The 55,795-nt window shown below is 68.7% G+C and carries 55 protein-coding genes and 10 pseudogenes (1 of these 65 running past the window's edge); 37 read left to right on the top strand and 28 right to left on the bottom strand.

The window, feature by feature from the left end; all coding sequences use genetic code 11:
• Positions 1-21 precede the first annotated feature (21 nt).
• The 3 genes and pseudogenes from OG607_RS01145 to OG607_RS01135 all read left to right on the top strand — a co-directional run.
• A pseudogene (locus OG607_RS01145) lies at positions 22-378 on the top strand (transposase family protein); the annotation flags it as partial.
• 64 nt (positions 379-442) lie between these two features.
• The gene (locus tag OG607_RS01140) at positions 443-1,243 is read left to right on the top strand and encodes an ISAs1 family transposase (protein WP_405717534.1); all 801 of its coding nucleotides are present in this window, start codon (positions 443-445) and stop codon (positions 1,241-1,243) included.
• Positions 1,240-1,515, top strand: coding sequence for an ATP-binding protein (locus OG607_RS01135; RefSeq protein WP_405717532.1), 276 nt, complete (start codon positions 1,240-1,242; stop codon positions 1,513-1,515). Before OG607_RS01140 ends, OG607_RS01135 begins: the two co-directional genes overlap by 4 nt.
• A gap of 366 nt (positions 1,516-1,881) precedes the next feature.
• Here the strand turns inward: OG607_RS01135 and OG607_RS01130 are convergent, their stop codons facing one another.
• The 3 genes from OG607_RS01130 to OG607_RS01120 form a co-directional block, all read right to left on the bottom strand.
• Positions 1,882-2,223 carry a hypothetical protein gene (locus OG607_RS01130; RefSeq protein ID WP_405717530.1) on the bottom strand — a complete coding sequence of 114 codons (342 nt, stop codon included), beginning with the start codon at positions 2,221-2,223 and terminating at the stop codon, positions 1,882-1,884.
• 234 nt (positions 2,224-2,457) lie between these two features.
• The gene (locus OG607_RS01125) at positions 2,458-2,898 is read right to left on the bottom strand and encodes a hypothetical protein (RefSeq protein ID WP_405717528.1); all 441 of its coding nucleotides are present in this window, start codon (positions 2,896-2,898) and stop codon (positions 2,458-2,460) included.
• Between the two features lie 206 nt (positions 2,899-3,104).
• The gene (locus OG607_RS01120; RefSeq protein WP_405717526.1) at positions 3,105-3,437 is read right to left on the bottom strand and encodes a hypothetical protein; all 333 of its coding nucleotides are present in this window, start codon (positions 3,435-3,437) and stop codon (positions 3,105-3,107) included.
• Between the two features lie 412 nt (positions 3,438-3,849).
• On the opposite strand from OG607_RS01120, the gene OG607_RS01115 reads away from it, so the two are divergent.
• Positions 3,850-3,981 carry a hypothetical protein gene (locus tag OG607_RS01115; RefSeq protein WP_405717524.1) on the top strand — a complete coding sequence of 44 codons (132 nt, stop codon included), beginning with the start codon at positions 3,850-3,852 and terminating at the stop codon, positions 3,979-3,981.
• A 164-nt stretch (positions 3,982-4,145) separates the two neighbouring features.
• Here OG607_RS01115 and OG607_RS01110 read toward each other — a convergent pair whose 3' ends face one another.
• The 3 genes and pseudogenes from OG607_RS01110 to OG607_RS01100 all read right to left on the bottom strand — a co-directional run bounded on the left by OG607_RS01110 (position 4,146) and on the right by OG607_RS01100 (position 5,815).
• Complete coding sequence (locus tag OG607_RS01110) at positions 4,146-4,427, bottom strand: hypothetical protein (protein WP_405737493.1); 282 nt, start codon at positions 4,425-4,427, stop codon at positions 4,146-4,148.
• A gap of 82 nt (positions 4,428-4,509) precedes the next feature.
• Positions 4,510-4,599: pseudogene (locus OG607_RS01105) on the bottom strand (transposase); the annotation flags it as partial.
• A 376-nt stretch (positions 4,600-4,975) separates the two neighbouring features.
• Positions 4,976-5,815, bottom strand: coding sequence for a HEAT repeat domain-containing protein (locus tag OG607_RS01100; RefSeq protein WP_405717521.1), 840 nt, complete (start codon positions 5,813-5,815; stop codon positions 4,976-4,978).
• Positions 5,816-5,958: 143 nt separating this feature from the next.
• Here OG607_RS01100 and OG607_RS01095 point away from each other — a divergent pair, with 143 nt between their 5' ends.
• The 4 genes from OG607_RS01095 (at position 5,959) to OG607_RS01080 (ending at position 10,358) form a co-directional block, all read left to right on the top strand.
• The gene (locus OG607_RS01095) at positions 5,959-6,483 is read left to right on the top strand and encodes a hypothetical protein (RefSeq protein ID WP_405717518.1); all 525 of its coding nucleotides are present in this window, start codon (positions 5,959-5,961) and stop codon (positions 6,481-6,483) included.
• A 168-nt stretch (positions 6,484-6,651) separates the two neighbouring features.
• Positions 6,652-9,201: an NACHT domain-containing protein gene (locus tag OG607_RS01090; protein ID WP_405717515.1), complete on the top strand. Its 2,550-nt coding sequence runs from the start codon at positions 6,652-6,654 to the stop codon at positions 9,199-9,201.
• Positions 9,202-9,416: 215 nt separating this feature from the next.
• Positions 9,417-9,788 carry a nuclear transport factor 2 family protein gene (locus OG607_RS01085; protein WP_405717514.1) on the top strand — a complete coding sequence of 124 codons (372 nt, stop codon included), beginning with the start codon at positions 9,417-9,419 and terminating at the stop codon, positions 9,786-9,788.
• 288 nt (positions 9,789-10,076) lie between these two features.
• Positions 10,077-10,358 carry a hypothetical protein gene (locus OG607_RS01080; RefSeq protein WP_405717511.1) on the top strand — a complete coding sequence of 94 codons (282 nt, stop codon included), beginning with the start codon at positions 10,077-10,079 and terminating at the stop codon, positions 10,356-10,358.
• 187 nt (positions 10,359-10,545) lie between these two features.
• Here OG607_RS01080 and OG607_RS01075 read toward each other — a convergent pair whose 3' ends face one another.
• Complete coding sequence (locus OG607_RS01075) at positions 10,546-11,796, bottom strand: serpin family protein (protein ID WP_405717508.1); 1,251 nt, start codon at positions 11,794-11,796, stop codon at positions 10,546-10,548.
• A gap of 323 nt (positions 11,797-12,119) precedes the next feature.
• Positions 12,120-12,680 (bottom strand): hypothetical protein, encoded by a 561-nt coding sequence (locus OG607_RS01070; protein ID WP_405717506.1) that lies wholly within the window; start codon positions 12,678-12,680, stop codon positions 12,120-12,122.
• Positions 12,681-12,976: 296 nt separating this feature from the next.
• Between OG607_RS01070 and OG607_RS01065 the strand changes: the two genes are divergently transcribed.
• From OG607_RS01065 to OG607_RS01040, 6 genes are all read left to right on the top strand, one after another.
• Positions 12,977-13,099 carry a hypothetical protein gene (locus OG607_RS01065; RefSeq protein ID WP_405737491.1) on the top strand — a complete coding sequence of 41 codons (123 nt, stop codon included), beginning with the start codon at positions 12,977-12,979 and terminating at the stop codon, positions 13,097-13,099.
• A gap of 110 nt (positions 13,100-13,209) precedes the next feature.
• Positions 13,210-13,557, top strand: coding sequence for a YciI family protein (locus OG607_RS01060; RefSeq protein WP_405717503.1), 348 nt, complete (start codon positions 13,210-13,212; stop codon positions 13,555-13,557).
• Positions 13,554-14,792, top strand: coding sequence for an RNA polymerase sigma factor (locus OG607_RS01055; protein WP_405717500.1), 1,239 nt, complete (start codon positions 13,554-13,556; stop codon positions 14,790-14,792). Before OG607_RS01060 ends, OG607_RS01055 begins: the two co-directional genes overlap by 4 nt.
• 564 nt (positions 14,793-15,356) lie before the next feature.
• Entirely contained in the window at positions 15,357-15,665 is a 309-nt protein-coding gene (locus tag OG607_RS01050; RefSeq protein WP_405717497.1) for a transposase, read from the top strand.
• Positions 15,662-16,063, top strand: coding sequence for an IS3 family transposase (locus OG607_RS01045; RefSeq protein ID WP_405717494.1), 402 nt, complete (start codon positions 15,662-15,664; stop codon positions 16,061-16,063). Before OG607_RS01050 ends, OG607_RS01045 begins: the two co-directional genes overlap by 4 nt.
• Entirely contained in the window at positions 15,972-16,526 is a 555-nt protein-coding gene (locus OG607_RS01040) for an IS3 family transposase (RefSeq protein WP_405736465.1), read from the top strand. Before OG607_RS01045 ends, OG607_RS01040 begins: the two co-directional genes overlap by 92 nt.
• Positions 16,527-16,677: 151 nt before the next feature.
• Here OG607_RS01040 and OG607_RS01035 read toward each other — a convergent pair whose 3' ends face one another.
• From OG607_RS01035 to OG607_RS01025, 3 genes and pseudogenes are all read right to left on the bottom strand, one after another.
• Positions 16,678-17,427 carry a class I SAM-dependent methyltransferase gene (locus tag OG607_RS01035; RefSeq protein WP_405717491.1) on the bottom strand — a complete coding sequence of 250 codons (750 nt, stop codon included), beginning with the start codon at positions 17,425-17,427 and terminating at the stop codon, positions 16,678-16,680.
• A gap of 358 nt (positions 17,428-17,785) precedes the next feature.
• Positions 17,786-18,157: a VOC family protein gene (locus OG607_RS01030; protein ID WP_405717489.1), complete on the bottom strand. Its 372-nt coding sequence runs from the start codon at positions 18,155-18,157 to the stop codon at positions 17,786-17,788.
• A 182-nt stretch (positions 18,158-18,339) separates the two neighbouring features.
• Positions 18,340-19,576, bottom strand: a pseudogene (locus tag OG607_RS01025) (IS256 family transposase).
• Between the two features lie 643 nt (positions 19,577-20,219).
• Here OG607_RS01025 and OG607_RS01020 point away from each other — a divergent pair.
• From OG607_RS01020 to OG607_RS01010, 3 genes are all read left to right on the top strand, one after another.
• Positions 20,220-20,444 carry a hypothetical protein gene (locus OG607_RS01020; protein ID WP_405717487.1) on the top strand — a complete coding sequence of 75 codons (225 nt, stop codon included), beginning with the start codon at positions 20,220-20,222 and terminating at the stop codon, positions 20,442-20,444.
• Between the two features lie 118 nt (positions 20,445-20,562).
• A complete protein-coding gene (locus tag OG607_RS01015; RefSeq protein WP_405736462.1) occupies positions 20,563-20,910 on the top strand; it encodes a DUF5131 family protein in 348 nt (115 codons plus the stop codon).
• Positions 20,907-21,785, top strand: coding sequence for a DUF5131 family protein (locus tag OG607_RS01010; protein ID WP_405717485.1), 879 nt, complete (start codon positions 20,907-20,909; stop codon positions 21,783-21,785). The genes OG607_RS01015 and OG607_RS01010 overlap by 4 nt, the downstream gene beginning before the upstream one ends.
• Positions 21,786-22,444: 659 nt before the next feature.
• Here the strand turns inward: OG607_RS01010 and OG607_RS01005 are convergent.
• Both OG607_RS01005 and OG607_RS01000 read right to left on the bottom strand, forming a co-directional pair.
• Entirely contained in the window at positions 22,445-22,570 is a 126-nt protein-coding gene (locus OG607_RS01005) for a hypothetical protein (protein WP_405717483.1), read from the bottom strand.
• A gap of 231 nt (positions 22,571-22,801) precedes the next feature.
• The gene (locus OG607_RS01000) at positions 22,802-23,374 is read right to left on the bottom strand and encodes a GNAT family N-acetyltransferase (protein WP_405717481.1); all 573 of its coding nucleotides are present in this window, start codon (positions 23,372-23,374) and stop codon (positions 22,802-22,804) included.
• A gap of 418 nt (positions 23,375-23,792) precedes the next feature.
• On the opposite strand from OG607_RS01000, the gene OG607_RS00995 reads away from it, so the two are divergent.
• The 5 genes and pseudogenes from OG607_RS00995 to OG607_RS00975 all read left to right on the top strand — a co-directional run bounded on the left by OG607_RS00995 (position 23,793) and on the right by OG607_RS00975 (position 26,507).
• Entirely contained in the window at positions 23,793-24,005 is a 213-nt protein-coding gene (locus tag OG607_RS00995; RefSeq protein WP_405717478.1) for a hypothetical protein, read from the top strand.
• Positions 24,006-24,141: 136 nt separating this feature from the next.
• A pseudogene (locus tag OG607_RS00990) lies at positions 24,142-24,435 on the top strand (transposase); the annotation flags it as partial.
• A gap of 152 nt (positions 24,436-24,587) precedes the next feature.
• A pseudogene (locus tag OG607_RS00985) lies at positions 24,588-24,695 on the top strand (hypothetical protein); the annotation flags it as partial.
• Positions 24,696-24,938: 243 nt separating this feature from the next.
• On the top strand, positions 24,939-25,313 hold the full coding sequence (locus tag OG607_RS00980; RefSeq protein WP_405717476.1) for a transposase: 375 nt from the start codon (positions 24,939-24,941) through the stop codon (positions 25,311-25,313).
• A gap of 918 nt (positions 25,314-26,231) precedes the next feature.
• Entirely contained in the window at positions 26,232-26,507 is a 276-nt protein-coding gene (locus OG607_RS00975) for a hypothetical protein (RefSeq protein WP_405717472.1), read from the top strand.
• A 257-nt stretch (positions 26,508-26,764) separates the two neighbouring features.
• Here the strand turns inward: OG607_RS00975 and OG607_RS00970 are convergent, their stop codons facing one another.
• Entirely contained in the window at positions 26,765-27,349 is a 585-nt protein-coding gene (locus OG607_RS00970) for a helix-turn-helix domain-containing protein (RefSeq protein ID WP_405717469.1), read from the bottom strand.
• Between the two features lie 119 nt (positions 27,350-27,468).
• On the opposite strand from OG607_RS00970, the gene OG607_RS00965 reads away from it, so the two are divergent.
• Positions 27,469-28,305: an EamA family transporter gene (locus tag OG607_RS00965; RefSeq protein WP_405717466.1), complete on the top strand. Its 837-nt coding sequence runs from the start codon at positions 27,469-27,471 to the stop codon at positions 28,303-28,305.
• A 36-nt stretch (positions 28,306-28,341) separates the two neighbouring features.
• Here OG607_RS00965 and OG607_RS00960 read toward each other — a convergent pair whose 3' ends face one another.
• On the bottom strand, positions 28,342-29,544 hold the full coding sequence (locus tag OG607_RS00960; RefSeq protein ID WP_405717463.1) for an IS110 family transposase: 1,203 nt from the start codon (positions 29,542-29,544) through the stop codon (positions 28,342-28,344).
• Positions 29,545-29,757: 213 nt separating this feature from the next.
• Here OG607_RS00960 and OG607_RS00955 point away from each other — a divergent pair, with 213 nt between their 5' ends.
• Positions 29,758-30,405 (top strand): FMN-binding negative transcriptional regulator, encoded by a 648-nt coding sequence (locus tag OG607_RS00955; RefSeq protein ID WP_405717461.1) that lies wholly within the window; start codon positions 29,758-29,760, stop codon positions 30,403-30,405.
• Positions 30,406-30,445: 40 nt separating this feature from the next.
• Positions 30,446-31,153 carry a B3/4 domain-containing protein gene (locus tag OG607_RS00950; protein ID WP_405717458.1) on the top strand — a complete coding sequence of 236 codons (708 nt, stop codon included), beginning with the start codon at positions 30,446-30,448 and terminating at the stop codon, positions 31,151-31,153.
• 38 nt (positions 31,154-31,191) lie between these two features.
• Here OG607_RS00950 and OG607_RS00945 read toward each other — a convergent pair.
• A pseudogene (locus tag OG607_RS00945) lies at positions 31,192-31,672 on the bottom strand (TnsA-like heteromeric transposase endonuclease subunit); the annotation flags it as partial.
• 356 nt (positions 31,673-32,028) lie between these two features.
• On the opposite strand from OG607_RS00945, the gene OG607_RS00940 reads away from it, so the two are divergent.
• Positions 32,029-33,558, top strand: coding sequence for a methionine--tRNA ligase (locus OG607_RS00940; protein WP_405717455.1), 1,530 nt, complete (start codon positions 32,029-32,031; stop codon positions 33,556-33,558).
• Between the two features lie 120 nt (positions 33,559-33,678).
• Here OG607_RS00940 and OG607_RS00935 read toward each other — a convergent pair whose 3' ends face one another.
• The 7 genes and pseudogenes from OG607_RS00935 to OG607_RS00905 form a co-directional block, all read right to left on the bottom strand.
• Positions 33,679-34,263, bottom strand: a complete 585-nt coding sequence (locus OG607_RS00935; protein ID WP_405717452.1) for an AAA family ATPase — start codon at positions 34,261-34,263, stop codon at positions 33,679-33,681.
• Positions 34,260-34,412, bottom strand: a pseudogene (locus OG607_RS00930) (IS256 family transposase); the annotation flags it as partial. The gene OG607_RS00935 and the pseudogene OG607_RS00930, both read right to left, overlap by 4 nt.
• 141 nt (positions 34,413-34,553) lie before the next feature.
• The gene (locus OG607_RS00925) at positions 34,554-35,015 is read right to left on the bottom strand and encodes a hypothetical protein (RefSeq protein ID WP_405717449.1); all 462 of its coding nucleotides are present in this window, start codon (positions 35,013-35,015) and stop codon (positions 34,554-34,556) included.
• Complete coding sequence (locus OG607_RS00920) at positions 35,012-37,825, bottom strand: GH116 family glycosyl-hydrolase (RefSeq protein WP_405717446.1); 2,814 nt, start codon at positions 37,823-37,825, stop codon at positions 35,012-35,014. Before OG607_RS00920 ends, OG607_RS00925 begins: the two co-directional genes overlap by 4 nt.
• A gap of 240 nt (positions 37,826-38,065) precedes the next feature.
• A pseudogene (locus OG607_RS00915) lies at positions 38,066-38,769 on the bottom strand (ABC transporter ATP-binding protein); the annotation flags it as partial.
• Positions 38,770-38,827: 58 nt separating this feature from the next.
• A pseudogene (locus OG607_RS00910) lies at positions 38,828-39,028 on the bottom strand (aldo/keto reductase); the annotation flags it as partial.
• Positions 39,029-39,174: 146 nt separating this feature from the next.
• Entirely contained in the window at positions 39,175-40,116 is a 942-nt protein-coding gene (locus OG607_RS00905; RefSeq protein WP_405717443.1) for a helix-turn-helix transcriptional regulator, read from the bottom strand.
• A 261-nt stretch (positions 40,117-40,377) separates the two neighbouring features.
• Here OG607_RS00905 and OG607_RS00900 point away from each other — a divergent pair, with 261 nt between their 5' ends.
• The 6 genes from OG607_RS00900 to OG607_RS00875 all read left to right on the top strand — a co-directional run bounded on the left by OG607_RS00900 (position 40,378) and on the right by OG607_RS00875 (position 46,896).
• Positions 40,378-41,424, top strand: coding sequence for an NAD(P)-dependent alcohol dehydrogenase (locus tag OG607_RS00900; protein WP_405717440.1), 1,047 nt, complete (start codon positions 40,378-40,380; stop codon positions 41,422-41,424).
• Between the two features lie 84 nt (positions 41,425-41,508).
• A complete protein-coding gene (locus OG607_RS00895; protein WP_405717437.1) occupies positions 41,509-42,168 on the top strand; it encodes an SDR family NAD(P)-dependent oxidoreductase in 660 nt (219 codons plus the stop codon).
• A 110-nt stretch (positions 42,169-42,278) separates the two neighbouring features.
• The gene (locus tag OG607_RS00890; RefSeq protein ID WP_405717434.1) at positions 42,279-43,262 is read left to right on the top strand and encodes an aldo/keto reductase; all 984 of its coding nucleotides are present in this window, start codon (positions 42,279-42,281) and stop codon (positions 43,260-43,262) included.
• Between the two features lie 33 nt (positions 43,263-43,295).
• Positions 43,296-44,264 (top strand): aldo/keto reductase, encoded by a 969-nt coding sequence (locus OG607_RS00885; protein ID WP_405717432.1) that lies wholly within the window; start codon positions 43,296-43,298, stop codon positions 44,262-44,264.
• A gap of 70 nt (positions 44,265-44,334) precedes the next feature.
• A complete protein-coding gene (locus OG607_RS00880; protein WP_405717429.1) occupies positions 44,335-45,321 on the top strand; it encodes an aldo/keto reductase in 987 nt (328 codons plus the stop codon).
• Between the two features lie 381 nt (positions 45,322-45,702).
• Positions 45,703-46,896: an aldo/keto reductase gene (locus OG607_RS00875; RefSeq protein ID WP_405717426.1), complete on the top strand. Its 1,194-nt coding sequence runs from the start codon at positions 45,703-45,705 to the stop codon at positions 46,894-46,896.
• A gap of 233 nt (positions 46,897-47,129) precedes the next feature.
• Here OG607_RS00875 and OG607_RS00870 read toward each other — a convergent pair whose 3' ends face one another.
• The 5 genes and pseudogenes from OG607_RS00870 to OG607_RS00850 form a co-directional block, all read right to left on the bottom strand.
• Entirely contained in the window at positions 47,130-48,200 is a 1,071-nt protein-coding gene (locus tag OG607_RS00870; protein WP_405736460.1) for a PQQ-dependent sugar dehydrogenase, read from the bottom strand.
• Between the two features lie 203 nt (positions 48,201-48,403).
• Positions 48,404-49,249, bottom strand: coding sequence for an SDR family oxidoreductase (locus tag OG607_RS00865; RefSeq protein WP_405736457.1), 846 nt, complete (start codon positions 49,247-49,249; stop codon positions 48,404-48,406).
• Positions 49,250-49,368: 119 nt separating this feature from the next.
• On the bottom strand, positions 49,369-49,530 hold the full coding sequence (locus OG607_RS00860) for a hypothetical protein (protein WP_405736455.1): 162 nt from the start codon (positions 49,528-49,530) through the stop codon (positions 49,369-49,371).
• 55 nt (positions 49,531-49,585) lie between these two features.
• A pseudogene (locus OG607_RS00855) lies at positions 49,586-49,813 on the bottom strand (XdhC family protein); the annotation flags it as partial.
• Positions 49,814-50,055: 242 nt separating this feature from the next.
• A complete protein-coding gene (locus OG607_RS00850; protein ID WP_405717423.1) occupies positions 50,056-50,955 on the bottom strand; it encodes a helix-turn-helix transcriptional regulator in 900 nt (299 codons plus the stop codon).
• 302 nt (positions 50,956-51,257) lie between these two features.
• Here OG607_RS00850 and OG607_RS00845 point away from each other — a divergent pair, with 302 nt between their 5' ends.
• From OG607_RS00845 to OG607_RS00825, 5 genes are all read left to right on the top strand, one after another.
• Complete coding sequence (locus OG607_RS00845) at positions 51,258-51,635, top strand: DUF2255 family protein (protein WP_405717420.1); 378 nt, start codon at positions 51,258-51,260, stop codon at positions 51,633-51,635.
• A gap of 37 nt (positions 51,636-51,672) precedes the next feature.
• A complete protein-coding gene (locus OG607_RS00840; RefSeq protein ID WP_405717417.1) occupies positions 51,673-53,253 on the top strand; it encodes a Na+/H+ antiporter in 1,581 nt (526 codons plus the stop codon).
• A 75-nt stretch (positions 53,254-53,328) separates the two neighbouring features.
• A complete protein-coding gene (locus OG607_RS00835; RefSeq protein ID WP_405717414.1) occupies positions 53,329-54,357 on the top strand; it encodes an SMP-30/gluconolactonase/LRE family protein in 1,029 nt (342 codons plus the stop codon).
• 210 nt (positions 54,358-54,567) lie between these two features.
• The gene (locus OG607_RS00830) at positions 54,568-54,924 is read left to right on the top strand and encodes a hypothetical protein (RefSeq protein ID WP_405717412.1); all 357 of its coding nucleotides are present in this window, start codon (positions 54,568-54,570) and stop codon (positions 54,922-54,924) included.
• Between the two features lie 185 nt (positions 54,925-55,109).
• Positions 55,110-55,795 carry the 5' portion of an ABC transporter ATP-binding protein gene (locus OG607_RS00825; protein WP_405717409.1) on the top strand. 109 nt of this gene lie beyond the right edge of the window, so only the first 686 of its 795 coding nucleotides appear in the window; the start codon lies at positions 55,110-55,112; the stop codon falls past the right edge of the window.

The raw sequence follows: 55,795 nt of genomic DNA, 5'->3' as shown, positions 1-55,795 counted from the left end.
GATCGTGAAGGTCGTGCCCGCATGCCATCCTGCCCGACCCTGCCCACGTCCCGCCAACTCGCCGAGCAACACGGCCTCGCTGCCGAGGAGTTGTGCGCGCCCGAGACGCTTCCCTCGCTGCTGGACGCGGTCCGTACCGTCCCCGATCCGCGCACGGCGCACCTGGTTGCCCACCCCTTGCCGACGCTGCTCGGCCTGGTCGCCTGCGCCCTGTTGTGCGGGGTGCGCTCGGTCCGCGGCGTGGTCCGCCGGGCGAGCGGCCAGGACGCGGGCACCCTCGCTGCCCTCGAAGTCCCCAACGGTGCCCGGACAGACTGCCGGTGGCCACCACCCTCACGGGCGCTGGCCCGGGTGGACGCCGACGCGTTGGACGCCGCCGTCGGTGCGTTCGTGCAGGCCCACACCGCCGACCCGCTGGCAGGCATCGCCGGAGATCCCCCCCGTGCTGCAACTGGCAGCGGACGGCAAGACCGTGCGCGGCGCCCGCGACAGCGAGGGCCTGCAGCTGCACCTGCTCGGCGTCTACCAGGTCGACCCGGGTGTGATGCTCGCCCAGCGCGAGATGCGCCACAAACCGCACGAGACGGTGCACCTCACCGCCGCTCTCGACCTGATCGCCGACATCACCGGCGCGATCGTCACCGCCGATGCCCTGCACACCGTCGCCGGCCACGCCCACTACCTTCACCGCCGCGGCGCCTTCGGCCTCTTCCCCGTCAAGGAGAACCGCTCCACCCTGTTCGCTCAGTTGGACACCCTCGACTGGGACGAGACCACCAACTCGCACATCACCGTGCACCGCACACAGGAGACCAACTCAGGCCGCCACGAGATCCGCGTCGTGCGAGTGCAGCCCCTCACACTGGGGCAGGTGAACTTCCCGCACGCCACCCGGGCCCTGCTCGTCGAGCGATACACCACCGGACGTGGTGACGGAAAGATCCACGCGGATGCCGAACTCGGCATCACCACTGCCCCACTCGACGTTGCCGACACCGCCGTCCTCGCCCGCTGCGTCCGCGGCCAGTGGGCCATCGAGGCACAGCACTTCGTCCGCGACGTGACCTTCGGCGAGGACGCCTCGCGCGCCCGCACCGGCAGCCTGCCCCGGGCTCTCGCAACCTTCCGCAGCCTGGCGATCAGCCTTGCCCACCTCGCCGGGTGGAGGAACAACGCCGCCGCCCACGACCACTACCGTAACCATCCCGCCGCCGCCCTACGCGAACTGAGTCTCACCGGATGAGCACGCACCACGCCTGGCCGGGGGACGGCGCCTCAGCTCTCTTCAAGGTGATCAACCAGAGGTATCTGAAGTCGAGCACGATCCTCACGACCAATGTCGGTATCGCCGACTGGGCAGGCGCTTTCGGCGACGCGACCGTTGCCGCCGCAATGCTCGACCGGCTCCTGCACCGCGCCGCTGTGGTCGGCATCGATGGCCCGTCCTACCGCCTCCGCTCGCACCAGTCACACTCCGACAACCTCCGCAAAGGGGTGACCGGACGTGCTGGTTGATTCCGGGGGTGCCCCATCTGCTAGACGTCCTTCCAGGTCAATCCCAAAGCGGTGGCCCGGCACACCTACTGCACACCCCGCTGCAAAGCAGAGGCAGGCCGGCGCCGGCGGCGCGAATACGACGAAGCCACTGACGCTGCTGAGGGCGAAACGATGACGCCAGCTTCGCCAGACCCGACACCCCTCGCACCCACAGCCGTCCGGAACTGCCCGCACTGCGACAAGCCCGTCACCATCGTCGCCCTGCTGGTTACTCCCGAGGCCGCACGACCCACCATCCCGATGGCAAACCCGGACGTCATCCCCTTGCGCCGCAACTGAACAGACGCACGTCGCTGACCCCTGCCGACCCGCTGGACGGCAGGGTCAGTCGGCATCTTCAAACAAGGTGCTGATGTTGTTCCACATGAAGGCGTCCTTCCAATCCGGACGCCCCTCAGCCCAGCCGCTCAAAGCGGCGATCACCCTTTCCTGGGAGACCGTCCGGGTCTGGTAGTGCTCCGCAGCGGTCCCGTCGCGGTACTCCAGCTGATAGGTGTTGTCATCCCTCAGCCTTAGCTGCACATACCAGTCGCCGTCCGCCTCATCGTCGACTCGCTCGACGATCACGAAGGAGTTTCCCCGGCCGAGGTTCGCCACCATCCCGCTCAACGCTGAGGCCTTCGGATTCCTCACCCGCCGACCGTGTTCATCTCTTGCTTGCAGCATGGCCCGATCATCGCCCACGGGTCTGACACCAGTCGAAGAGCAACCCGTTGTGCTCATCCTCACTCCCCGCTTTCCTCAGTTGGTTCACTTCGTGAACCAACTGAGGCGAAGAGCAGGTCTGAGGGAAATTCGAGATCCGCATCAGCGGCGCGAACCCGTCGAGCTTGGCTTCGTAGCGCACGCCGCCGGGGCCGACGGTCCAGCTCGACGCGAGTGTGCGCTGGTGATCCCCGGTTAGCGGCGGCCGGTGGCCAAGATAACGAGGAACTGGCCGCCGCCCGCCTCGATGTCAGCGGTCACCGGCAGCCCCGGTACCAGTCGGGAGAACCGGTCAACCAGCCAATCCGCCGCCTCTTGGGCGTCCCGCCTGGTCGGACAACGCCCCACCATCTCGCGGCCACCCTTGCGCTCCAGCCTCCCGGCAACGGTGATCAGCGGCGCGGGTTCGACCACGTACAAACGGTCCGGCCAGGAGATGACCACCTTGACCGCGCCCTTGCGGGTGTTGCACCCGCGGTGCGCAAGCCGCTCGGCGACCTTGGCCTTGCGGTCGGCGGTCCGGCTGTCGACACTGGGCCCCCGCGGGTCGTTCACCGACTCGTCGGGGTCGACCGGCTCGTCACACACCCAGCACAGCCAGCCGTCGCGCTCGGCCACATCATCAAGGAGACTCACCCGAGCAAACTAGCCTGCCCAGCCACCACCCCGCACACCAGGACCCGGCCGCGTCCGGCAGGCCTTCACGATCACGCATTGTTCGATACCGGGTTGTGGGCCTTCCCGCCCTCCGCGCTGCGCGACTGTTGTCCTATGCCATCGAGACTTGATCGCGTGCCATCGCAGGCTGATCGGCATGGGGTCCGTGGCAAGCGAGCAAGGCTTCAACCAGCGTTCTCGGCGTCAAAGGAATCGGGAACGGGAAACCATGCCTTCACCTCCTCGTTCCAGCGAAGAAGGTGTCCCCGCAACTCCGGGTGCGCAAGATCCCAGTCGAGCAGTGCAAGCCGAGCCTCATCGGTGAGTTCTTCACCCACTTCGATTCTGAGGAATGTGCGCCGGCTCCGGCCTCCTGGGGCCGCAATTTGAAGTTCGCCTTGGCGCCGTCGGCGCCGCCACCAAGGCATCCGCGTGATGGTCACTCTTATTCCCGAGCGCTCTCCGAGCTTGGCGGCGAACGCCGTCACGAACGGGCTGACCGCGGCCGCGATCAGCAAGATCTCGGGTCTGACCATAGGGGCGGTCCGACGTGACCGCCGCGTAAGCATCGAACGATTTGGTCCTGTCTCGGGTGATCTGTTCCGATTCGCTTGAGGTCTCAGGCGGCCTAGTTCGCCGCCGTGTTTGAGGTGGGTGTGCCGACAGCGTACGTATCCGAGCAGTGTGGGTACCCTGCGCTCTACACGTCTGGCCCCAGTTCTACGCCGCGCGCACCGCGGCCGTCAGCTCCACCGAGCGAAGGAAGTTCCTCGTGGGGGCATCGCGGGTCCGGGTTACCCCCTCCTCTCCGGCGTGACTCGTTGGGCAGTCGTGGCGTATCCGGGGTGTGACGTTTTCGGCTGCCGTGGCGCAGTACCGAGTGAGCCGACTGGTCATCCGCCAACAGGCCTATGATGCTGAGGAGACGGTATGAGAAACGAGTTCTGGCGGACGATCCAGGTGGCAATCGAGAAGGACAACTGGACTGCCCGCCTTGTCGTAGTTCTCTGCATGACCGGAGCCGCCGTGCTCGGCGTCTATACGGTCGTCGCTGCTAGGTAACCTCGGTCGGCTGCTGCGCGGTACGGGCCCCGAGTCGCCCGGGGGGCCGTGCATCTCCGGCAACCACATGGCCAAGGCGGGTGCCTTGCCCGCACAGGAAGTCACGTTCAGGCTGGCGGACGGCATGGAGGCGGGAGAGCAGCCTGACGGCCTGGCCGGAATCATCAGGGGCTTCCAATCGTGGCCGACGACGCAGGCGTGGTATCCGTTCGAACGGCGGAGCCGGACCAGATCAACTGAAACACCTCGGGCATCCGGTCGCCCAGGACCACATCAGGGGAGATTCCCAGCGTCAGGGCGAGTTGCTCCAGCGCGGCCCGCAGGGTCTCGGTGACCAGCTCCGTGCGATTCAACGTCCGCACCGCGGCCAGCACATGGGTGGAGTCCGTGCGCACTGCACCGCGGCGCTTCACCAGCCCTGCGGCGACGAGGTGATCGACCATCATGGCCAGCAGCCGCGCGGTTGCCCTCAGCCATCCGGTTCCGAAACTCGCTGAGCACCGAGTAGTCGAACCCGGCATCATCAAGATCCATGCCGAGGCAGTACTTCCAGTCCAGCCTGCACCTGCCCGCTTCCGCGGCCTGCCGGTCGGTCAAGTTCTCCGCGTACTGCAGCACTGACACCAATGCCAGCCTGCCGGCGACAGGCCCCGCCGCCCGTCAACGGGGAACCAGTCGGCGAAGTCCTCGTCCACGAACAACTCATCCAGCCGGTCACGCACCCACATCGCCGGCGTGCCCAGCGGATTGCTCGCCCGCGCCATACGCACCGTCAGCGAAGGAACCACCCGTCCCGAAGCCGAGCCCATCGACATCGCGGCCACCTCTCCGACCGCTCGCTCTGCCCCGCTCCCACCAGCGGACCACCACACGGAGATCAACAGGGACGGAGGCAGCAGGCTTCACCACACCGAGTGAAGATCGCCAACAACATCGATCTTGTGGTGCTGGGCGGTGCTGCTGGGTGGGTCTTTGGCGGAGCACGTGTGACTGTTTACGCCCCTGGGCGGAGCGTGAGTCGGCGTGCCTCAGCAGCCTTCTCACGGACGTAGGGATCAGGGTCTGAGGCAAGCTGGTCGAGGATGTTCAGGATCGCTGGCTCGATGCCGGAGTCGGTTGTAGGAAAGCGGGCCAGGGCGATGGCCACCCATGCACGGATGGTGGGGGTGTCGTCGTCTGCGAGGCGGCCGATGGCCGGCAGGGTCGCAGGGTTGCGGATGTAGCCGAGGGAGTCGAGGGCGGACACCCGCACCTGCGTGGATAGGTCACCGAGCAGGGTGACCAGTAGTTCGAGGGCCGACTGGATGGTGCGATGGCTGGCGAGCGTGGCGGCGGCTGCGGTGCGGATCTCCTCGTCCGTGTCGCCAGCGGCTCGGGCCAGCAGGGCGATGTCTGCGGGATCGGGCACGTAGCCGAGGTAGTGGATCGCCACCCGCCTCAGATCCTGGTCGGGAGCATCCGCCCATGGCACAAGGATGCCCCGTGCGGCCGCCGGGTCCTCCGTGGCGAAGGTGTGGAGCGTCGTTGAGAGGGAGTCCTGGTCGTCACCCAGGTCTCGGGAGTAAGCCTGCAGCAGGTGGGGCATAGCCGTGCGGCCGGCTGTCTCGGCCAAGATCCCAGCGAGCACGGAACGGGCATACCAGTTCCCGGCTTCCACAGCATTCGCCAGGTGTGCCCTCAGATGCGGGATGAGATCCGGATCCCGGGTGTTGAGGAGTTCCCTTTCTACCTCGGCCCAGGCATCGACGTCGCAGTCCGGGTCGGCCAGGGCGGCCGCGAGTGCGTCGAGGTGTGCGGTGACGACGGAGCGCACTATTTGGGGCGTCGCTTCCATCTCAGGGTCCACCCGTCGAGCATCGCAGGGCCACTGATGTGACAGCCAGCCGCCCTCCATAAGAGATCCTGCCGTCACAAGACCAGCGACAGAGCCCGTAATTCCCCAGGGCCTGGCCTCGCGGTGAGGCTAGGTTGACCGGCATGAACGCGCGAGGACGGAGCTATCGGTATGTCGGGCCTGCTGACTTGAAGAAGCTTGTCCGATCGGGAGGCGAGGGGCAGAGCGTGCGCTCGCAAGCGGATTTCGATGAGTGGGTCTCGGCTCGGACGGCGGCGGAGTTGGCCGAGCCGTTCACCTTCGTTGTCGATGCCGCCGGGACTTTGCGGCTCGCGCCGCGGCGAAGTGAGCACGTGGTGTGTGCTGGCGGAGGGACTGTCCTGAGCGCTGGTGAGATCAGCTTCCGCATGGAGTGCGGGCGGTGGGCGGCCGACGAGGTCAGCAACCAGTCGACCGGCTACTGCCCGGACGTCAGCTCGTGGTCGGCCGTCGCGGACGCCTTGGACCGATCCGGGATCGTTCGCCCATCCGCTTTCACGCACGAGGTGGTGTTCCGACGCTGCCCTGCCTGCCGGCAGCTGAGCATCGTGCGGGAGGAGGACTTCGTCTGCGTCTTCTGTGACGAGGTCCTGCCGAAGGAGTGGAACGTGGAAGGACCCGGGCGTTAGCTCAGCGGCTGCTCGCGGCCACAGTCCCTATGGGGGCGTGGTGCGGAGGACTTTCTCGTCATACATCTCCGGAGCGGCCCGGAGCGGCCCGGAGCGGCACGAAGACGCCCGCAGCACGCTTTCGAGGTCTGGCGGTATTCGGGGTACTGGGTACAGCACCATGGGGGTATGGGATCAGGGGGAGGCGGTGCCCGGCCGGGAGTTGTCGGTCTGCGATACGTTCTTCTGCTCGTCTGCTGCACCGGTGCGGCCCTATTCGTTGCGCACGCCTTCCGTCTCGGCGTCGCGGCGACGGCGGTCATCCCGGTGCTCCTGGGCCTTGGCCCCATCTACCTGGGATGGGCGGCCTTCCGGCACGACCGGGCAGAGGCCGCCGACGTGCTTACCCCGCAGTCCGCTGCGGCTGCTCTGGCGGCAGCGGTCCGCCAGCAATGGGAGGCCGAGGCGGAGATCCGCAGGCTCAACGACCCCTATCCGCTGCCGGTCGCCTGGCGGCCGGCCGACGCCGACCTGGTCGAGGACTGGTCCCTGCTGTGCTCCACGGCGCGGGCCTGGCCCGGCGGCCCGCCCGCAGACCCCGCATACTGGCCCACCGCGGCCGACGGGCTCGCCGGCCATGACGGACAGATCGGGGACGTGTACGCCTCCCGCACCCCGACACGTCGGCTGGTGGTCCTCGGAGAGCCCGGCGCGGGCAAGACCATGCTCCTGATCCGCCTGCTCCTCGACCTGATCGAACGACGATCGGCCGACGACCCGGTCCCCGTGCTCTTCACACTGGCCACCTGGAATCCTGCCTTGCGCACCCTGCACCAATGGATGGCCGACCAGCTGCGCCAGAGCTATCCCGGGCTCATCACCTCTGCCCCCGCGGACCCGGTGACCCAGCAGGACCAGGATCTGGCCCAGGCCCTGCTCGACGGCCGGTGGATCCTGCTGATCCTCGACGGCTTCGACGAACTGCCCCCTGCGCTGCGCACCCTGGCACTGGACGCCGTCAACCGCTCGCTGCCGCTGAAGCAGCCGGTGGTGCTCTCCAGCCGCGCTGCCGAATACCGTGAGGCTCTCCGGCAGCCGGGCCAGGCGGTGTGCCTGAACGGGGCCGCCGGCATTGAGTTGCTGCCTCTGCCGCCCGAGCAGGCGGCCTCTTACCTGCGCCGTACCGCCGGGGAATCCCTCACCGGCAGCGGCGGGCGCTGGCGGCCGGTGGAGGACCAGCTCGGCACCTCCAGCCCGCTCGGCCGGGCCCTGGGTACTCCGCTGGGCCTGTTCCTCGCCCGCGCGATCTACAACCCACACCCCGCCGTGGCCGTTGGCTCGCCGCCCGACCCGGCCGACCTGTGCGCCGCCGATCGGTTCCCGGCCCGCCAGGACATCGACCGGCACCTGCTGGGCGGCTTCGTCAACGCCGCCTACGGCCCGGACGCACCGCAGGCGCACCGTGCTCTGGCCCTGATTGCCCGGCACTTGGAGGACAACTGCGGAGGTTCTCCCGACATCGCCTGGTGGGAGCTGCGGAACGTGCTGCCGCCGCAGCGGATCGCCCGCACCGTCGCAGCCAGCCTTGCCGGCACCATTTTCGTGGTCTGCACTCTTGCCGCGTTCATGACCGCCTCGCTTTCGCTGGGCCTGTGGGGAGACGTTCTGTACTGCGTTGCCGAAGGCATCTCTTTCGGGCTCGTGACCGGATTGACCCTGGCCGGATCGGACCGCCGGCTGGTGGCCGTCGCCTACGCCGTGGCAGCGGGCACCCAGGACCTGATCCTGCGCGTACCCGCGTGGGCGGTCGTCGACGTTGTCGCGGCGGGGGCCACCATCTGGTGGGGATACCCCGTTCTGGGCCGTGCGGCGGCCAGACTGCGGCACGCTGGACCTGTACGGAGCCTGGCGCTTGGTCTGCTAGGTGCGCTTGTCGGAGGGGCCATCAGCGGCGCCCTCTCCTTCGTCCTTCCCACAGGCTCACCGCTCCCCGCGGAGTCGTTCGCGCTGGGACTGCGCGACGGCATCGTGACAGGCCTGTTCCTCGGCCTCGCGTACGCGGCACGCATCGGTCTTGAGGCGCCGTCGACGAGCCCCGGCGGTCGATTGGTGTGGAAGTGGAGCTGGCCGGGATTCCTGGCCGCACTCCTGTTGGGCGGTATGGTGACGCTCATGGCCGTGGTTGCCGGACAGGCCACGCCGCCATCCCCCTTCGACGACTCGCCTTATGGCGCCTGGAGCGCGGTCGTTCTGGCGGGCCTGGTCGTCGCGCTGGTCGTGGGTCTCGCCAGCGCTGTCGGCTTCGGTCTGGCAGTCCTGCGCCCGGAGCTGGCCACAGTGGTCGGGCCGAGGACTGTGCTGGCGCGGGACCGTGCAGTGAGCGTGGCCATGGCGTTGTCGACGGGCGGCATCTTCATGGTCATCTTCGGCCTGTCATGCGAGCTGGTGCAGGTGACTGCGGGCGGCGGTATCGGGTCGACGTCCTTCAGCTTGCTGTGCGGACTGATCGGCGCTGTCCTTGGGGGGTTGCACCGCACGTCGTTCGTGTCCTTCATGGTCACCCAGCGCCACCTGGCCCGGCGCTACGCGTTTCCGCCTGACGCGATGGCGTTCTTGGAGGACGCTCATCTCCGCAGGGGGGTCCTGCGGCAGGTGGGACCGGTGTATCAGTTCCGTCACATCGAACTACAGAGGCATCTCGCCGAGCAGTCGCTAACGGTCTCAGGTCTCACCGGGTAGAGGATTGTGGGTTCGGCGCGTTGGCGAGCCAGTTGCAGCTGGGCGGGGACGGGGACACGACCCGTCCAGGGTCGCGGCGTCGGCAGGTTCGAGAACTGCGTCCTCATCGAGCGCCCCAAGCAGGCTGTGGCCTGATCGCACGTCAACCGGCCCGCACCCCTGGATTACTCCAGCTCGCAGGAGTGAATGCCAGTCCCGACAAAGGAATCGGCCTGATGAACCAACTTCATGCCTACATCGACGCCTGGCGACGTCACGATATTGGCGGAGTACTGGCCACGTTGACCGACGACTGTGTGATCACCGAGTGCTACGGACCCGTCTACCGCAGTCGGCAACGGGTCGAACAGTGGATGCGAGCGTGGTTCGGTGCCGGTGGTTCGGTCGATGGCTGGGAGATCACCTCGCAGGCGACTGCTGGGGAGGCTTTGGTCGCCGAATGGATCTTCTCCTGCACCTGGCAAGGAGAGGCAGCCACCTTCCAAGGCGCAACGATCGCCAGGCTTGAAGGGGAGAAGATCGCCTACCTTCGGGAGTACGCCACCTCAGCGTCGCTGTACGACTGGACGGGCGCCTGGCGCGATTGACATCCACAAGTCTTGACGATTGCTCGGCGTCGTGGCCGGGGGGTTCACTGACCCCGCCGGCGTCCGCAGAGGGTTCAGAAACCTGCACGCGAAGACCGGCTCACCAGCCGCTGCACTGAAACCGTCCCGTCCCGGACCAGGTCGGCGCTCCGCCGGCGCACTGCTGCTGGCGGACTGGCTCGCGGCGCCCCCCCGCCCTGGCTGCGGTGCGTCGCGGCGAGCTATCCGCTGCTCGCCCCGCCGCCGGGCTGGGGGATCACCGGTTCCCGTTTCCGTCCCGCCGACGCGGTGCGCGCCGCCGGGCGGCTGCCGATCGTGCTGACCCGGGTGGAGCTGGAGCGGCCGCAGTTCGCGGCGACGGTCGAGGAGTTCCTGACCACCGCCACGGACTGCGGGGCCGCCGTCGAGGTGGTCGACGTACCCCTCGCGCACTACGGGTTCGAGACCATCGACCACACCGACCGGACCCGCGACGCGGTCGCCCGCGCGGCGCGGTCCGTACTGGGCCACCTTCAGCCGGCAGACCTGACCTACCCGAGCTGTTCCACTGTCACGCACTCAGAGCGCTGACCCGACCTGCGGTGAGGTTGCCGCAGGTGTGCTCGATCCAACGGTCCGGGTGGAACCTGCGTGGTCCAGGCGGGGCGTACGCAGCGAGCAGGTCGGTCAGTTCCAGCAGCCGGCGGACTGCTCCCAGCTACACAGTCAACGGCTGACGGCCGCTTGCTGCTCCCGACAGAGCCGTTGACCACTACTCTCATCGGCTCCGGCCGTTCTGCGGACCGGTCGCCGTCCGGTGTGCTGCTTGCGGGTACACCGGGGGGCCGGCCTGATAACCCCCGAGTAGGGGGATCGTGCCGCTCTCGTCCAACACCGAAACGGCGAACGGCCGGTCGAGACGCACCGGTACCGTCCGCAGTAGCTGCCCCGGGCCGTCGAAGTACATGCGGTTTGCCCGGTCCGGATCCTCGGTGTCGTCGGCCGCGGCCTTGGAACGCATGCCTTCCTCGCCGATCTGTATGAGGCAGCTCTGGAGGGCCCGGTCGCAGTGGACCGGCTCGGCGAACATCCGGGGGAGTTCGGCCGATGGAGAGAAAAGGCGCTCCACCCCGAGCGCTGCCAGATGGGGTGTCACATCGACGTGGCCGGCGAGCGAGTGGCGTGGTAGCTCCAGTAGCACCGCCTCGGGGTGTCTGCTGCCGCGGCTCCCACGGACCTCTCTCCCACGGGCGGCCGGGGCCCATGAGGCCGCTATCACCGCCGCGGGCGGGACCTCTCGGTTCTCACTGAGCGCGAAGCGGACCCTGACCGGCTGCGCGGTAGGCTCCGCAGCCCCGCCCCGCGCACGGGCCCGCAGTTCGACCACCGTGACCCGGCCATGCGGCCGCGTCACAGTCCAGGCATCCTCGACCGGCAGTTCCCCGACCATGGCGGGCACGTGGTGGGTCACTCCCTGTGCGTCGGTGAAGGGGAACTCGCGTGTGAAGTACGGGTCAAAGGGCTGCTCCCACTCCGCTTCCAGCGCGACAGCGTTGACGAGGAGCGCCCCGGGCGCGGGGTCAACGCCCGCTGCCGCATGGTCGAGCGGGCCGTTCCTACTGCGGAGAACCCACTGATGGAGATCATGCGGGCTGTCAGGGCCGGGGTGCCCGACCCCGACCCCGGCCCCGAAGCCGGCCGCGGCCGCGAAGCCGGACCACGGCATGCGGAACTCCGGCCGTACCGGAAGCCGGCTCAACAGCCTCGTCGCGGCGATGAACGCACCGCCCCGGCCCAGTTCGCAGCCCGCGACGTGCTCCGCGCCGACCGGACCGACGACTCCCCTCAGCTCCTCGCGAGTCGCTCCGTCCGCGCAGGCTTGCATGGCGGCCAGCGCGAGCCACAGACCGGCAGGAGAGCAGATCACGTCTTCCCTGCCGCCACGGATCACCGGATCGTCGAACAGCAACTCCAGCCACAGCTCGCCCAAGGCCATGATTGACCCGATGCCGTTGGTTTCCGTTCGCACGACGTCCTCCTCTCGGCAGCCGCGCAGGGAGCCACGGCTGTGGCATGGCAGCGCGTTCCGCAGTGTTCTCGGCGAGGTTATGCGCGCAGGCGGCCCGTTCCTGCCGGCATCCCGGCTTGCCCATGTCTGCCAGCGCGAGATCGATTGCTGGTTCGGCACGCTGCTCCGGGAGGACCGCCGTCGCGCTCGTTCCACTGGCTGTTGAAACTCCGGACTCAAGGGCCCGCAGGCGGTTCGTTGTCACTGACACTCTCGGCCTGCTTGTGCTCCTGCATGTGGTCGCGGCCCCGGAGTCCGGGACCGCGTTGGTGCGAAACGGCCATTCAAGTGTCGCGGCCCGGGGTGTGGTCCTCCAAACCTCGCTGGAGGGCTGCCTCGTGAAGCTGTGTCATCTCGTGGGCATGGGCGCGATCCGCTTCCTCCCCGGAGAAATTGACGAGCACGCTGCCGTCCGGTGCCCTCACGGTCTGCTTGACCCCGTAGTCGTAGGTCTCCCCGCTTCCCGACTGCCACTTGTGGCTGGCGATGGAGATCTCGGACCACCGGAAGGGGCGCAGGACATCGAATTGGGCCACCACCACGCCGTCCTCGAAGCAGTACAGGCGGGGCGTGGGACCACCAGGTCGCCGAGCATAGGGAAACCACGCTGCGCCGCCGAGGCACAGCACGGACATGGTCAGGCCGGGGATGATGAACAGAAGGTAGGCCCAGAGGGCGCCCCCCGAAGAGGCGCGCATGATTGCGACCACCGAGCCCCATCCCATGAAGGCGCCCATGGGCACCAGGGCGATGACGGCATTGTTGTAGGCGGGGCACGCGAGAGTCACGTAGCGGCCGTAACCGGCGGCCGTCCCCATCGCCACCGCCTTGTCACGCTCCCGCACAATGCCCCCGAACGCTCCTGGTGTCCCGCCCGCGCGCTTTGAACTCCTCCCGGAAGGACGCTGTCGACCCCTGGGCCGTTCCACCACCCGACCGACTGGGCACAGCCGGGCAGCGAACCCGGCGGGCGGCTCCGCGCTGCGGCCTTCGGCCTGGTGATGAGACGGTTCCACGACGATCGCCTGCCTCAGAAGCTGTGGCTCTATCGATCCTGGTGGGCGTGGGTTCGAGTGCGGCTTCCCGGTCCGGTGATCTTCGATCGCGGCGTGCATGAGAGCAGGGAGCCGGCCTGTTCCTCATGCCCGAGGAGGCCGGCCACGCAGGGCACTATCGGATCCACCGGCTGCTGAACCGCATCGAGTGGGATGCCGATGAGATCCTGGACGATATGCGCGGGCTGCATGGGATGGAACGGACTTAGGAATTCTTCCAGCGGGTTGTCGATCTGCGGCCCTGCCATTCGTCATCCCGGTGTTGCCGCATCACGGGCAACGCGCGAACCCGACGAAAGAGGAGTCCACCGTGAAGTACATGCTGCTGATCATCGGCACCCAGGACGCCGAGCCCGCGACGACCGAAGCCGACCACGGCCTCATGGAGGCGTTCATGGCGTACCACAAGGCGGTTTACGACGCTGGCGTCATGGTCGACAGCAACGTGCTGGACTCCTTCGAGACCGCCACCTCCGTCCGGGTGGGCGCGAGCGGGGAGCGCATCGTCACCGACGGGCCCTTTGCCGAGACCCGGGAGTATCTGGGCGGCTATTACATCCTCGACCTTCCCGATCTGGATGCCGCGATCGACTGGGCTGCCCGTTGCCCCGGGGCCCGGGCCGGGCGGGTCGAGGTGCGCCCGATCCAGGACTTCAACCTGTCATGACCGACGGGCGGGCGGCCGGCACGGTCGAGGCGGTGTTTCGTGAGGAGCGGGGCCGCCTGCTCGCCATGCTCGTGCGCCAGTTCGGTGACCTCGACCTCGCCGAGGATGCCGCGTCCGAGGCTGTCGAGGCGGCGCTGGAGCGCTGGCCCGTCGACGGGGTGCCGGCGACCCCCGTGGCCTGGTTGCTCACCACCGCGCGGCGCAAGGCCGTCGACCGGTTGCGGCGGGACAGAGCCTTCGCCGCGCGACTCGCGATCATGCACGTCGAGGCGCGGCAGCTCGTCCGCGCGGTGCCCGAGCGGGAGAGCGACGATGCCCCCGACGAACGGCTGCGCCTGTTCTTCACCTGCTGCCATCCCGCACTGTCGGTCGAGGCCCAGATCGCGCTGACGCTCCGGTGCCTCGCGGGGCTGTCCACACCCGAGGTGGCGCGGGCCTTTCTGGTGCCGGAGGCCACGATGGCGCAGCGGATCGTGCGGGCCAAGCGCAAGATCCGCAACGCGCGGATCTCGTTCCGTGTGCCCGAGGCTGACGAGTTGGCCGGGCGTCTGCCCGGTGTGCTGCGAGTGGTCTACCTGATCTTCACGGAGGGCTACGCCGCCAGCGCGGGCGAGGACCTGGTGCGGGCCGACCTCACCGACGAGGCGGTCCGGCTGGCACGCATCCTGCGCCGGCTGTTGCCCGCCGAGCCCGAGGTGAGCGGGCTGCTCGCGCTGCTGCTGCTGGTCGACGCCCGCAGAGCTGCCCGCGTCGACGCTGCGGGGGAACTGGTGTCGCTGGAGGACCAGGACCGCGCTCTGTGGGACGCCGACCGCATCGCCGAGGGACGCGACCTGGTCGTCGCCGCTTTGTGCGGGCCGCACGCCGGCCCGTACGCGCTGCAGGCGGCGATCGCTGCCGTGCACGATGAGGCTGCCGACGTCGCCACAACCGACTGGCCACAGGTCGTGGCGCTCTACGACGTGCTGGCGCGGGTGTCGCCGTCGCCGGTGGTCGAGCTCAATCGGGCGGTGGCCGTGGCGATGCGCGACGGCCCGGAGGCTGGTCTCGCGGCGTTGGACGCGCTGAAGGCCGACGCGTTGCGGGGCTACCACCCGCTCCCGGCTGCGCGGGCGGATCTGCTGCGCAGACTCGGCCGCACTGCCGAGGCGGCCGCGGCCTACCGGGCCGCGCTCGAGCTCGTCGACAACGAGCGGGAGCGGGCCTTCCTGCGCAGGAGACTGGCCGACCTCTGATCACTGACAAGTTCCTCCACCCGCACCCGGGCAGCCGTCTCCCGCTCCTGCAGCAAACCCATGACCGAAGCCACCGGCCACCTCCACATCATCCAGGACGAACAGAACGGCCCATCCCTGCCTCGGCCACACGGAGACCATGCCTGACCAGCGGAGACTCAACGGTCATGACCGGTAGGACAACGACTTCTGACTGCAGTCAGGGGCATCAGGGCCAAGTTCTGAAGGCGAGAGGTGACTCCACTCCGGAGGCGTGCGCAACGGAGATTTCGGATGTTCTAGCAGCGGTCGACCTCCTGAACTGGCTGTGACGTTGTTCAGCGGCCCCGGCGTGACGGCTTCGAGCGGCCCCAGTCGGTGCAGATTCTGTGCCTTCTCGACGTCGTGAAGTGGCACCGGGGGACGGCTTGCTCTGGGACCGGCATGGGCATCAGGCGTCCTGAATCGGTGCGAGGGCGACGGCATGATTGTCCGGATACTCACCGGCACCTGTATCCCGACCGGGCTTGATCCGCTTTGACGGACATCTGAGATCAGGGGTTCTGCCCCGGGAGGATGTCCATCATGGAGAGCATGGGGAAGAAGAAGCCTCGGCCTCGCCGTTCGTTCACGTCGGAGTTCAAGGCCGAGATCGTCGAGCTGTGCCGGCGTGGTGACCGCTCGGTCGGTCAGATCGCCAAGGACTTCGATCTGACCGAGACCGCAGTACGGCTGTGGGTCAGCCAGGCCGAGGTCGACGCGGGCGAGCGCGACGGCCTGACCAGCAGTGAACGTGAGGAGCTGGCCGCGCTGCGGCGGGAGAACCGCCGGTTGCGCGAGGACGTGGAGGTCCTCAAGCGGGCCACGGCTTTCTTCGCGAAGGAGACCCGGTGACGGTGCACCCGTTCATCGAGGCGGAGAAGCAGGGCGGTCACAGCGTCAAACGGGCGTGTGAGCTGCTGAAGGTCTCCCGTGCCGCCTTCTATGCCCGCCGCACCGGCACCCCCGGTCGCCAGGCGGTCCGTGACGCTGAGCTGACGGAGCAGATCACTGAGGTCCATACGAGGTCGCGCGGAACCTGTGGAGTCCCACGTGTCCATGCCGTGCTCAAGCGGGAGGGTGCCGGATGCGGCCGCCGTCGTGTCGCGCGGCTGATGCGGGCTGCAGGGCCGGCATCGCAGACGACGGCACCCGACCACGATCCCCGATCCGCGGGCCGCCTTGCGACCCGATCTGATCGTCCGGGACATCCAGCCCGACCCGGCCGGGCTGGATGCCCGCTGGTGCGGTGACATCACCTATATCCCGACCGGGGAGGGCTGGCTCTACCTGGCCACCGTCATCGACATCGCCTCGCGCCGCGTGGTCGGCTGGGCCACCGCCGACCACCTGCGAACCGAGCTGGTCGTCGATGCCCTCACGGCTGCCTGCCGGCAGCGTCGCCCCACCCACCCGGTGATCTTTCATTCGGACCGCGGGTGCCAATACACCAGTCGTCAATTCGCCATTCTGGCAGACCAGTTCGGAGTCCGGCTGTCGGTCGGCCGCACTGGCCAGTGCTGGGACAACGCGCTCGCCGAGTCGTTCTTCGCCACCATCAAACGCGAGTTGCTCGGCACCACCGCCTGGCCCAGCCGGGCCGCTGCCCGCACCGCGATCTTCGACTTCATCGAGGGCTGGCACAACTTGCACCGACTGCACAGCAGCCTCGGCTACCGCAGTCCCGCCGAATACGAGACCGCACTCGCAGCCTGACCATCACACCGATTGTGTCCGTCAAAGCGGAACAAGCTCACCGGTGCCCACCACGCCATCCTCGGCGTCGCCCGGCTCCATAACCTCGTCCAGACCGCGTAGCCGCTGCCACGGTCGGGAGGTCCGGCGCTCCCGTAACGACCAAGGGACCTCAGTCGGCGTCCAGGACGAAGAACAGGAAGCTCGGGCTGGTGGTGAGAGAGCGGAACTCGTCGGGGAACAGCTCGCGGGCGGCCGGTACGGGCTGTGGCTCGCTGATCACGGAGATCCGGAAGCCGGCCGTGGTAAAGGCGTCGGTCATTGCGTGCAGCGGCCGGTTCCAGAAGCTCATCAGGGTGGTCTGGCCGCCCATGGTCCACTCTTCGGTCCAGTTGTAGGTCGCCAAGTAGTTGGGCTTGCGCCCTTCCATGCGGTGGAGGCCATAGATGGCAAAGGGATGGTCGACGGACGCGATGAGCCGGCCGCCGGTCTTGAGCACGCGCCGCAACTCGGTCAGCGTCGGGCACCAGTCCTCCAAGTAGTGCAGCACCAGGGAGGCTACGACATCGTCGAACGCATCGTCGGGGAAGGGAAGTTTGTCACCCAGGTCGGCCACCTGCAGGTCCGCGCCCTCGCCGAGCCGCTTCCGGGCCAGCTCTAGCATCCCGGTGCTGTTGTCGATGCCGGTCACGACAGCGCCCCGGTCGCGCAGCTCCGCGAACAGCGGGCCCGAGCCGCAGCCGGCGTCCAGGATCCGCCGCCCGCTCACTTCCCCGGCGAGGGCCAGCATTGCAGGCCGCTCGTAATAGGCGTTCTGGATGCCGGTCTCGTTCCCGGCCGTGTACGCCACGGCGAGAGCGTCATAGTCGTTGGCCTCGGACGGGTGTGCGGACGCAATGTGCTTCTGGGGCTCAGTAGGCATACGGTCCACCCTTGCCTAGCAGCCTCCAGCGACGCCAGCCAATCGAGTGAACACGCGCATAACCACGGCCCACCTGACCTGCTATGACCGGATATCACATCACTGCGACAGCACCTGTAGGTCGTGGACGCCGACCTCGAGCTTCCCGGCCGCCCCGCATCGTGATCACTGATCGCGGCTCACCGCCATTGCGGGACAAGCCTTGGTTGACCGTCAGGCGAAGGCTGGAGGCTTCTTCGACGGCGGCGAGACCGTTCTTCAGCCGGTAGTCGGGCCTGTCGTCGGCGTACGGGTTCTCTTCTGTAGGCATGCGCGGCTGGGTCCCGACCATGTGTAGGCAAGCCATTCTGACTCCCAATCAACCCCGGCAAATGCAGAAGGGATGACCAGCCGGATCAGTGAGAACCCGCGCCCTGGCGGCCTCATGAGGCTGGTGATCCGGCTTGCCCGCGCCCAGCTCCAGCAGCCGGGCCTCGGCCTCGTCCAGATCCACGACGTCGAAGCAAAGGTGCAGCTGCTGGGGAACGGTCTGGTCAGGCCAGCGCGGAGCCCGGTAGCCGTCGACCCGTTGAAAACCAATGAAGAGGCCGTCCTCACGGTTGAGACCTGCGAAGTCGGCGTCCGACTTCGGGTGGGGTTCTAGGCCGGTGGCCTGCTGGTAGAACGCCGCCAGGGCCAACGGATCAGGGCAGTCGAGTGTTATCGCGCTCAACTTCATCTGCAGGGCCATGACACCTCCGGGCTGACTACTGGACTTCCGCAATGAACATCCTAGAGACGGCTGCCTACGGATGAGCGGGACACCGACGACCCACTCGGTCCCAGATAACCGTAGACACCGCAGGTCAAAGCCTCGCGGTCACGTCCTCTGGAGTGGTGTATCGACGGCCACTCGGTGATCTGGTTTTGAGGCTATGCGGTGAGTTCGGTGGGCAGGGTGGTCTCGTCTGTTTCTGACTCGATCGGGTGGAGGCGGGCTTTGGCGAGGAGTTCGATGCCCATGTAGCGGCGGGCTTCGGTCCACTCGTCGTTCTGCTCGGCCAGGACTGCTCCGACCAGGCGGATCAGGGCGGTGCGGTCGGGGAAGATCCCGACCACGTCGGTGCGACGCCTGATTTCCTTGTTCAGCCTCTCCTGCGGATTGTTGGACCAGATCTGCCGCCAGATCTCGCGCGGGGAGGCAGTGAACGCCAGCAGGTCGTGCTGGGCGGCATCCAGGTGGGCTGCGGCCTTGGGGAACTTGGCTTCCAGCGCGTCCAGGACGTGCCGCATCTGGGCCTGGACGGCTTCGGCATCGGGCTGTTCGAAGACGGTCCGCAGCAGCGTGGCCACCCAGGGCTGAGCGGACTTCGGAACCTGGCAGAGCAGGTTGCGGGCGTAGTGCGTGCGGCATCGTTGCCACGAGGCTCCGGGCAGGACGGCGCCGATGGCGGCGATCAGGCCGGTGTGGGCGTCGGAGACGACGAGCTGGACTCCGGACAGGCCGCGGGCGGTCAGGGAGCGCAGGAAGGCGAGCCAGCCGGCGCCGTCCTCGGTGGTGGCGACGTCGATGCCGAGGATCTCGCGGTGGCCGTCGGCGTTGACGCCGACCGCGATCAGGGCGTGGACGTTGATGATGCGGCCGCCCTCGCGGACCTTCTGGGTCAGTGCGTCGACCCAGACGAACGCGTAGGGCCCGGCGTCGAGGGGCCGGTTGCGGAACGCGGCTACTTGCTCGTCGAGGTGCTTGGCCATCGCGCTGACCTGGGATTTCGACAGCTGGGTGACCGAGGGACTCGGCGAGTTTCTCGACCCGGCGGGTGGAGACGCCGAGCAGGTAGGCGGTGGCGATCACCGAGATGAGGGCCTGTTCGGCCCGGCGGCGGCGTTCGAGGAGCCAGTGCGGGAAGTAGCTGCCCTGGCGCAGCTTGGGGACGGCGAGTTCGACGGTGCCGGCCCTGGTGTCCCACTCGCGTGGGCGGTAGCCGTTGCGGTGGTTGACGCGTTCGTCGCTGACCTGCCCGTATTCAGCGTTGCAGAGGGCATCGGCCTCTGCGGACATGAGGGCGTCGGCGAACGTTTTGACCATCGCGCGCAGCAGATCGGGACTCGCCGCGGCGAGGTTGTCCTCGGCGAGGGCGTGCAGGGGCAGACTGTCTGGTGCGGTCATCGTGCTGATCTCCTTCGAGGCTTCGACACTTCGAAGATCAGCCGGTGGCCGTTCATCTATGCGGGCACCATCCCGATGCCGGAGCAAACCCCCGGATCAGGTCGAACCCGTACACCACTTCCCAGGACGCAACCGAACCTCTATCCCGGATCTGCCGCAGACGCCAGCGCTGGCACGCGAAGGTGACCGATCCCGGGGAGTGCCTGCGCCCTACGGTCCGGCACCCTCGTCTAACGCTCGGCGCACGTCATGAGTCCGTGTTGCGGGAGCGAGTATCGGCGAGTGATACGGCCAGGTCACAGCCTTGACCGATGGCACCCAAGACAACAAGCGCCCAGATCGCCGCAGGGTCTTGAACGTGCCCCGTAGCGATGGACGCGGCAATGCCGCTACCGCTGATCGTGCTCCAGTGAACCGAGAGACGCGGCACCCGCAACATGAAGTCCTGATGAGTTTTCACGGCCACAAGCAAAGTGGCCGTCCCTGAGACATGTCTGTCTCATTCCTGTGTGTTCCTCGAGAACGCTTGACACCCGCGGAGTCTCCGCCACTGGCCGGGGAGAGACGCCGTGCCGATCCACCCCGGAATGGCCAAGCCCTTGTCCGACCGCATACCCCCGATGCCGAGCTGCGGCTGCTGGGCGTGGTGAAGGTCGCCACGGCGGATCAGATCCAGAGACTGGCGCTGCCGCACATGAGCTACCGGCACACGACCAAGGAGACGGCGGCCGAACGCAAGGAGGCGCGGACCGCCTCGCACCGCGGGGCCCTGAATGATCTGCGCAAGCACGGGCTGACGCTGGACGGCGGGAAGACGCTGCGGCTGCTGAGAGGCCGCATCCTACGAACTCGACCGGCCGATGGATGAGATGGGCGGCAGCACCGGGGCGCGCGCCGCTCCGGCGCGCCGCACGCGATGTCGGTCAACGAGACCCTCATCGCACAGATCCGCCCCAAGCCCGACCCGACGATGCTGAAGGTCGAGCCTGACGAGGCGGTCGCTGCAGCGAAGGCCGCCGTGGAAGCGCCAGCCGGGATCGGCAGCATCGCGTCCTTCGCCACGGAGGTGCCGCTGCCGCCGACCGGCACCTGGACCAGCGCGGGCAAGGGCGGCGCCCGGGCCGACGCCGTCCTGGTGGCTCCCGAGGCAGGGGTGCGTCACCGGCATCGACTGGGTCATCGCGGGCGGCGAGTCCGGGCCGCGGTTCCGGCCGATGCAGGAGGAATGGGTGACCGGCATCCGCGACACCTGCGCGGATGCCGGCGTGGCGTTCTTCTTCAAACTTCTCTGCACCAAGTCAGAGGTCACGGCCGCTGTCGGTGATGCGCAGTGAGCACCGGGACGGCCATCGAGTGGACCGAGGTTACCTGGAACCCGACGACTGGGTGCGACCGCATCTCGCCGCGCTGCGACCACTGCTACGCGTTGACTTTGGCGAAGCGGCTCAAGGCAATGGGCCAGGCGAAGTACCAGCGTGACGGTGATCAGCGGACCAGCGGGCCCGGTTTTGGGGTCACGGTGCACGAGGAGGCCTTGTTCGAGCCGCTGCGGTGGCGTCGGCCGCGGAAAGTGTTCGTGAACTCCATGAGCGACATCGGCCATGCCCGTGTCCCCACGGAGTTTGTGGCCAGGACCTTCGCGACGATGGCGCTGGCGCCGCAGCACCAGTTCCAGGTACTCACCAAGAGGCCCCGGCGTCTGCGTCGTCTGCTGGCATCGCAGAAGTTCATGGACGAGGTCTGGACCGAGATGGAACGGTTGTCAGAGGACGATGCTGTTCCGCTGGCCACGCCCGTGCGCGAGGACGTGCGCAAGCGTGTGGCCAACTGGAGCGCCTTGAGTTCGTGGCCGCTTCCCAATGTCTGGATCGGCACGTCGATCGAGTCGGATGAGTACTGCTGGCGGGCTGATGAGCTGCGGGGCATCCCGGCGGCTGTCCGGTTTCTGTCGCTGGAGCCGCTGCTTGGGCCAGTGCCGTCCCTGGAGCTGTCGCGGATCGACTGGGTGATCGTCGGTGGTGAGAGTGGCCCGGCTCACCGGCCGCTGGACTTGGCCTGGGTCCGTGACATTCGCGATCGGTGTGTCGATCTTCAGGTGGCTCTGTTCTTCAAGCAGGTCGGCGGGCTGACCCCGAAGGCTGCAGGCCGCCTGCTCGATGGCCGGACCTGGGATGAGTATCCCGCCACGGCGGACGTGGTGGGTGCGTGAGGCCCTCGGGAGTATCGGAACGCTGATAGCCCGCGGGCCCCTTGCTCAGGGGTGGCCCGCCTTTACGCCGCTCCCTCCTGGCCTGTGAAGCTCACGTCGCCGGTCGCGGGGACATGTTCGGCAGGTGCGGTGAGGTGCCCGACGGTGTCCAGGGTTTCCCGGATGCGCTGGGCGAGGGGGTGTCGGTCGGGGTCGTTGACCCAGCGTTTCGTAGGCGACCTTGAACGTGGCGATCCCGATTTCGGCCGCGAGTGCTGCGGTGGTGGTCTCCAAACCGCGTTCACGCAGGGCGTGGGCGAGCGTGGAAGCGAGTGCGGCGAGTTTGGCCAGTTCGCGTTCCTGGAGTTCGGGGTTGGCAGAGATGACGGCGTGGCGTTGTCGTGCCACCGAATTGCATCTGTACCCCGGCGCTTATCACGCCTGGGACCTCTTCGCTCCCGAAGCCGCGTTGAGCGCCGCATACTTCCACGCCTGGTTCGGATACCTGCGTCGTCAGTTCAGTGCCCGTCAGCCCTGAGCGCGCGGTTCGCGGCCCGGCCGTGGGCGCCGGCCAGCACGGACGTGGCCGGGGCGGTGCCGGGGCAGTGCGGGCATGCCCAGGTCCACACTGCCTGTGGCGGCGGCCCGGTGGGCCCGGGCGCGTTTGTTGCGCAGGAACCTCAGAGTGAGGTCGAGTCCTTCGATCTCACCGCGCCAGCCTTCGTCGATTGCGCGTTGACGGCGGGCCAGAGGTCGGCCTCCAGCTCGTCGAGCCGGGGCAGCATCTTGGGGTTGATCGACAGCATCGGGCAGCGGATGCAGGCGTGCTCGTGCGCACAGGGCGTGCCGTAAGGGCGTCCGCAGGAGCCGAGTTCGACCTTGCGCTTGTCGAAGTGCTCCTGGAAGTCACTCCACTCCTCGTCGGTCGGCCGACTGGCTGTGTAGGTGTTAACGGGAGGCGTTTGTTGACGACTTCGGGAGGCATTTGCGGTCTCAGGGCCGAAAAATGTTGACGAGAAATGAAGTCGCTCGTGTGTTCAGAAGACGTCCATCGCGAAGCGGCGGCAGACGTGCACTCGGGCGAACTGCTCGCGCATGACCTGTTCGTCTTCCAGGTTGGCGTGGAGGAAGGCCGTCATCGGCCGTAGCCCTGTCCGTCGTTCGCCGATGGCCCGGTCCGGATCGCCGGCGTCGGTGTAGTAGTTGGCGTAGACGTGGAGGTAGTGCCCGCTCTCGGTGAAGCCCATCGCCCGATACCAGCGCAGTGTGTCCTGATCGTCCCTGGTCCAGGCGTCCAGCGTCGGCACGCCCAGCGCGCTGACGCGGGCGCGTGCCTCGGCGAGCAGGGCACGGCCGATGCCCTGGTGCTGGTGGTCGGGGTGGACGGCGACGGTGTCGATGGTCGCCAGTTCGCCCTCGACGGTGACGTCGATGATCCCGGTGACGGTCCCGCGTTCCTCGGCGGCGACCAGAGCGAAGCCTGGAGCGGGGGTCTCGGGCTTGGTCTTCAGGACGTCGTCGAAGTAGGCGGTGCTCAAGAAGGAGAGCACCCGGCAGCGCAGCCAGGAAGTCTCGTCCGCAGGGCTGTACTCACGTATGACGTGGTTCAAAACGGTGATCCTCAATGTGCGTGGCGAAGTCCGGACGGTGGCGGTCGCGACGTTGAGAGATCACAGCGGAGATTCTGCGCACTGTCCCACGCCCGGGCAATCGGTTTTGCTGATCACCGACCCGGGCGAAGCACCGGGCCGTGTCAGCCTGCGCATCAGGCCAGTGTTCCGGCCTTTCCTCGGCGCCGTGAGGGTGGCTTGGTCTTTCGCCTCCCAAACCGTGAACAACTGACGTCGCTACTCGGTTCTGGCACAGATCTTGGGGAGCGCTCACGGAGTGTCACCTTGGTGTTCGATTGTGAGGGGCTGCGTCGTGTGAGACCGCGTACGCCTGGCTGCCCGGCAGCCAAAAATGACGCTCCATCAACTCCCTGATGGTCTCTGCCGTGGTCGGCCGTGGGCGGTGATCGTGCCGGTCATGCAGACCAACGCATCGTTCTGGGACTCACTCGTGTTCGACGGGATCGACGACGTGGACGTCGAGGCCGTGACCGCCTTGTTCGGTACGGTCGAGGTGGTGGCGCGGGGCCGGGTGGCCGGCGAGGCGTGTCCGGACTGTGGCCGTGATCCGGTTGGTGGTCCGGCGTTTCATCTGTGGGGCGGCGGACTGTCCGCGTCGGACGTTTGCTGAGCGGTTCTCGCGGCTGGCTGCCCCGTACGCACGGTTCACCACTCGGCTCAACCATGCCCTGGAGCGGGTGGGGCTCGCGCTGGCCGGTCGGGCCTGCGCCAGGCTGGCAGCCCAACTGGGCTTGGGTGCGGGAAGGATGACCTTGTTGCGCAGGGTCATGGCAATGCCCGATCCCGCGTTCAACACGCCGCGTGTGCTGGGCGTGGACGATTTCGCGATCCGTCGCGGCCAGACCTACTCCACCGTCTTGACCAGCGTCGAAGACCATCGCGTGGTCGATGTGCTCCGGACGCGTGAGGCCGGGCCGCCCGCTGCGTGGCTGGTCCGTCACCCAGGCGTGGAGATCATCTGCCGGGACCGGGCTGGCGCCTACGCCGAAGGCGCCCGGCGTGGTGCCCCTGACGCTCTGCAGGTCGCTGACCGGTTCCATCTGTGGCAGGGCCTCGGTCGGGCCGTGGAGACCTGCGTTGCCGCCCATCGCAACTGCCTGCGCAACCCATCGCCCAGCGGCATACTGCCGGAGGTCACCGGACTTGATTCGGTCGACCGCAGGACGACTCGGAGCCGGTCGGCCGACGCGCCGAGCGAAAGAAGGCGGCACACGCCCTGGTTCACGAGCTGCTGGCCCAAGGCCACTCACGCCGGGCGATCGCCCGGCACCTGGGCTGGGGCCTCAACACCGTCCTGCGGTACGCGAACGCCGCGCGCTGGCAGGACACGATCCGCGAGAACCGCCCCCGGCCCAGCAGACTGGACCCCTACAAGCCCTACCTGGAGCGACGCTTCGCCGCGGGATGCACCAGCGTCACCCACCTCCACAGTGAACTGGTTGCCGACAACGCGCCCGTCACCTACCAGATGGTTCGCTCCCACATCGCCACCCTCCGCGGGGCTCCGGCTCGCGCGCCGCCGCGACCGCCGACAGTGCGGCAGGTGACCGGCTGGCTCACCCGACACCCCAGGACCCTGAACGAGGAGGACCGGGCCGGCCTGAAGGAGGTCCTGGCCCACTGCCCCGAACTGAACCAGGCCGCCGGACACGTCCGCGACTTCGGAGAGATCCTCACCGACCGCCTTGGCTCCACACTCCCCACCTGGATCGACACAGTCGACGCCAGCCAGCTACCGGGCCTCACCGGCTTCGCACTCCACCTGCTCCGAGACCTCGACGCCGTGACAGCAGGGCTCACTCTCGACTGGAGCTCCGGCAGCATCGAGGGCGCTGTCAACCGCATCAAGAAGATCAAGCGGCAGCTCTACGGCCGCGCCGGCTTCGAACTGCTCCGCAAGATGATCCTTCTCCAGTAACACGTCGCGATGTTCCACAAGAGCTGCGCGGGGAGCGGATAGTAGAAACCCCTGATGCAGCCGGCATATAGCCAGCGCACGCAGGTGCCCAGCCGTGGCAGGATGGCCTCATGTTGATCCGAAAGGGCGATGCCGCGTAGGCGTCCCAAGGCCGTCCGTGCAGAGCGGTGGCGGCCACGATGGCAGTATCCGGTTCTGAGGGTCCCCGGTGTCTCCGCGCGGACTCGTGCAGCGATCCGCCGGGTCGAAGACCAGGCGATGTGGCCCAACGCGGTCGCCAAGGCACTCTCGTGTTTCGAGTGGGTTTTCAAGGAGCCCGGACGCTACCTGGACGCCTCCGCGTTTGACTCGCCCGGGGTGGGTGATGCCCGTGATGACCTGGAGTGGGCGATGCGGTACCTTCCGCCCGGAGCTAAACGGGACTTGGGCCGATTGATCACGCGTATCGATGAGGAATTCGAGCGCCGCACCTTGCCGGAACCCAACTACAACGAGTGGGCGACGGCGCGCTGGTGGTGGACCAGAATGCGTGAACGCTGACGATCTCCGAGGTCGCCGCTCCTCGCTGCAATCGAACGAAGCTGTCACCCTCCGCGACCGCTCCCCAAGATCTGTGCCAGAACCCCGCTAACACCTACACAGTCAGGCGCGAGTCCGGCATTGGCGGACCCGCGGCACCGAGCGACGACCTCAAGATCGAGTCTCGGAGCGCGGGCCTGTGGACAGAGACCGCGCACCGACGGTGACCTGCCACCCCCTTGTCCTGCTCCCGCCCCGGCCCGCATTCCTCCTGGACCACCCTCGCTACGTGCCACATAACGGCCATTTCACAGGGGCGAGATCACCCTGCGGCGCACGCAGGGTGACGCCGGTGAAAAGCCGCTGCCGATCCGGGAGTGGGACTGCGACACTGCGCAGATGACCACCCAGCAGTTGCCGTTCCCGGTACCGGACCAGCGCGCCCACAACTTCGTCTCTTCGTACGCGGACATGCACCAGCTCGTTGAGGACCTGGTCGTGCCCGACGGGATATCCGAGGCCGCGGCGACGGTCCTGCGCACGGCCCGCGAGCTGCTGCGCCAGTCGTACTACTGCTACGAGTTCTCCACCGTGGCGGTGCTGCACTCCCTGATCGCGGTGGAGTCCGTGCTGCGCGACCGGACCCCGGACGCGGGCAAGAAGCCGCTGTACTAGCTCATCAAGCAGGGCGCCGCCGCGGAGCTCCTGACAGCCAGGCAGGCCGAGTTCCTGGACGACGGACGGAAGATCCGGAACCGGATGGCCCATGGGCTGATGCCGCCGGCCATGGCGGCCGCGATGGTGCGCACCTCGTTAACAATCGTCACCGAGCTGTGCACCCCTGCCCTGTGTCCTCTGACATCCAATCAAGGCGTTTGACATCGAACCCAGTCGTCCAGGGCGAGCGGAGCGGGCCCGCATCCGCGGCCTGGTCAGGCCGCGGATGCGGGCCCGGGCGGCAGATGGACGGTCATGATCAGGTGGCAGGGCTCGTCGCCCACCCCGCGATAGGTATGGGGGGCGTCACCGTCGAACGTGGCGGTCTGCCCGGCTTCGACCCGGTGCTCTGCACCGTCGACGGTCAGGACCATGTGCCCCGCGGTGACGCTGACGGTTTCCACGACGCCGGCCTGATGGGGGTGGCTGGGGTACTCCTCGCCCGGCTCGAGGCGCCAGCGCCACACCTCGACCGGAGCGGGGCCCGAGGTCGTCAGCATGAGCCGGGCCTCGCTGCCCCGCTCGCCCGCCCACAGCGGCATCACGGCGCTGGCCGAGACCACACGGACGCGCCCTTCGGTCGGACCTTCCATCAGCGCGGAGACCGAGACGCCCAGCGTGTCGGCCAGCCGGACCAGGGTCGCGAAGTTCGGATTGCCCTGCGCCTTCTCCAGCCCGACCAGGGCCCCCTTGCTGACCTTGGCCCGGCGGCCGAGCTCGTCCAGGGACAGGCCGGCGCGAGTGCGAGCTGAGCGGACGTTGTGCGCGAGCGTGCGCAGGGCCGCCTCTGTCTCGGTCACCTGGTCACCATCCTCATCGGTCGGTCAGTGGAGTGCGCCCCCCGGTCGTTCGGTTGACAGAGGGCGGTCGTTCCGTTGTACGGTTTGGTCGTTCTGCTGTAATCGTAAGGGATCGTCTCGTGATAGCTCTACTGCTGGCCCTGGGCAGCTCACTGGCCTACGGATGCGCCGACTTCCTCGGCGGTCTGGGCGCCCGAAAGGCCCACGTGCTCCGCACTGTGATGGTCGCCGCGCCCGCCAGCCTGGCGGTCGAGCTGCTGTTGTGGCCCGTGCTCGGCGCCTCGTTCAGCCCCGCCGCGCTCGGCTGGGGCGCTGCCTCCGGCGTGGCCTCGGCCGCCGCGTTCGCCCTGCTCTACAAGACCCTCGCCATCGGCCCGATGAACGTGCTCTCCCCGGTCACCGCGTTGGTGTCCGCCGCGCTCCCGGTCGCGGTGGGCCTCCTGCAGGGCGAGCACCTGGGGATGGCCGGCCTTTTGGGTCTGCCGCTCGCGTTGGTCGCGGTTGTGCTGGTCAGTGCCGGACACGGGACGGGCTCGTCCCGGCCGTCGCGTACGGCGCTGCTGCTGGCCCTCGGCGCGGGCGCGGCCATCGCGCTGCAGCTGATCTTCCTGCACCAGGCGCCGTCCGACAGCGGCGTGGCGCCGTTGATCATCGGCAGAGCGGTCTCCTCGGCCGTCACGCTGACCGCGGCCGGGCTCCTGCACCGCAGGCTCGGCCCCGAGAGGCCCGCCTACGCCCTGTCGGCCGCCGCCGGTGTGCTGGACTCGCTGGCGAACCTGCTGTTCCTGCTCGCCGCACGCAGCGGCGATCTCACCGTCGTCGCCGTGATCACCGCCCTCTACCCGGCCGGCACGGTCCTGCTCGCCCGCAGCGTGCTCGCCGAACGCATCCACAAGGGACAGGTCGTCGGCCTGGGTGCCGCCGCGGTCGCCGTCAGCCTCCTCGCCCTCACCTGACCGCCCTGCGCACTTCAAGGAGTCTCAATGACGATGTCAAGCCGTCTGCGTGACCGGCGGGGTGGAGGTGAACATCCTTCCGTCACGCAGAAGCGCCCACAACACGCCTGCCCGCCGACGGGCCAGGGCTATGACGGCTTGGACGTGCTTGCAGCCCTCGCCACGCTTCTTGAGGTAGAAGTCCCGGTTCGGTCCCTCACGGATGATGCTGGTCTGCGCGGACATGTGGAAGACGCGTCGCAGGCGGCGGCTGTAGCGCTTCGGGCGGTGCAGGTTGCCGGTGCGGCGGCCGGAGTCGCGCGGGACGGGCACCAGTCCGGCCGCCGAGGCCAAATGGCCGGCGTCGGCGTAGGCCGACAGGTCGCCCGCGGCCACGACGAACTCGGCCCCGAGTATCGGGCCCATGCCGGGCATGGACTCGATGATCTCCGCTTGCGGATGGCTGCGGAACGTCTCGCGGATCTGCTTGTCGATCCGCTTCAGCCGGTCGTCCAGGGCCAGGATCTGTCCGGCCAGGTCGGCGATGATCTGCGCGGCGACGTCCTGGCCGGGCAGCGCGGTCTGCTGGGCCTGCGCGGCCTCCAGGGCGGTCGCCGCGACCGCGTCGGCGCCCCGGACGTCCCGGTTGGCCAGCCAGGCCGTCAGCCGGGCCCGGCCGCGGCGGCGTATCGCGGCCGGGGTCTGATAGCCGGTCAGCAGGACCAGCGCGGCCTTGTGGGCCGAGTAGTCGAAGGCCCGCTCCAACGCGGGAAAGACGCCGGTCAGCACGTCCCGCAGCCGGTTGATCATCCGCACCCTGTCGGCCACCAGATCGCAACGGTGGGCGGTCAGCAGCGCGAGGTCGGCAGCCAGCTGCGCGGGCACGTCGATCGCGGCGAAGTCGTTTCGGTGGCGGCCGGTCTCGGCGATGACGTAGGCGTCGCGGGCATCGGTCTTGCCCTCGCCCCGGTAAGCGCCGGACATCCGGTTGACCGTCCGGCCCGGGACGTAAACGGCCTGCTGGCCGTGGGCCGCGAGCAGGGCCAGCAGCAGCGCGGAGGACGTCCCCGAGATGTCCACCGCCCAGTGGACCTGGTCGGCCAGGTCCAGGATCGCGCCGAGCGCGGTCAGGATCGCCGACTCATCGTTGTCGATCTTCTTCGACCACAAGGTCGCACCGGTCTCGTCAACCACCGCGGCCCAGTGATGACTCTTGCCCGCGTCGATGCCGGCCCAGGCACGGGCCCGTCGCTCGTTCACTCGCCCCTCCTCGCTCCGAACAGCATGCCGTCGGCCCGAGGAACACCCCGCTGTCAGCTCCGTAATCAGCGACCGCACACAGCGCGCACATCTCAATCAGCAGCCAGGGCGCCCCGGAGAGCCGGACGGCCACTCCTTGGGAGCCACTGAAGGCAAGCCCGCATAAGCCACATCCGGCCCTGCCGGGCCGCCTAACAACTTACGGAGAACCGCATGTTCATCCAGCCATGGGACGCCGCCCTGGACGAGGCCGAATGGCAGACCTGGATCGCCGAAGGCCACGACTTCGGACTGCTCAGCGTCAACGGCCTGCTCGGCCACGCACCCACCACCGTGCCCACCCACTTCGTCCCCGACGGCAATCAGCTGCTGATCCATCTGGCCCGCCCGAACCCGGTCTGGGAGTCGATCGAGTACGACCCGAACGTCACCTTCTCCGTGATCGGCGACTACGCCTTCGTCCCCGGCCCCTGGCGCGCCAAGCCCGACACGCCTCCCACCGAAGGCGTGCCCACCAGCTACTACGCCGCCGTCCAGTTCATCTGCCAGGCGCACATCGTCGACGAGCCGGATGCCAAGGCCGAGCTACTGCGCCGACAGATGGCCCACTTTCAGCCCGACGGCGACCACGCCCCCATCGAGGTCGACCAGGCGCCGTACGGGCGGATGCTGCCCGGCATCCGCGGCCTGACGCTGGAGGTGACGGAGGTCCGCGCCAAATTCAAGTACGACGACCACAAGCCCGTAGAGCACCGTGCCACCGTCGCTGACCGCCTCACCGACCGCAAACAGGCCCTCGACGAGCCCACGGCTCGCCAGCAGCGGCGCCGCCTGGACCGCATCGGCCCCTGGAAACCCTGACCCCGCCCACCCCGCACCACCTCGGAACGGAGCCCTACCCATGACCGCCTTCCGCATCACCCCCGCCGTCGCCAACGCCTTCCCCGACACTCTCATCGCCGTGGTCACCGCCAGCGGACTGCGCGGCCACGAGCCCTGGCCCGACACCACCTCCGCACTCGACGGCCTCGAGCAGCAGCTGGCCGCCGGCGCCTGGGCCCCGGCCGACGAGAGCGACCCGCGGATCGAGGCGTGGCACACCGCCTACCGCTCTTTCGGCACCAACCCCCGCCGCATCCGCCCCAGCGTCGACGCCCTGGGACGCCGCATGGCCAAGAAGGGCACCCTGCCGCGCATCAATCCGGCCGTCGACTCCTACAACGCTGTCTCCGTCCACCACGGCCTGCCCGCAGGAGCCTTCGACCTCGACCACGTCACCGGCGCCGTCGAGATCCGGTACGCGGACGGCACCGAGGAGTTCACCCCGCTCGGCGAACCCGGCACCACTGAGAACCCCAAGCTCGGCGAGATCATCTACACCGACGCCACCGGCGTGCTGACCCGGCACTGGAACCACCGCGACGCCCACCGCACTCGCGTCACCGAGGACTCCACCCGCGTCGCCTTCGTCCTCGAAACCCTCCACGCCACCCGCGACGGCCACCTGCTCAAGATCGCCGCCGAGGAGCTGCACGGCCTGCTGATGCTCCACGCCGAGCAGACGCGCGTGCACTACCTCAGCCCGGAACAACCGGAAGTCACAGCGTGAGCCCGCTGGGCACCCAAGGTGCCACGGAGCACGGGGGCTGGGTGACGGTAGCGCGACAGCCACCTCACGTTCGCCAGCAGCACGGCCTCCGGCACCCCACCCGCTCGAAGCCCCACCCGGCCTCGAGGCAGGCCCTGCGCGTCACTTCGAACGCTGCGGCATCGCGCGGCGCGATCCAATCGTCAACGCGGACATCGACGACCACGGCCGAGCCATCCGCTCGGCGCACGAAGAAGTCTGGGGCGTGCCGGCGTTCCCGCGTCCCGTCGTGCCAGTGCAGCCAGAACGCTGGGAGGCGATCCCCACCACGGCGGGGTCGAAGTCCATGAGCACGAGACGGTCCCGCTCCAGCCACGACTCGAAGCCGACATGCTGCCCAGTCGTCGCCGCCCAGTACCAGCCCGGGAAATGGTGCCCACCCTTCGGCCACCGAAACGGCCGTACCGGAACCCCGTCCTCGAACCGGGCCGTGGCGCAGTCCAGCGGCGGACGCCGCCGACGCCCGCGTACGCCATCCACGCACGACACCTCGACATACGGCACGGCCTCGTCCGCCCCAGCCGGTACTACTGGTGAAGAGGCGGTGTTCTAACCCTGCGCAATTCGGCGTGCGTGGGGCACCGGGTGATGCTTGCCTCGCCCAGCCCAGCGCTGCCCCGGATGCCTCTGTGCCACCGGCTGCCGTGAAGGGGCGGAAATAGCGTGCTGCGACGTCGCTCTGTTGCTACGCTCGGACGCGTGATCACGCTTTCGCCTCAGAATCGGATGATGCCCCGTCGACGGGGCTGCTGAGAACGGACGCGTACCGAATCCGAGGCCCCAGGACGGGGCCTCAATGTTGTGCGACCAGGCCTCGCTACCCGGTAGGAGGACTGATGACCGCACGACGCCGCTACATCACCACGACCATCCCGTACGTCAACGCCCGCCCGCACCTGGGCTTCGCCTTGGAGCTCGTCCAAGCTGACACGTTGGCCCGTCACCACCGCCGACGGGGCGAGCAGGTCCGGCTGCTCAGCGGAACCGACGACAATTCCCTGAAGAACGTCCTGGCCGCCGAAGCGGCCGGCACCGACGTGCAGTCGTTTGTCGACCGCAACGCCGACGCGTTCGCCGCATTGCGTGGTCCGCTGGCGCTCTCATTCGACGACTTCATCCGCACCAGCAGCGACCCGCGTCACCGCGTCGGAGTTGAACGACTGTGGCGCCAGTGCGCCGCGTCAGGCGATCTCTATCGCAAAGAGTACGAAGGCCTGTACTGCGTTGGCTGCGAGCAGTTCTACACCCCCGACGAACTGGTCGATGGACGGTGTGGCGAGCACGGCACCGAACCGCAGCTCGTCGCGGAAGAGAACTGGTTCTTCCGGCTGTCCCGCTACGCCGACCGCCTCCATCAGCTGATCTCGAGCGGCGACCTGCGCATCGAGCCCGCCGCCCGCCGAAACGAGGTCCTCGCCCTCATCGAACGTGGCCTGCACGACTTCTCCGTCTCCCGCTCCCACAGCCGCGCCCGCGGCTGGGGCATTCCCGTGCCGGACGACCCGAGCCAGGTCGTCTATGTGTGGTGGGACGCCCTCGGTAACTACGTCACCAGTCTCGGATACGGCACCGCTGACAGCGCCTACGACCAGTGGTGGGAAACCAGCGAGCGCCGCATCCACCTGGCCGGCAAGGGAGTGGTGCGCTTCCACGCCGTGTACTGGCCTGCCATGCTGCTGTCGGCCGGACTCCCGCTGCCCACCGACATCCTGGTCCACGACTACCTCACCATCGACGGCCGCAAGATCAGCAAGTCCGCCGGAACCACCGTCGACCCGGCTGCGCTGGCCGCAACATATGGCACCGATGCGTTGCGCTGGTGGCTCCTGCGCGACGTGCCCAGGGTCGGGGATGCGGACTTCACGCCCGACCGGCTGACCACCCGCGCGGATGCGGATTTCGCCGGAGGGCTGGGCAACCTCGTCCACCGCATCGTGACCATGGTTCACCGCTTTCGCGGCGGAATTGTCCCCACCTCTGCGCCTATAAATTCCGGGGGGCTTGCGCTGGTGGACGTTTGCCGGGAGGCGCCTGGCCTCGTCGATGTCGCCTTGGCCGACTTCGACTTCCGGCGTGCCATCCACGCTGTCTGGGAGATCGTGGAGGAGGCTAATCGATGTATTGACGCGATCCGGCCTTGGGAGCTGGCTCGGGAAGAGCGGAGGGGCAACGGTGAAGCGGGGAAGCAACTCGACACCCTCCTCGTCGCGCTGGTCACAGCGTGCCGCGTTCTGGCCGATGAACTACGCCCATTCATCCCAGATGCAGCCACGCGGATCACCGGACAGCTCACACCGGTCGAGGGGCTTCTGCCCGCAGCACAGCCGCTGTTCCCTCGCCTTCACGAGGACGCGCAGCCAGCGTGACCTCCGGTGCTCCATGAACCTGGTCGCCTTCCTCTCGATCTTCGTGCAGCTTCGGGAGGGGGCGCCCAAGGCGCTGGTCAGTTCCGAGATCAGCTTCGCTATTCGTACCTGGAGCAATTGTCAAAACCTGTGGGCCAAGCCATTCGGGCCGTCGTTGGGATGACCGCGTTTCTCTGCTTGGATCCAGGCGGCGACGGCTTCGGCTTCGACCGGCCGGGTGGTGTCGACATGCAGGGTAGGGCCGACCTGGAGTGGTAGAGCCGTGCCTCGCCAGCGCTCCCAGTCGTCGTCCGTCAGCAGGTCGCCGTGGATCGGATGGCGAGGATGACGGGCTTCGAAGCGACGGCGGGCGGTCTCCAGTGGGACGTCACACCAGATCTCCACCACAGCGGGGTTGTTGGCGCGGTTCAAGCCCCGCACGACGAAGTCGCGAAAGTCGGTCGGCCAGCAGGATTCCAGGACGGCACCAGCAGGTGCGTCCGCCAGCAGGGCCCACATCGTCTCGCTCGCCGCGGCGCCGAGTGAGGCGTTCCAGCGCCGTTGCGGACAGTCGGTCCTCTCGGTGCCCAGCACATCGGCGTGTGCCTCTTTGATCACGTCCTTGCTGAACAGCGGCAGGGTCAGGTGACCGGCCAGGGTGCGGGCCAGGCTGGTCTTGCCCGAGCCGGGAAGGCCGTTGACGAGCACGGCCAGGGCTTGGGTCATGCTGCTACTCCGTCGGTCCGTTCCGCGAGGTTGCCGTTCTCGAACTGGGCGCCCGCGCGGACCAGGGCGACCAGGTGGGCGCCTGTGATCGCGCGCCAGCGGGCCTGGGCGGACTCAACGAGCTTGAATACCATCGCCAGCGCGGCGGCGAGCATCCGGCGGGCACCCTCACGGACGATCTCGTCGATCAGAGAGCAGGACTCGGTGGAACCCTCGGCAGTGACTACGCTCAGCACGGGCGTGCCTTCCCGACCCGCGCTGCAACGCGGGTCTACTCGGTGACTTCTCGATCAATCACCCGGGAAGGTACGCCCTTCGAGCGCCTCCGAGGAGCTGATCCACAAGTCCTGAGCATTGCTCCCGTCGGCGACGAGGACGGTGCTCTCCTGGGTGTGCCCCTCACCCATGATCTTGATCCAGCACACGTACTGCTTGGTCGCGGCGTTGAAGACGATGTGCGGACGGTCGACCTGCTGGGCCGGGTGGAGCGGAGAGTTCGGGTCGCCCAGCTCGGGTGGGATGATCAGCCCGCAGTCCTCCCAGTTGTAGAGGTCGGTCGAGGAGTAGCAGCGGATTCCCCAGTGCCAGATTCCGCTGCCGGGCTTCGTCTTCTCCTTGTTCTCCCCGTACCAGCACAACGTTCCGTCGAGGTACGTGATCGACCCCGCGTGCGCCTGGATGCGCCGGCCGGCCGTGTCGTACCAGACCTGGCCCGGGCGTATGGACGACTGGGGCGGTGGCGGTGTAGTCACTTCGAACTCCCCCGTACGGTTTCGAGCGCGTCGACGAGCTGCCAGACGGACCGGGCTCGGGCGTAGGCCGCGTACCGGGAGATGTTCACGTTGTTGACGAACCAGGACTCCGGTGTGGCGAAGGCGTGCCCCAGGGACGTGGCGCCGTTGTCGTAGAGCCGGTTGGCCACGGCTTCGCTCATCTTCAGGGCTTTGGCGACGAGTTTCCCGTCGCCGGTCGCGCGGCCGATGTGTACGGCGGCCGCCGTCGCCATCCAGGTGGTGCCGGGCCACACGTCGGCGATCTCCGGGACGAAGCGGCCGGGGGCAGGCTGGGCGTAGTTCATCGGGTAGGGGTTCAGGTTCTCGTCCAGGATGATCGGTGGACCTACGGGAACGCCGTTGGCGTCCTTGGGCGCCAGGAAGGCGTCCAGAGTGTTGTGCCAGTGCTTGCGGGCGCGCTGGAGGTTGATCAGGTTCGGCAGGTCGAGCTGAGAAGCGACGCACTGGGCGTAGAACGCGTCCAGGAAGGCCGCGTCCGTCGGCAGCACCGGCTTCTTGGCGCCGAAGATGTCGCCGGTCCGCCCGTCGATGCCGCCGGTGCCGTCGGAGAAGCGGTAGCGCCCGGTCTCGGGGTTCCAGAAGGTCTCCTCGAACTCCTCCTTCGCCGCCGCCAGTTCGGTGTCGAGCTCTTTCTGGACCGCGGCCGTGGCCTCGGGAACGCCGAGGGCTCTGGCCTTGGGGGTGAGCGTCGAGAGGATCTGCAGCGAGAGCAGGTACAGCTGGCAGTTGTAGATGCCGTGGCCGTTGACCAGGAGCTGGTCGTAGGTGTTGGGCGGATTGTTCGACGGGGGGTCCGCCGGGAGGCGGGAGCCGGGCGGGCGGAAGAACTGGGAGTGCTTCAGCGTGCGCAGCATCTGGGGGTAGCCGTAGGTGAGCAGGCTGGTGTCGCCGGTCTCCTGGTACAGCGCGTACACCCGGTAGATGAGCTTGTGGAAGCAGTCCCGGAACGCGTCGCCGCCCGCGGGATCGAAGAGCGCGCCAAGGTCGTTGGTGCCTGCGGGCGGTGAGCCGAAGACGGGTTCGGACGTTGCCGAGGGGGCGCCCTGGTTGGCGCCTGTCGCGGTGATGAACGGACCCGTGTCGAACATGATCTGCTGGGGCACCCGCCCCCACCGGTCCTGCTTGGTCAGCTGCAACCAGGCGCGCAGACGCCCGAGTTCGATGTTGGGGAACAGCTTCGTGTACAGCAGGTACCCGAAGCTGTCGACGTCCATCTCATTGGCGGACGCGCCGCCGCTTCCCGCGTCGATCGTGTAGAAGAGGTGGGTGCCGGGGATCTCCGCACCCAGGCGAGATCCGCCGGGGGCGGGAGTGATGGTGTTGCTGACCAGGCCCGCCTCCCAGAACGAGGCGTTGAAGACCATCCCGAACAGTTCGTTCAGGGCCGCCTTCCGCAGCCACACCGGGTACTTCGGGTTCTCGGCGATCGGCTTCCACCATGCCTCGACGGCGGCGAGGGAGTCGTCGTGCCGCGCCAGTTCACGCTTGGCGATGGTGAACGCTTGCTTGAAGGGATACGAGTTCGGTACGTAGTCGTTGGTGGCCGTCGAGGTGGCGCCGAGGAACTCGGTGTAGCGGCGCATCCAGACGGCCCGGCCCCGGGGGGCGCCGTCGTAGTACACCTGGGGGAAGTCCCAGGACAGGGCGTATCGGACGACCGCCTTCTGCCCCGGTCGCAGCCGCACGGTCACGGCGACGGCGCCGGCCGAGTTCGATTCGTCCAGGGCGCTGTTCGGCAGCTTGCCCGTGGTGGAGAACGGCTCGTAGACGTCGCTCCCGTCGCCCGCCCCGTTCCACGAGGTGGCGTACGTCAGTTGCTGGCCCGAGGCCGGCAGGGCGGCGATCGTCCATTCCGACTTGTACGCGTCGGGCGTGTTCGTCGGGTCGTCCGAGCCCAGCGTCACGCCGGCGACTCCGGACTTGTCCTTGTCGAACCGGCAGTAGAGACCCGTGCGCGTCGTGCCCGACGGATGCGGAGTGGCGTTGGGGAACGTGAACATCACCGAGAGGTCGATCGTCTTCGTGGTGGGGTTCGCCAGTTCCACGTCGAAGAAGGCCACCGGCATGGAGGTGCGCTCGTCCTCGCCGGCCACGATCGGCGACCAGAACCGCATGGACACCTGGGACCGGAACACGTTGTAGGTGGTCCAGCCGAACGGGTACAGCGCGGCGTAGGTGCCGTCGCCGGGGTTCAGTTGGTTCCAGTGCGGAAGGACCCCGTCGAAATCCCGCTGCGGGGCGATGTGGTCGTGCCGGGTGGCGAGGGTCCTGACGGTCGGGCCGTCCGTGGCACCCGCGACCTGTTCCCGGACGTGGAACGCCGCCTGGGGGAGCGTGCGCATCTCCCACCAGTTGGAGGACTGCGAACCGCCCATGTTCCACGGCCCGAAGGTTCCGAACAGGTTGTAGTGGAACGAGCCGGCGCCGACGCCGCCGAGCGGGATGCCCAGACCGGGCACGCTCATACCGCCCGCGAGTCCCCGCAGGCCCGAGGGCTGGCCGGTGCGGCACTCCGAGTCGGCCGCCGCCTCGCAGGGGCCATCCGGTGCGAGGCCCCAGTCGCGGACGTACGCCGCTTCCGGCACCCTCGCCGCGTTCAGAGGGGACGCGTGGGCGCTCGGGGTCGAACGAAGGGCCGGGAATCCACCGAACTCGCCTGCGGCGGCCAGTCCGGCTACGGAGAGCGCGCCCCCGCGCAGGAAAGCCCTCCGCGGGAAACCTCCGCCCTCGCGTGTCGTGTTCGGTTCGGAACTGTCCTGCGGCTCCATGGCAGTCCTTTCGGGAGGTTCAATGAATCGAAGGCGGTACCGATCGCCCGTACGGCCGGCGCCCGCGACTCGGCGTGCCGGGCTACAGGCCCCGTGTCCGCTTACCGGTGGGTAGTGCATCGAGGGGTGGGTGTGCGTGTACTCAGAAGGCCCGCGCGCACGGGGTTGTGTGCGGACCGTCTGCGAACCGCGACGTCGCCCTGGAGATGGGGGCGCCGGTCGTGGCTGACTCGCCGCCGCTCATGACCCGACCTTGGGGGCGGAAAGCTCCGCCGCCATGGCTTCCAGGCGCTTGGCCCGCCGCAGGCGCTGCTTCCTCGGATCCGCGACGGGAGCTGCCATCTGCAGCTTGCGTGTGTAGGGGTGCTCGGGAGCCGTCGCGACGTCGGACGCCTTGCCGATCTCGACGATGCGCCCCTGGCGGAGGACGGCGATCCGGTCGCTCACCTCGTTGACGACGCCCAGGTCGTGGCTGATGAACAGGTAGGCCACACCCGTCTCACGCTGGATGTCCTTCAGCAGCGTGAGGACCCGGGCCTGCGTGGTCACGTCCAGGGCACTGGTGGGTTCGTCGCAGATGATGACCGTGGGGTCGAGGGCGAGTGCCCTGGCGATGGCGATCCGCTGCCGCTGTCCGCCGGAGAACCCCCGGGGGGATCTCGGCCGGAGTCGGCGGGGAGGCCGACGGCGTCGAGCAGCTCCCGTACGCGCGTGCGTCCGTCTCGGGACCCGGTGGCCAGAAGGGGTTCGACCAGGATGTCCTCGATCGACATCGACGGATTCAGCGAGGAGTACGGGTCCTGGAACACCACCTGGATGTCCCGCGCGACCCTGCGCCGGCGGGCCCGGGGGATGTTGCTGATGGTCTCGCCCCGGAAGGTGATGGAGCCCTCCGTCACCGGCGCGAGCCCGAGGACCGTGCGGCCGATCGTCGTCTTTCCCGATCGCGCGGTGGATGTGCTCCGGGCGGCCGTCGACTCCGGTGACCGCACCGTCCTTGGCCAGCACGCCGACCTTGGTGGCCAGTACGGCGCGCTCGCGGTGGCCGTCCGCCAGAGCTCGCCCGACCAACTGCTCGTTCGTGTAGGGGCCGTACACGTCGGACGTGTCCAGCAGGGTCATCCCCAGGTCGAGAGCTTGGTGGATCACCGAGACCATCTCGGCCTCGTCGCGCGGGGTCGCCTGGTCGTAGCTGACCTTCATGCCCATGCAGCCCAGGCCGACGACGCCGACCTCGGGTCCCTTGGTGCCGAGCGTGGTGATGCGCATGCCGTTCGTCCTTTCGGTCTTCGGTGGTTCGGACGGGCGTCCGGCGTGTCGGTCGACGACCGGTCCGAAGGGATGCCGCGTCAGTCCGCGAGCCCGGTCCGCGACGTTCCGATCCTCGACGCGTGCGCCGAGTCGGACGCCGCCAGATCGAGCAGGACCATCGCGTCGTACTCGGTGCTGCCTGGCTCGGCGTGGTAGACGACCAGCCGGTGGCCGGGGGTGCCTTCCACCTGCATGGACTGGTAGCCGAGGGTGAGGTCGCCGACATCCGGGTGGTGGAACGTCTTGCGGCCGTAGGAGTGGCCCGTGACGTCGTAGCGTTCCCACAGACGGGCGAACTCAGGGCTCTTGAGCAGGAGTTCACCGGCGAGCCGGGTGAGGTCGGGGGCGTCCGGGTCGGTGCCGGCCAGGGCCCGCAGGCGGGCTACGCAGCCGCGGACCTGGTTGCCCCAGTCGTCGAAGAGGTCGCGGGCGGCGGGGTGGAGCAAGACGTAGCGCGCGATGTTGCGCTGTCTCGCGGGCCAGTCCTCCATCCCGGCGAGCAGTCGCAGCCCGCCCGGGTTCCAGGCCAGTACGTCGCCCGTGCGGCTGACCACGTGCGCGGGCTGTGGCCGCATGGCCTCCAGCAGGAGCTTTACTCCGGGCCGAACGGAGCGGCTGGGCGCGGTGGGCGGTTCCGGAGCGATGGGGGTCCCCCCGCTTGAGCGAAGCCGAGAGTGGGGGAGGGCGGCATGCGCGGCCAGGCTGCGCAGGTGGTCGTGTTCCGCCTCCTCCAGCCGGAGGGCGCGGGCGAGGGAGTCGACGACGGACGGGCTGGGGTGGGTCTCCTTGCCGCGCTCCAGCCGGGTGAAGTAGTCGATGCTCATCCCGGCCAGGGTGGCCAGCTCCTCGCGGCGCAGTCCAGGTGTGCGACGCGCGCCGGTGCCGGGTGGTAGGCCGACCTCTGCGGGGGTCACCTGGGCCCGTCGGGCGCGTAGGTAGCGCCCCAGCTCGGTGCCGCTGCTGTGCTGCTCACGGTCCATGTCTTCCGAGTCTGGGGGACGCCACGACCTGGGTGGAAGGCGGGTGGGGTGCCCTGTCACGGCACTGAACAGCACTCCCGGCTACAACGCGGTCTGCCACATGGCGAGCCGGAGGCGCAGGCTTGATGCTCGTAGGACATCTCCGTTCCCGGGCAGTCGCGCACCACGACGATCCAGCTCGTGGCCGCGCTCGGAAGGCCTCCGGGACGGACTCGGCGGCCACCCGGCTGCCCGGCACCACCCCGCCCCTTTGGAGAAACCGTGCTCACCGTCAACGCCTATGCCGCGACCTCCGCAACCGAACCGCTCGCCCCGACCACGATCGAGCGCCGCGACGTCGGCCCGCACGACGTCCTCATCGAGATCAAGTACTGCGGCATCTGTCACTCCGACATCCACTTCGTCCGCGGTGAGTGGGGCCCGCAGACCTACCCGGTCGTCCCTGGTCACGAGTTCGCCGGCATCGTCACCGAGGTCGGCTCCGAGGTCACGAAGCACGCCGTCGGCGACCGGGTCGGCGTCGGCTGCATGGTCAACTCCTGCCGTGAGTGCGTGAACTGCCTCAAGGGCGAGGAGCAGTACTGCCTGAAGGGAAACACCCTCACCTACGGCGCCCCGGACAAGGACGGCACGCGCACCCAGGGCGGCTACTCCACCCACGTCGTGGTGACCGAGGACTTCGTCGTACGGATCCCCGAGGAGCTCCGGCTGGACGAGGCCGCCCCGCTGCTGTGCGCGGGCGCCACGACGTACTCGCCGCTGCGTCACTGGGGCGCGGGCCCCGGCAAGAAGGTCGCCGTCATCGGCCTGGGCGGTCTAGGCCATCTGGGCGTCAAGCTCGCGCACGCGATGGGCGCCGAGGTCACTGTCCTGTCGCAGTCGCTGAAGAAGATGGACGACGGCCTGCGCCTGGGCGCGGACCACTACTACGCCACCAGCGACCCGGCCACCTTCGAGAAGCTGGCCGGCACCTTCGAGGTCATCCTGAACACCGTGAGCGGGAACGTGGACCGGGGCGCCTACATGAACCTGCTGGCCCTGGACGGTGCCTTCGTCACGCTGGGCGCTTCGTCGGAACCGGAGATCTGGTTCCCCACGGCCGCCGTGGCGGCCAACCGCCGTGTGTTCACGTACTCGCTGATCGCCGGCATCCGCGAGACCCAGGAGATGCTCGACTTCTGCGCCGAGCACGGCATCGGTGCGGAGATCGAGGTCATCCCGGCCGAGAAGATCAACGAGGCGTACGAGCGCGTCCTCGCCTCCGACGTGCGCTACCGCTTCGTGATCGACACCTCGACGCTCGCCTGATCAGTCGGTGGCACTCGCCGCCGGCTACAAGACGTTGGCACCGCTGTCTCGCGGGGTCACAGGATGAATTGGAGCAGGACAGATATGAGTAAGGGAACCGCCCTCATCGTCGGTGTCGGCCCCGGTCTCGGCCTTGCGCTCGCGGAGGCTTTCGCCCGCGACGGCCACCCGGTGGCGGTCTTCGGGCGCGCCGCGGGCCGCCTGGAGAAGCAGGTGTCGGAGCTGACCGGCCAGGGCTTCGTGGCGGCCGCGTATCGGGCCGATGCGGGGGACCCCGAAGATCTACGGGCCGCGCTCCGCCGGGCGGTGGACGACCTCGGCGCGCCGGAGGTGCTCGTCTACAACGCAGCCGTAATGCAGGCTGACACGCCCACGGGACTGGACGCCGCGGCATGGGCTCAGGCCCTCGCGGTCAATGTCACCGGCGCCGTGGTCGCCGCCCGGACGGTCCTTCCTCTCCTGCGGGACGGCCGGGGCAGTCTGCTCTTCACCGGCGGCGGCTTCGCCCTCCAGCCCTCGCCCGAATACACCACCATGTCGGTGGGCAAGGCCGCCCTGCGCGCCTACGTCCAGGCCCTCCATGAGGACCAGCGCGGCTCGGGCGTGCACGCGTCCACGGTGACCGTCGCCGGCAACATCGGCGGCGAGGACCCCCGCTTCGCCCCCGACGTCCTGGCCGCGGCTTACCTCGACCTGCACCACCAGCCGCAGGACCAGTGGCAGGCCGAGCTTGTCTACGCCTGACCGCCTCGTTCATCCCCGGCACAGCCCGCCTGCCATCCGGCGAGCGCGGCGAGCACGCCGGGCGTGAACTGAAGATCCGTTCCGAACCGACCTGCGGAGCAGCAGCACCCATGAAGCACATCAAGCTCGGAGACCTGGACGTCTCCCGTGTCGGCCTGGGCACCATGACGATGTCCGGCGTCTACCTCAGCCCCGGGGAGACCCCGGACGACACCGAGTCCATCCGGGCCATCCACCGGGCGCTCGACCTCGGCGTCACCCTCCTTGACACCGCGGAGGCCTACGGTCCCTTCGTCAACGAGGAACTCGTCGGCCGAGCGGTCCAGGACCGCCGCGACCAGGTCGTTCTGTCGACGAAGTTCGGCATGTACTCGCACACCAGCGGCGGCATGGGCCACATCGACGGCACCCCGGCCAACCTGCGCACCGCGCTCGAAGGCTCCCTGAAGCGGCTCGGCACGGACTACATCGACCTGTACTACCAGCACCGCGTCGATCCCGACACGCCCGTCGAGGAGACCATCGGAGCCCTCGCCGACCTGGTCACCGAGGGCAAGATCCGCCACATCGGCCTGTCCGAGGCGGCGCCCGAGTCGATCCGCCGCGCCCACGCCGTCCACCCGATCGCCGCACTGCAGTCGGAGTACTCGCTGTGGACTCGGGACGTGGAGGCGGAGATCCTGCCGCTGCTGCGGGAGCTGGGCATCGGCCTGGTGCCCTGGTCGCCGCTGGGCCACGGCTTCCTCACCGGCAAGATCCGTGCCACGGAGCACTTCGAGGCGAACGACTGGCGGGCGAACAACCCCCGCTTCACGGAGGAGAACCTCAAGCGCAACCTGCGCATCGTCGAGGAGGTCGAGGCCGTCGCCGCCGAGGTCGACGCCACCCCCGCGCAGGTGGCCCTGGTCTGGCTGCTGGCCCAGGGCGACGACATCGCCCCGATCCCCGGCACCAAGCGCGTCTCCCGCGTCGAGGAGAACACCGCCGCCGACGCCATCGTGCTGACCGCCGAGCAGCTCACCCGCCTGAACAACCTCGCCCCCGCCGCCGGCGACCGCCTCCACGAGGCGGGTATGCGGCTGGTCAACCGCTGACCCGGCCCGCCCGACGACCTTCGGAAGGAACACATGCGCACCACCACACTCGGCCCCGACGGACCCGAGGTCGGCGTCATCGGCCTGGGCTGCATGGGCATGAGCTTCGGCTACGACCTGGCCACCCCGCGCGACGAGACCGAGATGGTCTCGGTGATCCACCAGGCCCTCGACCTGGGGATGACCCTGCTGGACACCTCCGACGTCTACGGGCCGCTCACCAACGAGGAGTTGCTCGGCCGTGCTCTTGCCAAGGGCCACCGGGAACGAGCGGTGCTGGCCACCAAGGTCGGCGCCCTCACCCGTAACGCCCAGGGGAAACCCGTACCCGGCCTGAACAACAACCCGGAGCACATCCGGCGCGCGATCGACGAGAGTCTCGCGCGCCTCGGCACGGACTATGTGGACCTGTACTACCTGCACCGCGTGGACCCCGATGTGCCGATCGAGGAGAGCGTGGGCGCCTTGGCGGAGGCGGTCGCGGCGGGGAAGGCCCGTGCGATCGGTCTGTCCGAGGTGAGTGTCGAGCAGATCAGGCGGGCCCAGTCCGTGCACCCGGTCACGGCGGTGCAGTCCGAGCTGTCGCTGTGGACGCGGGACTGGATGACCGAGGTGCTGCCGTACTGCGAGGAGCAGGGCATCGCCTTCGTGCCGTACTCACCGCTGGGCAAGGGCTTCCTCACCGGCCGGTTCAGCTCCTTCGACGACCTGCCGCAGGACGACTTCCGGCGCGGCCTGGCCCGCTTCCAGGACGATGCCCTGGCGATCAACCGCGCCATCACCGACAAGGTGCGCGAGATCGCCGACCGCGTCGGTGCCACTCCTGCTCAGGTGGCGCTGGCGTGGGTGCTGGCCCAGGGTGAGTACGTCGTCCCGATCCCCGGCACCAAGACCCCCGAGTACCTGCTGGACAACGCGGGCGCGGCCGATGTCCAGCTCAGCGCCGAGGACCTCGCCGAACTCGACGCCCTGCCCACCCCGCAGGGCGGCCGCTACTACTGAGCCGACGCCGACCGAAGCACCACAACAGATCAGCCCCACAGATCAGTCAGAGGAACAGAGGAAGTTGGTCATGGAGTACACGCGCCTGGGAACCTCTGGCCTGAAGGTCAGCCGTATCGCGCTCGGCTGCATGAGCTTCGGCGACCCCGCGAAACGGATGCCATGGGTGCTCGACGACACGGCGGCCGAGCCGGTCTTCCGGCAGACCGTCGAACTCGGCATCACCTTCTGGGACACCGCCAACATCTACGGCCTGGGCACCTCTGAGGAGATCGTCGGCCGAGCCATCAACAAGTACACCCAGCGCGACGACATCGTCCTCGCCACGAAACTGTTCCAGCCCATGCACCAGGGGCCGGGCGGCGCGGGGCTCTCGCGCAAGGCCGTCATGGAGCAGATCGACGCCTCGCTGAGGCGCCTGGACACCGACTACGTCGACCTCTACCAGATCCATCGCTTCGACCCCGACACACCGGTCGAGGAGACGATGGAAGCGCTGCACGACGTGGTCAAGGCCGGAAAGGCCCGCTACATCGGCGCCTCCTCGATGTGGGCGTGGCAGTTCGCGAAGCTGCAGCACGCCGCGGAGGCGAACGGCTGGACGCGATTCGTGTCCATGCAGGATCACTACAGTGTGATCCACCGCGAGGAGGAGCGGGAGATGTTCGGCCTGCTCGCGGACCAGGGCGTGGGCAGCCTCCCCTGGAGCCCGCTCGCCGGAGGAAGGGTGACCCGCCCCTGGGGCGAGCAGGGCACGACACGCAGGTCGGAGGAGGACCGCCAGGTCGACATGAACGGCCGGCCGCTCTTCCTCGACAGCGACAAGGCCGTCGTCGACGCCGTGCAGAAGATCGCCGAGGAACGCGGGGTGTCCATGGCGCAGATCGCGTTGGCCTGGGTGCTCAAGAACCCGGTGGTCTCGGCCCCGATCGTGGGCGCCACCAAGCCGCACCACCTGGCCGACGCTGTCGCGGCGCTCGACATCCAGCTCACCGACGACGAGGTCGCCGCCCTTGAAGCGCCCTATGTTCCGCGCCTGCCCATCTTCTTCTCCTGACGGGTAGGCAAAGGTCAGCGACCGAGCCATAAGGGCACCGGGCGTAGCGCAGCAGGCGTTGCGTCCGGCCGGCCCTTGCCTCAACGAGAATGCTCCACAAGGGAGTTGGGGGGCACTGCCACTGCGTGGAACAGCACGGCCTCCCAAACCCGGCGGGCACGCTGATTGAATCATCCTTACCGCCCGGCACCATCGGCACCACAGGACGCCCGTCACCGAACGGGGGCCTGGCCATCAATCCGAAGTCACGGACGTGGACCGTTGCCGCCGGCCGAAGTGCCCAGGTGTTCACCTCTGGCGCGATCTGCCTCTTCCTCGCCGACTGCGATGCGGTGACGCACCGAGGGTGCTCTCAACCGACGACCATGAGGGATGTAACTCATGCACGAACAGGACAGCACGCCGACCTCGACCGACCGCGGCCGTCGCGGCTTCCTGATGGGCGCGGCCGGTCTGGCGGCCACTTCGGTGGTGGCCGCGCCGGCCACACTGGCGCAGGCGGCATCGCCCGCCACGGGTGCCAGGGGCCCCGTCGGCCGCCGCAACCAGGTGACCGCGGCCATCACACAGACCGGTCACCGCCGACTCGGGTCTCTGAAGGTCTCCGGCATCGGCCTCGGCACCCAGACCATGCCGGGCAACCTTTACGGTCCGGTCACCAGCCACAAGGACATGGTCGCCCTCGTCCGGACAGCAGCCGATCAGGGGGTGACGCTCTTCGACACGGCCGAGGCGTACGGGCCGTTCGAGTCTGAACGGATCCTCGGCGAAGCTCTCCGGCCCGTCCGCGACAACGTGGTGATCGCGTCCAAGTTCGGCTGGAACATCGACCCGGACACTGGAGCGAACACCGGTCTGAACAGCCGTCCCGACCACATCCGGCAAGCCGTCGACGGCATGCTGAAGCGCCTGCGGACGGACCACATCGACCTGCTCTACCAGCACCGGGTCGATCCCGCCGTCCCGATCGAGGATGTCGCGGACACAGTGAAGGACCTCATGGCCCAGGGCAAGGTGCTGCACTGGGGTCTCTCCGAGCCGGGTCTGGGGACCATCCGCCGGGCCCACGCGGTCCTTCCGCTCACCGCGATCCAGAACGAGTACTCCACGCTGTGGCGCGGACCGGAGGAGCAGGTCCTGCCGCTGTGCGAGGAACTCGGCATCGGCTTCGTGTGCTGGGCGCCCCTGGGAACGGGCTTCACGACCGGCACGATCAATCCGTACACCCGGTTCACGGAGGGAGACCGCCGGACCGCGACACCCCGCAACAGCCGGGACAACATGGCCGCCAACATGCCACTGGTACAGCTGCTCCAGGACTGGGCCGTACGCAAGGGCGCCACGCCCGCTCAGATCGAGCTCGCCTGGCTGCAGGCCCAGAAGCCGTGGATCGTGCCGATTCCCAGCGCCACCAGGCTGTCCCACCTCTTGGAGAACATCGGCGCGGAAGAGGTCAGGTTCAGCCCCGACGAACTCCAGGAGCTCAACGCCGCCCTCTCGCAGATCAGCATCCACGGTGCCCGGCTTCCGGCAGCATCCCTCGCGCTGACGGGCGTCGAAGCACCGACCCGCTGAGCGGCTGACCGGCGCCGCACACACCGAACAGCGCAGTACAGCGTCCTCTCGTCCCCGGACGAACTCCCGTACAGCCACAGGACGTTCCGGCCGGGGACAAGGGGCGCCTGCCAGACTTCGGAAGGATGCCGAGCCTGCTGACGACACCGACGGCCTCGACGGCCGCTCGCAGATCGCGACGCGCAGTGGCGGACCGGAGGGAGCAGGCCCGACGTGCCGGCCGCCGTGGGCCTTCAGGAAACCCGGAGCAGCAGGATCCGGTCGTCGCTGTCCTCCGGCGAACCCTTGCCGTCCGTGTTGCTGGTGACCAGCCACAGCCTGTCGCCGCCCGCCGCAACCACCGTGCGCAGCCGGCCGTACGAGCCCTCAAGCGCGGCTGACGGCTCGCCCGCGACCCTGGAGCCGTCCAGCGGGATGCGCCATAGGCGTTCGCCCCGCAGGCTCGCCATCCAGATCGCGCCTTCGGCGTAGGCGATACCGCTGGGTGAGGCGTCGGCGGGGCGCCACTGGGCCACCGGGTTGGTGAAGCCCGCCCGGTCGCTTGTGCCCTCGACATCCGGCCAGCCGTAGTTGCGGCCGGGCCGGATCAGGTTCAGCTCGTCCCAGGTGTCCTGGCCGAACTCCGACGCCCACAGCCGCCCGCCGTCGTCCCAGGCCAGGCCCTGCGGGTTGCGGTGGCCGGAGGAGTACACCAGGGAGTCGGGCTCGGGGTTGCCGCGGGCGGGCCGGCCCTCGGGGGTCATGCGCAGGATCTTGCCCCCGAGGGAGTCCCGGTCCTGGGCGATCGGCTTGTCCCACGTCTCGCCGGTGCCGGCGTAGAGCATGCCGTCCGGGCCGAAGGTGATCCGACCGCCGTTGTGGTACGTCCCGGCGGGGATTCCCTCCAACACCGTCTCCGGGCGGCCCAGTTGCTCCCCCCGGGGGCGCGAGGTGTCGTACCGCATACGGACGATGCGGTTGTCCGAGGTGGTCGTGAGGTAGGCGTACACCAGGCGGTCGGAGGCGAAGTCCGGGGAGACGGCGAGCCCGAGCAGGCCGCCCTCGCCCGGCAGGTCCCGCGCTCCCTGCACGGTGCCGGCCTCGGTCTTCCGGCCGTTGTCCGCGTCGACGCGGGTGATCGTGCCGTCGTCCCGGGAGGAGACCAGCAGGTCGCCGTCCGGCAGCGCGGCCATGCCCCACGGGGTGTTCAGGCCCTGCGTCACAGTCCGCAGGACTCGCACGCGCGAGGAGCCCGAGCCCGCGTTGTCCGTCCCGGCGGACGACGCGGGCTCCTCCTCGCCGCCCGAGGTGCAGCCCGCGAGCATCAGTACGGCGGCGGCGCAGGCCGCGACCCAGGGCGTCTTCGGTGTGGGACGGGGCACAGCGGAGTTCCTCTCGATGATGCGGATGGTGGCGCGGCCAGGGGCGGTGGCATGGGGAGGGCACGGCACACGCCTTGCCCGCGGGCGCCACAGTCGGTCGCTGATCCGGGCGGCCCACGTCAGCGCAGGCCCGTGTCGGCGGCGGGTCAGCTCTGCGCCCGGCCCACGGGCCACACCTGCGCGGCCCGCAGAGCCGCGATCACGCCGCCGTCGGCCAGGAGGTCCGACCCGGTGATAAAGCCGGCCTGGTGCCCGAGCAGGAAGGCCGCCGCCTCGGCCACGTCGTCGGGGGTGCCGATGCGTCCGGCGGCCGATGTCTCGATCATCTGCCGGTACCCCTCACCGCCGGGGCCGGACATCTCGTCCTGGGCCAGCGGCGTGGAGATGATGCCGGGGCTGATGCAGTTGACGCGGGCGCCGTGCTTGCCCCACTCCACGGCGGCGGCCTGCACACGCAGCGCGTTGCCCCGCTTGGACAAGGCGTAGGCGGCGCCGGAGTCGCCCACCTCCTCGGGGGCCAGGAACGGCAGGGCGAGCAGCTCGGAGACGGGGGTGCTCGCCAACGCGTGCTCGGTGTCGTACGGGTACGCGCCCGCCATGTGGCCGGCCATGCTGGAGATGACGACACCGGCGCCGCCCGGCGCGATGACGCGGGCGAACTCGTCGAGGACCAGTGCGGTGCCGAGCAGGTCGACGTGCAGGACCTGCTCCGTGGTCCCCTGTACGGGCGAGACCCCGGCGCTGTGCACGACCTGCGTGACGGGGCCCAGCTCCGCGGCGGCGTCTGCGAGCCGGGCTACCGCGTCGGGCTCGGACACGTCGACGATGTGCGTGGTCACGTCGTGGCCCGCGCCGCGAAGCTGCTCGGCGGCGACGCCCAGTGCCTTCTCGTTGTAGTCGGCGAGCAGCAGGATGCGTCCGATGCCCACGCGCCGGGCGATCGCCAGGCCGATGCCGCCCGCGCCGATGATGACCGCTACGTCCTTGTCCATCGTCTGTCTCCTGTGATCGAAAAAGAGTGGGCGTTGCCGAGGAAGAGATCTCCTACGAGCATTCAGCCTGCTCCGCGGCGCCGCGATGTGGCAGACCGGGCTGTGCCCTGTAGCGGTGTTCAGTGACCTGTCAGGGCACCCCTCGCGGCAATGGGCTCGTGGATGGGCCCGGCGCCGTAGGAGAGAGTCAGACCGGCGCCGTGGTGAGCGTGGGCGATGATCTCCGCGGTGATGGAGACGGCCGTCTCCTCGGGGGTGCGGGCGCCCAGGTCGAGGCCGATCGGCGAATTGAGGCGGGTGAGGCGCGTCTCGGGTACGCCCGCCTCCCGCAGAGCGAGCCCGTGCGGGAGGGCCGCCGTCGCCCAGGACCTGGCGGCACAGTTCGGAGACGGCCCCCTCCACGCAGCCGCCGGAGATGCTGCCGACCACCGTGCCTTCGGCGTCGACGGCGAGCGGCGTGCCGGGCGACAGGGGTGCGCTCCCGCTGACCTGGACGACGGTGGCGAGGGCGAAGGGACGGGCTTCGCGGCACCAGTCGTACAGCGTGTCCGCGATGTTCCACATGGGCGGGTCTCCACAAGATCCGTAAGGAACGAGGGATCGGGAGGGTATTGAGCCGAGATGCGGGACAGGGCCGCGGTTACGGCTGTGGTCTCGGCGCAGGGTCCAGCCTTTGCCGGGTGGTGGAGAGCCGCCAGGGAGTACTCAAGACTCCCGCGCCTACGTCCGGCAGTAGCAGCCAGTTCAAGCCAACGCCTGAGGCGATGGCGTGCTCGATGTTCTGGGTTCGCCGGGTCGTCGGTTCGCTACTGCGCAGGCGACGTCGATGGCTCTGAGGCCTTATCCTGCGCGGCCTTGTCGAGGAGGACCATCGCGTCGTACTCGGGGGTGTCAGGCTCGGCGTAGAAGACGACCAGGTGCTGGCCGTTGGCGCCGTTCAGTGTCATGCCCTGGTAGCCGAGGGCGAGTTCGCCGACGTCGGGGTGGTGGTACGTGTGGCGGCCGCTGGTGTTTCCCCGGACGTCGTACCGCTCCCACATGCGCGCGAACTCGGGGCTCTTGCTCAGGAGTTCATCGACGATGAGAGCGAGGTCGGGGGCGTCCGGTTCGATACCGGCCAGGCCGCGCAGCCAGGCGACGCAGCTGCGAACCGCGTTGTCCCAGTCGTCCCACAGTTCGCGGGCCGCGGGGTGGAGGAAGACGTAGCGCGCGAGGTTGCGCTGCTCGCCCTGCCAGTCCTCGATCCCGGCGAACAGGTGCAGTCCGCCGGGGTTGGCGGCGAGCAGTTCGAAGGTGCGGCCGACCACGTACGCGGGATTGGGCCGCAGGCTCTCCAGGATCAGGTCAGTGCCCGGAGGCACGGACCGGCTGGGCACCGTCGCCGACGCGGCCACGTTCCCGTCGGCGCACGCGGCCAGATCCCGCAGGTGCTGGTGCTCGGCCTCCCCCAGGAGCAGTGCGCGAGCAAGGGCGTCGATCACGGACGGGCTGGGACGGGTCTCGGTCCCGCGCTCCAGGCGTGCGTAGTAGTCGATGCTGATGCCGGCGAGGGTGGCCAGCTCCTCGCGGCGCAGTCCGGGCGTACGGCGCAGACCGGAGGCGGCCGGCAGACCGACGTCACCGGGTGTCACCCGGGTGCGGCGGGCTCGCAGGAAGCGTCCCAGTTCGGTGCCGCCGCTGCCGCCACTGTGCTGCTCACGTGCCATGTCTTCCAGTGTGGCAGCCCCGTGACCGGTGTGGCGATGCCCGCGACTCCGAGGGGTGCCCTGTCACAGCACTGAACACGGCTGCCTGTCACAGCCCGGCCTGGTACCCGGCCAGTACACCCGGCAAGCTGAGGGCTCGCGGATGAACCCCCAGGTCCGCGGCGTGCTTGCGGCGAACGGGGTGACGATCTCCGACGGCCTGCGCGCCCGCTTGCCGAACGCGACGACGCTGCTCATCGTGACCTCGGCGGCCGCCGACCTACGGCGAGGACCACATCCGTATGTACGAAGGAGACCGACCCATGGCAAAGGCATGGACGAACGACGAGCTCGACAGGGTCGGGGCCGCGGAGGAACTGGTGATCGCGTCCGTGCGCCGTGACGGTGCGCTGAACAAACCGCGGACGATCTGGGTCGTGCGCGTGGATGACGGGATCTACGTCCGTTCGGTCTACGGACCCACCTCCCACTGGTTCCGCACCACGCGGACACGCCAGGAAGGACATATCCGGGCCGGGGGCGTGGACAAGGACGTCTCCTTCCTGGACGCCGACCACGACCTCGACGGCCAGGTGGACGCCGCGTACCGCAGCAAGTACGGGCACTACGCCGCGGAGATCGTCCAGGCCATCACGAGCCCCGAGGCATCCTCCACGACGACGCTGCTCGCGCCGCGCTGAGCCCGGATTCCCGAACCACCTGTCCAGGAGATGAAACGTGCTCGGTCTCGAACTCGTCGTGGTCCTGTGCGCGACCGTGCTCGTGTGCGAGCTCGCGGGAGACCGCCTCCGTATCGCTCCGCCCATCCTGCTGCTGGCGGCGGGGGCGCTGCTGGGATTCGTCCCGGCACTGCGCGAAGTGCATCTGCCCCCCGAGGCGATGCTGCTGCTGTTCCTCCCGGCCCTCCTGTACTGGGAGAGCCTGACCACCTCCCTGCGCGGGATCCGGCAGGACCTGCGCGGAATCATCCTGATGAGCACGGCCCTGGTCATCCTCACCGCCTGGGCCGTGGCAGCCGTCGCGCACGCCCTGGGGCTGCCCTGGGGGCCGGCCTGGGTACTCGGCGCGGCCGTCGCACCTACCGACGCGACGACGGTCGGGGTCCTCGCCCGCATGCTGCCCCGCCGCAGCATCACCCTGCTACGCGCCGAAAGCCTGATCAACGACGGCACAGCCCTGGTCGTCTACGGCCTGGCCGTCGGCATCACGGTCGGCGAGGAACACCTGACCGTGCCGCACGTCGGATGGCTCTTCCTGCTCGCCTACGTCGGTGGGGCGGCGGCCGGAGCGGTGACCGCCTGGCTCGGCATCCAGCTGCGCCGCCGCCTCGACGACCCTTTGCTGGGGAACGTGGTCACGATCCTCACGCCCTTCACCGCGTTCCTTCTAGCCGAGGAGATTGAGGCTTCCGGTGTCCTGGCCGTCGTGGTGGCCGGGCTGATCATGAGCCAGGTCGGCCCGCGCCTGGTCGGGGCGGCGACGCGACGCCAGGCGGTGGCCTTCTGGTCGCTGTCCACGTTCCTGCTCAACGCCTCCCTGTTCGTCCTCGTCGGCCTGGAGGCACAGTCCGCCGCCCGCGACCTGACCAGCGACGGCCTCACCCACGCCCTGATCACTGTCGGGGTCGTGTCCGTGGTGCTCGTGGCCGTGCGCTTCGCCTTCCAGTTCGGCGCCGTGTACCTGATCCGCCTGCTGGACCGCCGTCCGCAGCAGCGGCTTCGCCGGATGAGCCACCGGGCCCGGGTGGTCGGCGGGGTCACCGGCTTCCGGGGCGCGGTGTCACTGGCCGTGGCGCTGTCGGTACCGGAGACGCTCGACTCGGGCGCGCCCTTCCCCGACCGCGACGTGATCGTCTTCGTGACCTCCGGTGTCATCATGCTGACCCTGGTGGTGCAGGGCCTGCTCCTGCCACGCGTGGTCCGCTGGGCCCGGCTGCCCCACGACGCCTCCGCCGAGGAGGAGCGCTCCCTCGCCGAGACCACCGCCACCGAGGAGGCCCTCAAGGCCCTGCCGGACGTGGCCGCCGACCTCGGCACCGCCCCGGAGGTCGCCGAATGGACGCGCCACGAGTACGAGACCCACCTACGCATCGCACGCGCCGACGACGCCGACGACGACGTGGTCCTGCGCCACAAGGAGGACTACACCGCGCTGCGCCTCGCCCTCCTCGCCCGCAAACGCGCCACCGTCGTCAGACTCCGCGACGAGAACCACATCGACGACACGGTGCTGCGTCAGGTGCAGGCGTACCTCGACATCGAGGAAGTACGCCTGTCCGGGGCCGAGTTGAGCGACTGACCCGCCCCATCCCTTTCCTGTCCCACCCCACGCGCAACCACAGTTGCGCCCTCCAAGAAAAGTGCGATGAACCACATGGAAATATCCACAGCAGTCCCCGCAGCAACCCCCTTGAAGAAGCGGTTCAGACTCGCGGCGGCAATCGCCGCGACTGCGACCGTCCTCGTCTCGGGGCCATACGCGTCGGCGGCAACGGAACAGGCGTCCCCGAAGCCGGTCGTCACCGACGTGAAGACCCTCGCCGCCTTCGACTTCACCGCCGGCGACTCCCCGGAGAACATCACCGTCAACCCGGACAACTCACTGACCGTCTCCATGCTGGGCAGCGTGGCGGGCAAGCGTCCGGCACTGGTGCGCATCGCCCCGTCCGGGCGCAGCAAGGTGATCGTCGCCGGGCAGCCGGACGACACCTTCACCGGCAACACCCGCGATCGTCAGGGGAACATCTACTACAACGTGGCGTCCTCCGACGCCTCCCGGGCCGGCGTATGGAAGCTGCCCCCCGGCGGCACCCCGCGCCGCATCGCCGCCCTGCCCACCGGCGGACTCCCCAACGGTCTGGCCCTCGACCCGTCCGGGCGCACCCTGTACGCGGCCGACAGCAACAAGGGCACCGTATGGACCGTCCCGGCCTCCGGCGGGAAGGCGACCGCCTGGCTGACCGACCCCGCCCTCGCGGCCGACCCGTCGGGACCCGTACCGCTCGGCGCGAACGGTCTCCGCTTCCACAAGGGCGCCGTCTGGGTCTCCAACCTCGCCAAGGGCACCCTGCTGCGGATCCCGGTCACCGCCACCGGCGCCCCCGGCCGGATCCACACCGTGACCAGGAGCCTCACCGGCGTCGACGACTTCAACTTCCTCAACGACCGCTCCGACGTGGTGTTCGCCGCGCAGAACGGCCTCAACCAGGTCGCGCTGGTCCACCCCGACGGGACCACCGAGACCGTCCTGACGGCCAAGGACGGCCTCGCTTCCCCCACCTCCACCGCGGTACGTGGAAACCGGCTCTACGTCACCAACGCCGGTCTCGCCGAGCCCCACGAAGCGAAGGTGCAGCGCGGAACGATCGACCCGGCCGCGCTGAACTGCGGCCCGACCTCCTGAACCTGCCGTTGCCGGGAGCCGCAGCAGCACCTGTTGCGGCTCCCGGCAACCAGGTACAGCCACATTCGTCAACGCGCCCTGTTGAGCACCAAGCCGTGTGAAACACGCAGGAAACGGGTGTTTCCTAGACTCCGGCAGATGCGCCACCTAACTGTCCTTGAAGCTCCCACCGAGTGGAGCCGGTTCACCGAAGGTTCCGTCGAACGCCGAATGCTGATCGCCCTTGGCGACCGGCTCGGTACCACGCTGCGTCCGAAGCCGCTCATGCTGCCGGACGGCAACCGCGTCGAGGTCGAGGGGATCGACGCCGACGGCCGGGTGCTCGTCCAGCTCGTCAGCAATCAGGGCGCATACAAGCCCGCTTACCGCAACAAGGTCATGGCGGACATGTTCAAGTTGCTCTGGTTGCGTGACGCGGCGCCCAACGCCGAGCGTGCGGTGCTCCTTGTCACCGAGCTGATCGTGCAGGCGCTCGGCGGCTGGGTGGGATGCGCGGCGGCGGACCTCGGGATCGAGATCTACGTCTTCGACGGCAGCAGGGCCGTAACACTGCAGCAGCGAACGTAATACAGGCGAAACAAGAAGCGGTGGCGGAGCGAAACCTGCGGCTCTTACGGTCGGAAACACCTAAGCGGATTTCCGCGTCGCAGTCTCCCGCACTCGCTACGCACGCTCTCCGACTTCCAGGATCGGGCCTTCGTGCTCGCTACATGGATGGGAGCGTGAAGGTGACTGGTACGCCAGCACTTGAGTTGCGATCGGTACACCGGGTCTACGGATTCGGGCCGTCCGCCACGAATGCCCTCGACGGGGTTGATCTGACGGTGCCGCCCGGCCGCTTCGTCAGCCTCATCGGGCCCAGCGGCTGCGGCAAGTCGACGCTGCTGCGCCTAGTGGCCGGCCTTGAACGACCCGACCGCGGCGAGGTCCGGGTGCATGGCGTGACGCCGGCGCAAGCGTGTGCCGCCAAGATGATCGGACTCGTGCCGCAGAGCCCGGCGTTGCTGCCGTGGCTGTCCGTACTGCGGAACGTCACACTGCCGCAGAAGATCAACAGGGGTGCCGCCGGGCGCCGCGAGCGCATCGGCGGCTTCGAAAAGCGGCAGGTCCCGGACATGCGGGACCTCCTCGTCAAGGCGGGTCTCGGCGAAGCCATGCACAAGCTCCCGGCACAGCTGTCCGGCGGCATGCAGCAGCGTGCCGCGATCGTGCGCGCCTTCGGCCTGCGGCCCGACGTGCTCGTCATGGACGAGCCCTTCTCGGCCCTCGACGAATTCACCCGCGAGAGCCTGCAGGACCAGCTGCTCGACCTGTGGGACGAACTGAAGACAACGGTGCTGTTCGTCACCCACTCCGTCTCCGAGGCCGTCCGGCTCTCCGACACCGTGGTCGTCATGGCGCCGCGGCCGGGCCGCATCGTGGAGACCATCGACATCGG

The organism is Streptomyces sp. NBC_01537, from assembly GCF_045040445.1.
Taxonomy (GTDB): Bacteria; Actinomycetota; Actinomycetes; order Streptomycetales; family Streptomycetaceae; genus Actinacidiphila.
Note: the sequence above shows the minus strand (reverse complement) of the source record. Positions and strands in the feature narration are given on the sequence as shown.

Coding starts and splice junctions, on each gene's coding strand:
- OG607_RS00940 (WP_405717455.1), top strand. CDS start 32,029: ATGACCGCACGACGCCGCTACATCACCACGACCATCCCGTACGTCAAC.
- OG607_RS00895 (WP_405717437.1), top strand. CDS start 41,509: ATGAGTAAGGGAACCGCCCTCATCGTCGGTGTCGGCCCCGGTCTCGGC.
- OG607_RS01085 (WP_405717514.1), top strand. CDS start 9,417: ATGAACCAACTTCATGCCTACATCGACGCCTGGCGACGTCACGATATT.
- OG607_RS01090 (WP_405717515.1), top strand. CDS start 6,652: ATGGGATCAGGGGGAGGCGGTGCCCGGCCGGGAGTTGTCGGTCTGCGA.
- OG607_RS00920 (WP_405717446.1), bottom strand. CDS start 37,825: ATGGAGCCGCAGGACAGTTCCGAACCGAACACGACACGCGAGGGCGGA.
- OG607_RS01030 (WP_405717489.1), bottom strand. CDS start 18,157: ATGGCCCTGCAGATGAAGTTGAGCGCGATAACACTCGACTGCCCTGAT.
- OG607_RS00865 (WP_405736457.1), bottom strand. CDS start 49,249: ATGGACAAGGACGTAGCGGTCATCATCGGCGCGGGCGGCATCGGCCTG.
- OG607_RS00870 (WP_405736460.1), bottom strand. CDS start 48,200: ATGCTCGCGGGCTGCACCTCGGGCGGCGAGGAGGAGCCCGCGTCGTCC.
- OG607_RS00850 (WP_405717423.1), bottom strand. CDS start 50,955: ATGGCACGTGAGCAGCACAGTGGCGGCAGCGGCGGCACCGAACTGGGA.
- OG607_RS00950 (WP_405717458.1), top strand. CDS start 30,446: ATGACCGCCTTCCGCATCACCCCCGCCGTCGCCAACGCCTTCCCCGAC.
- OG607_RS00880 (WP_405717429.1), top strand. CDS start 44,335: ATGGAGTACACGCGCCTGGGAACCTCTGGCCTGAAGGTCAGCCGTATC.
- OG607_RS01135 (WP_405717532.1), top strand. CDS start 1,240: ATGAGCACGCACCACGCCTGGCCGGGGGACGGCGCCTCAGCTCTCTTC.
- OG607_RS01005 (WP_405717483.1), bottom strand. CDS start 22,570: ATGCTGTCGATCAACCCCAAGATGCTGCCCCGGCTCGACGAGCTGGAG.
- OG607_RS00890 (WP_405717434.1), top strand. CDS start 42,279: ATGAAGCACATCAAGCTCGGAGACCTGGACGTCTCCCGTGTCGGCCTG.
- OG607_RS00905 (WP_405717443.1), bottom strand. CDS start 40,116: ATGGACCGTGAGCAGCACAGCAGCGGCACCGAGCTGGGGCGCTACCTA.
- OG607_RS01060 (WP_405717503.1), top strand. CDS start 13,210: ATGCTGCTGATCATCGGCACCCAGGACGCCGAGCCCGCGACGACCGAA.
- OG607_RS00875 (WP_405717426.1), top strand. CDS start 45,703: ATGCACGAACAGGACAGCACGCCGACCTCGACCGACCGCGGCCGTCGC.
- OG607_RS00885 (WP_405717432.1), top strand. CDS start 43,296: ATGCGCACCACCACACTCGGCCCCGACGGACCCGAGGTCGGCGTCATC.
- OG607_RS01055 (WP_405717500.1), top strand. CDS start 13,554: ATGACCGACGGGCGGGCGGCCGGCACGGTCGAGGCGGTGTTTCGTGAG.
- OG607_RS01095 (WP_405717518.1), top strand. CDS start 5,959: ATGAACGCGCGAGGACGGAGCTATCGGTATGTCGGGCCTGCTGACTTG.
- OG607_RS00845 (WP_405717420.1), top strand. CDS start 51,258: ATGGCAAAGGCATGGACGAACGACGAGCTCGACAGGGTCGGGGCCGCG.
- OG607_RS01065 (WP_405737491.1), top strand. CDS start 12,977: ATGCCCGAGGAGGCCGGCCACGCAGGGCACTATCGGATCCACCGGCTG.
- OG607_RS00835 (WP_405717414.1), top strand. CDS start 53,329: ATGGAAATATCCACAGCAGTCCCCGCAGCAACCCCCTTGAAGAAGCGG.
- OG607_RS00830 (WP_405717412.1), top strand. CDS start 54,568: ATGCTGATCGCCCTTGGCGACCGGCTCGGTACCACGCTGCGTCCGAAG.
- OG607_RS00975 (WP_405717472.1), top strand. CDS start 26,232: ATGACCACCCAGCAGTTGCCGTTCCCGGTACCGGACCAGCGCGCCCAC.
- OG607_RS00995 (WP_405717478.1), top strand. CDS start 23,793: ATGCAGACCAACGCATCGTTCTGGGACTCACTCGTGTTCGACGGGATC.
- OG607_RS01110 (WP_405737493.1), bottom strand. CDS start 4,427: ATGATGGTCGATCACCTCGTCGCCGCAGGGCTGGTGAAGCGCCGCGGT.
- OG607_RS01035 (WP_405717491.1), bottom strand. CDS start 17,427: ATGCCTACTGAGCCCCAGAAGCACATTGCGTCCGCACACCCGTCCGAG.
- OG607_RS01100 (WP_405717521.1), bottom strand. CDS start 5,815: ATGGAAGCGACGCCCCAAATAGTGCGCTCCGTCGTCACCGCACACCTC.
- OG607_RS00935 (WP_405717452.1), bottom strand. CDS start 34,263: ATGACCCAAGCCCTGGCCGTGCTCGTCAACGGCCTTCCCGGCTCGGGC.
- OG607_RS01050 (WP_405717497.1), top strand. CDS start 15,357: ATGGAGAGCATGGGGAAGAAGAAGCCTCGGCCTCGCCGTTCGTTCACG.
- OG607_RS01130 (WP_405717530.1), bottom strand. CDS start 2,223: ATGCTGCAAGCAAGAGATGAACACGGTCGGCGGGTGAGGAATCCGAAG.
- OG607_RS00955 (WP_405717461.1), top strand. CDS start 29,758: ATGTTCATCCAGCCATGGGACGCCGCCCTGGACGAGGCCGAATGGCAG.
- OG607_RS01115 (WP_405717524.1), top strand. CDS start 3,850: ATGAGAAACGAGTTCTGGCGGACGATCCAGGTGGCAATCGAGAAGGAC.